Source organism: Nocardia sp. SSK8, assembly GCF_037034205.1.
Taxonomy (GTDB): Bacteria; Actinomycetota; Actinomycetes; order Mycobacteriales; family Mycobacteriaceae; genus Nocardia.
Map to the genome: position 1 here is coordinate 1 of NZ_JBAGKD010000002.1, position 56,643 is coordinate 56,643.

The 56,643-nt window shown below is 70.6% G+C and carries 52 protein-coding genes and 2 pseudogenes (1 of these 54 only partly in view); 28 read left to right on the forward strand and 26 right to left on the reverse strand.

The annotated features are described in order from the left end of the window. Together WA675_RS03550 and WA675_RS03555 are read left to right on the forward strand one after the other, a co-directional pair. Positions 1–261 (forward strand): annotated as a pseudogene (locus tag WA675_RS03550) (serine hydroxymethyltransferase); the annotation flags it as partial. Beyond that, positions 261–1,211 carry a methylenetetrahydrofolate reductase gene (locus tag WA675_RS03555; protein WP_336081889.1) on the forward strand — a complete coding sequence of 317 codons (951 nt, stop codon included), beginning with the start codon at positions 261–263 and terminating at the stop codon, positions 1,209–1,211. The pseudogene WA675_RS03550 and the gene WA675_RS03555, both read left to right, overlap by 1 nt. A 153-nt stretch (positions 1,212–1,364) precedes the next feature. Here the strand turns inward: WA675_RS03555 and WA675_RS03560 are convergent, their stop codons facing one another. Then, complete coding sequence (locus tag WA675_RS03560; protein ID WP_336081891.1) at positions 1,365–2,009, reverse strand: TetR/AcrR family transcriptional regulator; 645 nt, start codon at positions 2,007–2,009, stop codon at positions 1,365–1,367. A 101-nt stretch (positions 2,010–2,110) separates the two neighbouring features. On the opposite strand from WA675_RS03560, the gene WA675_RS03565 reads away from it, so the two are divergent. Genes WA675_RS03565 through WA675_RS03575 form a run of 3 tightly spaced genes read left to right on the forward strand, consistent with a single transcriptional unit; the run spans position 2,111 to position 5,997 of the window. Next, positions 2,111–3,547, forward strand: a complete 1,437-nt coding sequence (locus tag WA675_RS03565) for an amidase (protein WP_336081893.1) — start codon at positions 2,111–2,113, stop codon at positions 3,545–3,547. Beyond that, entirely contained in the window at positions 3,544–5,343 is a 1,800-nt protein-coding gene (locus tag WA675_RS03570) for an acyl-CoA dehydrogenase (protein ID WP_336081894.1), read from the forward strand. Before WA675_RS03565 ends, WA675_RS03570 begins: the two co-directional genes overlap by 4 nt. Before the next feature lie 33 nt (positions 5,344–5,376). Beyond that, the gene (locus WA675_RS03575) at positions 5,377–5,997 is read left to right on the forward strand and encodes a TetR/AcrR family transcriptional regulator (RefSeq protein ID WP_336081896.1); all 621 of its coding nucleotides are present in this window, start codon (positions 5,377–5,379) and stop codon (positions 5,995–5,997) included. A gap of 18 nt (positions 5,998–6,015) precedes the next feature. Here the strand turns inward: WA675_RS03575 and WA675_RS03580 are convergent, their stop codons facing one another. The 6 genes from WA675_RS03580 to WA675_RS03605 form a co-directional block, all read right to left on the reverse strand. Further along, the gene (locus tag WA675_RS03580; protein ID WP_336081898.1) at positions 6,016–7,686 is read right to left on the reverse strand and encodes an FAD-binding dehydrogenase; all 1,671 of its coding nucleotides are present in this window, start codon (positions 7,684–7,686) and stop codon (positions 6,016–6,018) included. A 156-nt stretch (positions 7,687–7,842) separates the two neighbouring features. After that, positions 7,843–8,745, reverse strand: coding sequence for an alpha/beta fold hydrolase (locus tag WA675_RS03585; RefSeq protein ID WP_336081899.1), 903 nt, complete (start codon positions 8,743–8,745; stop codon positions 7,843–7,845). A 121-nt stretch (positions 8,746–8,866) separates the two neighbouring features. Continuing rightward, positions 8,867–9,244: a limonene-1,2-epoxide hydrolase family protein gene (locus WA675_RS03590; RefSeq protein ID WP_336081900.1), complete on the reverse strand. Its 378-nt coding sequence runs from the start codon at positions 9,242–9,244 to the stop codon at positions 8,867–8,869. Between the two features lie 23 nt (positions 9,245–9,267). Continuing rightward, on the reverse strand, positions 9,268–10,476 hold the full coding sequence (locus WA675_RS03595) for a cytochrome P450 (protein ID WP_336081902.1): 1,209 nt from the start codon (positions 10,474–10,476) through the stop codon (positions 9,268–9,270). Positions 10,477–10,654: 178 nt separating this feature from the next. Next, a complete protein-coding gene (locus WA675_RS03600; protein ID WP_336081904.1) occupies positions 10,655–11,566 on the reverse strand; it encodes a helix-turn-helix domain-containing protein in 912 nt (303 codons plus the stop codon). A gap of 48 nt (positions 11,567–11,614) precedes the next feature. Beyond that, the gene (locus WA675_RS03605) at positions 11,615–12,217 is read right to left on the reverse strand and encodes a TetR/AcrR family transcriptional regulator (RefSeq protein ID WP_336081905.1); all 603 of its coding nucleotides are present in this window, start codon (positions 12,215–12,217) and stop codon (positions 11,615–11,617) included. 115 nt (positions 12,218–12,332) lie between these two features. Between WA675_RS03605 and WA675_RS03610 the strand changes: the two genes are divergently transcribed. The 5 genes from WA675_RS03610 to WA675_RS03630 all read left to right on the forward strand — a co-directional run bounded on the left by WA675_RS03610 (position 12,333) and on the right by WA675_RS03630 (position 16,545). Continuing rightward, the gene (locus WA675_RS03610) at positions 12,333–13,076 is read left to right on the forward strand and encodes a 3-oxoacyl-ACP reductase family protein (RefSeq protein ID WP_336081906.1); all 744 of its coding nucleotides are present in this window, start codon (positions 12,333–12,335) and stop codon (positions 13,074–13,076) included. A 25-nt stretch (positions 13,077–13,101) separates the two neighbouring features. Further along, the gene (locus WA675_RS03615) at positions 13,102–13,488 is read left to right on the forward strand and encodes a nuclear transport factor 2 family protein (protein WP_336081908.1); all 387 of its coding nucleotides are present in this window, start codon (positions 13,102–13,104) and stop codon (positions 13,486–13,488) included. Between the two features lie 4 nt (positions 13,489–13,492). Continuing rightward, entirely contained in the window at positions 13,493–14,125 is a 633-nt protein-coding gene (locus WA675_RS03620; protein ID WP_336081910.1) for an NAD(P)-dependent oxidoreductase, read from the forward strand. 26 nt (positions 14,126–14,151) lie between these two features. Then, positions 14,152–14,790, forward strand: a complete 639-nt coding sequence (locus WA675_RS03625) for an NADPH-dependent F420 reductase (RefSeq protein ID WP_336081911.1) — start codon at positions 14,152–14,154, stop codon at positions 14,788–14,790. Positions 14,791–15,168: 378 nt separating this feature from the next. Then, the gene (locus WA675_RS03630) at positions 15,169–16,545 is read left to right on the forward strand and encodes a DUF1254 domain-containing protein (protein WP_336081913.1); all 1,377 of its coding nucleotides are present in this window, start codon (positions 15,169–15,171) and stop codon (positions 16,543–16,545) included. A gap of 14 nt (positions 16,546–16,559) precedes the next feature. On the opposite strand, the gene WA675_RS03635 is transcribed toward WA675_RS03630, so the two are convergent. Next, positions 16,560–17,924 (reverse strand): WS/DGAT/MGAT family O-acyltransferase, encoded by a 1,365-nt coding sequence (locus WA675_RS03635; protein ID WP_336081915.1) that lies wholly within the window; start codon positions 17,922–17,924, stop codon positions 16,560–16,562. Positions 17,925–18,416: 492 nt separating this feature from the next. Next, complete coding sequence (locus WA675_RS03640; protein WP_336081917.1) at positions 18,417–18,794, reverse strand: DoxX family protein; 378 nt, start codon at positions 18,792–18,794, stop codon at positions 18,417–18,419. A gap of 229 nt (positions 18,795–19,023) precedes the next feature. Between WA675_RS03640 and ligA the strand changes: the two genes are divergently transcribed. Next, positions 19,024–21,015 carry an NAD-dependent DNA ligase LigA gene (gene ligA / locus WA675_RS03645; RefSeq protein WP_336081919.1) on the forward strand — a complete coding sequence of 664 codons (1,992 nt, stop codon included), beginning with the start codon at positions 19,024–19,026 and terminating at the stop codon, positions 21,013–21,015. Between the two features lie 104 nt (positions 21,016–21,119). Here ligA and WA675_RS03650 read toward each other — a convergent pair whose 3' ends face one another. Continuing rightward, positions 21,120–21,632 (reverse strand): DinB family protein, encoded by a 513-nt coding sequence (locus WA675_RS03650; protein WP_336081920.1) that lies wholly within the window; start codon positions 21,630–21,632, stop codon positions 21,120–21,122. 97 nt (positions 21,633–21,729) lie between these two features. Here WA675_RS03650 and WA675_RS03655 point away from each other — a divergent pair, with 97 nt between their 5' ends. After that, a complete protein-coding gene (locus WA675_RS03655; protein ID WP_336081921.1) occupies positions 21,730–22,380 on the forward strand; it encodes a cyclase family protein in 651 nt (216 codons plus the stop codon). A gap of 39 nt (positions 22,381–22,419) precedes the next feature. Here the strand turns inward: WA675_RS03655 and WA675_RS03660 are convergent, their stop codons facing one another. Then, on the reverse strand, positions 22,420–23,610 hold the full coding sequence (locus tag WA675_RS03660) for a PucR family transcriptional regulator (RefSeq protein ID WP_336081923.1): 1,191 nt from the start codon (positions 23,608–23,610) through the stop codon (positions 22,420–22,422). Between the two features lie 172 nt (positions 23,611–23,782). Between WA675_RS03660 and WA675_RS03665 the strand changes: the two genes are divergently transcribed. Together WA675_RS03665 and WA675_RS03670 are read left to right on the forward strand one after the other, a co-directional pair. After that, positions 23,783–25,495 carry an aldehyde dehydrogenase family protein gene (locus WA675_RS03665; RefSeq protein ID WP_336081925.1) on the forward strand — a complete coding sequence of 571 codons (1,713 nt, stop codon included), beginning with the start codon at positions 23,783–23,785 and terminating at the stop codon, positions 25,493–25,495. A 16-nt stretch (positions 25,496–25,511) separates the two neighbouring features. Continuing rightward, positions 25,512–27,107: a GMC family oxidoreductase gene (locus WA675_RS03670; RefSeq protein WP_336081926.1), complete on the forward strand. Its 1,596-nt coding sequence runs from the start codon at positions 25,512–25,514 to the stop codon at positions 27,105–27,107. A 387-nt stretch (positions 27,108–27,494) separates the two neighbouring features. On the opposite strand, the pseudogene WA675_RS03675 reads toward WA675_RS03670, so the two are convergent. From WA675_RS03675 to WA675_RS03690, 4 genes and pseudogenes are all read right to left on the reverse strand, one after another. Then, a pseudogene (locus WA675_RS03675) lies at positions 27,495–28,184 on the reverse strand (MBL fold metallo-hydrolase); the annotation flags it as partial. 92 nt (positions 28,185–28,276) lie between these two features. Further along, positions 28,277–29,677 (reverse strand): outer membrane protein assembly factor BamB family protein, encoded by a 1,401-nt coding sequence (locus tag WA675_RS03680; protein WP_336081928.1) that lies wholly within the window; start codon positions 29,675–29,677, stop codon positions 28,277–28,279. Next, positions 29,674–31,002: a hypothetical protein gene (locus WA675_RS03685; RefSeq protein WP_336081930.1), complete on the reverse strand. Its 1,329-nt coding sequence runs from the start codon at positions 31,000–31,002 to the stop codon at positions 29,674–29,676. The genes WA675_RS03680 and WA675_RS03685 overlap by 4 nt, the downstream gene beginning before the upstream one ends. An 86-nt stretch (positions 31,003–31,088) precedes the next feature. Continuing rightward, positions 31,089–31,658 (reverse strand): TetR/AcrR family transcriptional regulator, encoded by a 570-nt coding sequence (locus WA675_RS03690; protein WP_336082817.1) that lies wholly within the window; start codon positions 31,656–31,658, stop codon positions 31,089–31,091. 93 nt (positions 31,659–31,751) lie between these two features. On the opposite strand from WA675_RS03690, the gene WA675_RS03695 reads away from it, so the two are divergent. Then, positions 31,752–33,098: a DUF2236 domain-containing protein gene (locus WA675_RS03695; RefSeq protein ID WP_336081931.1), complete on the forward strand. Its 1,347-nt coding sequence runs from the start codon at positions 31,752–31,754 to the stop codon at positions 33,096–33,098. Positions 33,099–33,163: 65 nt separating this feature from the next. Then, on the forward strand, positions 33,164–33,952 hold the full coding sequence (locus tag WA675_RS03700) for an SDR family NAD(P)-dependent oxidoreductase (protein ID WP_336081932.1): 789 nt from the start codon (positions 33,164–33,166) through the stop codon (positions 33,950–33,952). Between the two features lie 2 nt (positions 33,953–33,954). On the opposite strand, the gene WA675_RS03705 is transcribed toward WA675_RS03700, so the two are convergent. Both WA675_RS03705 and WA675_RS03710 read right to left on the reverse strand, forming a co-directional pair. Continuing rightward, entirely contained in the window at positions 33,955–35,274 is a 1,320-nt protein-coding gene (locus WA675_RS03705; RefSeq protein ID WP_336081934.1) for a flavin monoamine oxidase family protein, read from the reverse strand. Positions 35,275–35,362: 88 nt separating this feature from the next. Next, a complete protein-coding gene (locus WA675_RS03710) occupies positions 35,363–36,004 on the reverse strand; it encodes a TetR/AcrR family transcriptional regulator (protein WP_336081935.1) in 642 nt (213 codons plus the stop codon). A 113-nt stretch (positions 36,005–36,117) separates the two neighbouring features. Between WA675_RS03710 and WA675_RS03715 the strand changes: the two genes are divergently transcribed. Together WA675_RS03715 and WA675_RS03720 are read left to right on the forward strand one after the other, a co-directional pair. After that, on the forward strand, positions 36,118–37,473 hold the full coding sequence (locus tag WA675_RS03715) for a flavin monoamine oxidase family protein (RefSeq protein ID WP_336081937.1): 1,356 nt from the start codon (positions 36,118–36,120) through the stop codon (positions 37,471–37,473). Between the two features lie 148 nt (positions 37,474–37,621). Further along, positions 37,622–38,026, forward strand: coding sequence for a DUF302 domain-containing protein (locus WA675_RS03720; protein ID WP_336081938.1), 405 nt, complete (start codon positions 37,622–37,624; stop codon positions 38,024–38,026). On the opposite strand, the gene WA675_RS03725 is transcribed toward WA675_RS03720, so the two are convergent. The 4 genes from WA675_RS03725 to WA675_RS03740 all read right to left on the reverse strand — a co-directional run bounded on the left by WA675_RS03725 (position 38,023) and on the right by WA675_RS03740 (position 44,070). Further along, positions 38,023–40,314, reverse strand: coding sequence for an FdhF/YdeP family oxidoreductase (locus WA675_RS03725; RefSeq protein ID WP_336081940.1), 2,292 nt, complete (start codon positions 40,312–40,314; stop codon positions 38,023–38,025). The two genes, WA675_RS03720 and WA675_RS03725, sit on opposite strands and share 4 nt — an antisense overlap. Before the next feature lie 34 nt (positions 40,315–40,348). After that, on the reverse strand, positions 40,349–41,632 hold the full coding sequence (locus tag WA675_RS03730) for an MFS transporter (RefSeq protein ID WP_336081941.1): 1,284 nt from the start codon (positions 41,630–41,632) through the stop codon (positions 40,349–40,351). A gap of 63 nt (positions 41,633–41,695) precedes the next feature. Continuing rightward, positions 41,696–42,841, reverse strand: a complete 1,146-nt coding sequence (locus WA675_RS03735; protein WP_336081942.1) for a PEP-utilizing enzyme — start codon at positions 42,839–42,841, stop codon at positions 41,696–41,698. Between the two features lie 125 nt (positions 42,842–42,966). Next, positions 42,967–44,070 (reverse strand): PEP/pyruvate-binding domain-containing protein, encoded by a 1,104-nt coding sequence (locus WA675_RS03740; RefSeq protein WP_336081944.1) that lies wholly within the window; start codon positions 44,068–44,070, stop codon positions 42,967–42,969. Positions 44,071–44,354: 284 nt separating this feature from the next. Here WA675_RS03740 and WA675_RS03745 point away from each other — a divergent pair, with 284 nt between their 5' ends. The 3 genes from WA675_RS03745 to WA675_RS03755 all read left to right on the forward strand — a co-directional run bounded on the left by WA675_RS03745 (position 44,355) and on the right by WA675_RS03755 (position 46,477). Next, positions 44,355–44,522 carry a hypothetical protein gene (locus WA675_RS03745; protein ID WP_336081945.1) on the forward strand — a complete coding sequence of 56 codons (168 nt, stop codon included), beginning with the start codon at positions 44,355–44,357 and terminating at the stop codon, positions 44,520–44,522. A 222-nt stretch (positions 44,523–44,744) separates the two neighbouring features. Then, positions 44,745–46,022 carry a PucR family transcriptional regulator gene (locus WA675_RS03750; RefSeq protein WP_336081946.1) on the forward strand — a complete coding sequence of 426 codons (1,278 nt, stop codon included), beginning with the start codon at positions 44,745–44,747 and terminating at the stop codon, positions 46,020–46,022. Between the two features lie 194 nt (positions 46,023–46,216). Then, entirely contained in the window at positions 46,217–46,477 is a 261-nt protein-coding gene (locus WA675_RS03755; RefSeq protein WP_336081948.1) for a hypothetical protein, read from the forward strand. Between the two features lie 168 nt (positions 46,478–46,645). Here WA675_RS03755 and WA675_RS03760 read toward each other — a convergent pair whose 3' ends face one another. From WA675_RS03760 to WA675_RS03775, 4 genes are all read right to left on the reverse strand, one after another. After that, entirely contained in the window at positions 46,646–47,062 is a 417-nt protein-coding gene (locus WA675_RS03760; RefSeq protein ID WP_336081950.1) for an arsenate reductase ArsC, read from the reverse strand. Beyond that, positions 47,059–48,138 carry an ACR3 family arsenite efflux transporter gene (arsB, locus tag WA675_RS03765; protein ID WP_336081952.1) on the reverse strand — a complete coding sequence of 360 codons (1,080 nt, stop codon included), beginning with the start codon at positions 48,136–48,138 and terminating at the stop codon, positions 47,059–47,061. The genes WA675_RS03760 and arsB overlap by 4 nt, the downstream gene beginning before the upstream one ends. Further along, positions 48,135–48,509, reverse strand: a complete 375-nt coding sequence (locus tag WA675_RS03770; protein ID WP_442945555.1) for an ArsR/SmtB family transcription factor — start codon at positions 48,507–48,509, stop codon at positions 48,135–48,137. The genes arsB and WA675_RS03770 overlap by 4 nt, the downstream gene beginning before the upstream one ends. A 76-nt stretch (positions 48,510–48,585) precedes the next feature. Next, complete coding sequence (locus WA675_RS03775) at positions 48,586–49,104, reverse strand: ArsI/CadI family heavy metal resistance metalloenzyme (RefSeq protein WP_336081955.1); 519 nt, start codon at positions 49,102–49,104, stop codon at positions 48,586–48,588. A gap of 100 nt (positions 49,105–49,204) precedes the next feature. Here WA675_RS03775 and WA675_RS03780 point away from each other — a divergent pair, with 100 nt between their 5' ends. From WA675_RS03780 to WA675_RS03805, 6 genes are read left to right on the forward strand one after another with little or no spacing between them, the layout of a single operon-like run. Beyond that, complete coding sequence (locus WA675_RS03780) at positions 49,205–49,561, forward strand: Rv2640c family ArsR-like transcriptional regulator (protein ID WP_336081957.1); 357 nt, start codon at positions 49,205–49,207, stop codon at positions 49,559–49,561. 50 nt (positions 49,562–49,611) lie between these two features. After that, positions 49,612–50,649, forward strand: coding sequence for an ABC transporter permease (locus WA675_RS03785; protein WP_336081959.1), 1,038 nt, complete (start codon positions 49,612–49,614; stop codon positions 50,647–50,649). Continuing rightward, entirely contained in the window at positions 50,646–51,464 is an 819-nt protein-coding gene (locus tag WA675_RS03790; protein ID WP_336081961.1) for an ABC transporter ATP-binding protein, read from the forward strand. The genes WA675_RS03785 and WA675_RS03790 overlap by 4 nt, the downstream gene beginning before the upstream one ends. Next, positions 51,461–52,330: an ABC transporter ATP-binding protein gene (locus WA675_RS03795; protein WP_336081963.1), complete on the forward strand. Its 870-nt coding sequence runs from the start codon at positions 51,461–51,463 to the stop codon at positions 52,328–52,330. Before WA675_RS03790 ends, WA675_RS03795 begins: the two co-directional genes overlap by 4 nt. Next, positions 52,327–54,003, forward strand: coding sequence for an alpha/beta hydrolase (locus tag WA675_RS03800; RefSeq protein WP_336081965.1), 1,677 nt, complete (start codon positions 52,327–52,329; stop codon positions 54,001–54,003). The genes WA675_RS03795 and WA675_RS03800 overlap by 4 nt, the downstream gene beginning before the upstream one ends. Before the next feature lie 29 nt (positions 54,004–54,032). Further along, positions 54,033–54,851, forward strand: coding sequence for a cyclase family protein (locus tag WA675_RS03805; protein WP_336081967.1), 819 nt, complete (start codon positions 54,033–54,035; stop codon positions 54,849–54,851). 6 nt (positions 54,852–54,857) lie between these two features. On the opposite strand, the gene WA675_RS03810 is transcribed toward WA675_RS03805, so the two are convergent. Beyond that, a complete protein-coding gene (locus tag WA675_RS03810) occupies positions 54,858–56,384 on the reverse strand; it encodes an FAD-binding oxidoreductase (protein ID WP_336081969.1) in 1,527 nt (508 codons plus the stop codon). Between the two features lie 145 nt (positions 56,385–56,529). On the opposite strand from WA675_RS03810, the gene WA675_RS03815 reads away from it, so the two are divergent. Next, on the forward strand, positions 56,530–56,643 hold the beginning of the coding sequence (locus tag WA675_RS03815) for an LLM class flavin-dependent oxidoreductase (RefSeq protein ID WP_336081971.1). Its footprint extends 921 nt past the window's final position; only the first 114 of its 1,035 coding nucleotides appear in the window; the start codon lies at positions 56,530–56,532; its stop codon lies off the right edge, out of view.

Below are 56,643 nucleotides of genomic sequence, written 5' to 3' on the forward strand. Positions count from 1 at the left end.
CTGCACGAGGTCGGTATCACGGTCAACCGTAACGCGGTCCCGTTCGACCCGCGTCCGCCGATGGTGACTTCGGGTCTGCGCATCGGTACGGCGGCGTTGGCCACCCGCGGCTTCGGCGACACCGAGTTCACCGAGGTCGCTGACATCATCGCCGCGGCGTTGGCGGGTACCTCGGATACCGAGACTCTGCGTGGTCGGGTGTCGAAGCTGGCGCAGAGTGTCCCGCTCTACCAGGGCCTCGAAGACTGGGATCTGCTCTGATGGCGAATGGCACCACCGGACTGTCGGTGGCCGAGAGCCTACGCGTGCACGCGGGCAAGGGCGTGCCCTTCTCGGTGGAATTCAATCCGCCCCGCGACGCCGCCGGGGAGGAACGGTTGTGGCGCACCGTGCGCGACTTCGAGCGCATGCACCCGGCCTTCGCCTCGATGACCTACGGCGCGGGCGGCTCCACCAAGGACCGCACCGTCCGCATCACCGGTGACCTCGCCCGCGAGACCACCCTGCTGCCCGTCGCCCACCTCACCGCCGTCGGCCACAGCGTGGCCGAACTGCGCGCGCTGGTCGGCGCCTACGCCGACTCCGGCATCCGCAACCTGCTGGTGCTGCGCGGTGACCCGCCGGGAGATCCGCTGGGGCCGTGGACCAAACACCCCGAGGGCGTGGGCTACGCCGAAGAGCTCGTGCGCATCGTGCGTGACCTCGGCGACTTCCACGTCGGCGTCGCCTCGTTCCCGCAGGGCCACCACCGCTCACCGGACCTGGCCCACGACACCCGGCACCTCGTCGCGAAACTCCGTGCGGGCGCGGAGTATTCGATCACCCAGATGTTCTTCGACGTCGAGCACTACCTGCGGTTGCGCGACCGGGTGAGCGCCCTGGACCCGATCGAAGGCGCCAAGCCCATCATCCCGGAGCTCATGCCCATCACCTCACTGCGCACCGTCGCGCGCGCCGAGGAGCTGAGCGGGCGGCCGCTGCCCGCCGGGGTCATGGAACGCCTGCGCCGCGCCGCGGGCACCGGCCCCGAACCGGACCAGGCGGCGGTGCGCGCCGAGGGCATCACGATCGCGACCGAGATGGCCGAACGGCTCATCCGCGAGGGCGCCCCGTGCCTGCACTTCATCACGCTGAACTTCGCCAAAGCCACCGGAGAGGTCCTGGCGAACCTCGGCTACGGCGTCACGGAGGCACCGCTCGCAGTGCGCTGACCCGGATCAGGCCGACTCGCCGCGTGCACTCGGCGAGTCGGCCGACGCCAGATACCGGCGCCGGTCGGCCGGATCGGCCGGATAGGCCTGCGCCCACCCGCGCGGCCACCGTGCCGACGGGATCGGCTCGACGCCACCGGGACACTCACGGGCTCAGTGCGTTTCGGGGTCCGAACTGGTGCGGGACAGGGACAACGCGAGTTCCTCGTGCCCGTTCTGGAGCAGATAGCCCAGGACCAGGGCGCGGAACGCCTCGTAGGAGATGGTCTCGTCCATCAGCCCCGGCGCGGCGATCCGCTGCAAGGCCAACCCATGCGCCAGCGCGGTGAGCGCCGGGGCGATCGCGGCCGGATCGGGCGCGCCCACCGCGTCCAGCGCCGCGTGCGCGACCGCCCTGGTCGCCACCAGTGCCTCCTCCACCGGCGCCCGGAACTCCGTGGTCCGTGCCGCATGCAGCAGGGATTCGAAGAAAGCCAGGGTATCCGGGTAGCGCGGGGCGGTCGCGGCGGCCAGGGCCTGGCCGACCTCGTCGGCGGTCAGCTGCTGTGCCCCGAGCCGCTCGGCGACGGCGATCTGGGTGACCTGCTCCTCGGCGACGAACACCCGCAGTGCCTCGGCCTGCAGGTCATCGATCGAGGAGAAGAAGTAGCTCACCGTCGCCAGCGGCAGGCCCGCGCGCTCGGTGACCGCGCGATGGGTCACTCCCGCCGCCCCCCGCTCCGCCACGATCTCCACCGTCGCGCGCAGGAGTGCGTCGCGGCGCGCCTGCGCGCTGGGTCCATGGCGACGAGCGGTCATGGCATGTGATCCTAGGCGAGGTTCTCTGGAAGATCTTCTAGACATACTCTGGAAATTCTTCTAGCCTTTCTCGGAGATCTTCCAGGCTTCGAGGAGTGCCGATGTCCCGTGTCCATGCCTTCACCGACGACGCCCTGGCCGCCGACGATGCCGTCGAATTGGCGCGGCGGGTCGCGGCCCGCGAGGTCAGCCCCGCCGAACTCGCCGCCGCGGCCGTGGCGCGCGCGGAACGGGTGGACCCCGAGTTACATGCCGTGGCGGCGTCCTACGACCGGCCGCGGCGGGGTGCGGCCGGGGTCTTCACCGGTGTGCCGACCTATCTGAAGGACAACGTCGACGCGGCCGGGTTACCCACACAGAACGGCAGCGCCGCCTACCGGGCGCCGGTCGCCGCGCGCGACGGTGCCGTCGCCCGGCAGCTGCTGTCCACTGGCGTGACCGTGCTCGGCAAGTCCCGGCTGCCGGAGTTCGGGCTCAACGCGAGTACCGAATTCGACGGTGCCGAGGCGTGCCGTAACCCGTGGGACCCCGGCTATTCGGTGGGTGCGTCCTCCGGTGGTGCGGCGGCGCTGGTCGCGGCAGGAGTCGTGCCCATCGCGCACGCCAACGACGGTGGTGGCTCGATCCGCATTCCCGCGGCCTGTGCCGGGCTGGTCGGGCTCAAGCCCTCGCGGGGACGGCTGGTCGACGCCGAGTCCAGGCGATTCATGCCGATCAATCTCGTCGGCGAGGGCGTTGTGACGCGAACGGTCCGCGACACCGCGGCCTTCTTCGCCGCCGCTGAGCGCCACCACCGTGATCCCCGAATGCCCGCGATCGGCATGGTGACCGGACCCGCGCGGCGCAGGCTGCGCGTCGGCCTGCTGCTCGACAGCCCGACCGGCGCCACCGTCGACGCCGAGACCCGTGCCGCGGTCGAGCTGACCGCCTCGCTGCTCGAAGACGCCGGGCATCGGGTCGACAGCGCCGAGATGCCGGTCTCGCCGGGATTCGTCGGCGACTTCCTGCGCTACTACGCGCTGCTCGCCGACCTGGTCACCACCACCGGTCCACTGGCCCTCGACCGTTCCTGGAACACCGCGCGCGCCGACGGTCTCACCCGCGGCCTGCGCGCCCACCATCGGCGTTCACTGCACCGCATGCCCGCGACGCTGCGGCGTCTGCGCGCGGTGGCGGGCACCTATGCCTCCTGGCTGACGAAGCACGATGTCGTGGTCTCGCCGGTGCTGGCGCACACCACGCCCCGGCTCGGTCATCTCGCCCCGACCGTTCCCTTCGACGAACTGATCGACCGGCTGATCGGCTACGTCTCGTTCACACCGCTGCACAATGTGGCGGGTACCCCGGCGATCTCGCTGCCGATGGGTCTGTCCGTGGCGGGGCTGCCGATCGGCGTACAGCTCTCCGCCGCTTACGGCGACGAGCGGACCCTGCTCGAATTGGCCTACCTTCTCGAATCCGCGCACCCGTTCCCGGTCGTTCACGAGAACATGGTCGCGGCCACCACCGAACCGGCACCACCGAGGAAGACACGATGACCGATTCCCTGCTGCTGTCCCGCCGTGATCTCGATTTCCTGCTGCACGAGTGGCTCGACGTCACCGCGCTGACCACCCGTCCGCGTTTCGCCGATCACGATCGGGGCACCTTCGACGCGGTCCTCGACCTCAGCGCGGCGATCGCCACCCGGCACTTCGCCACCCACAACAAGAAGAGCGACGCCGAGGAACCGCGTTTCGACGGCGAACGGGTGCACATCATCCCCGAGGTCGGGCAGGCGCTGAAGGTCTTCACCGAGGCCGGATTGATCGGCGCCGCCATGGATTACGAGATCGGCGGCATGCAGCTGCCCGCGGTGGTCGCCGGGGCCTGCACCGCCTGGTTCCAGGCCGCCAATGTGGGCACGGCCGCCTATCCGTTCCTCACGGTCGGGAACGCGAATCTGCTGCAGGCGCACGGCAGCAAGGAACAGATCGAGACCTTCGTGCGGCCCATGGTGGAGGGCCGCTTCTTCGGGACCATGTGTCTGTCGGAGCCGCAGGCGGGGTCCTCGCTGGCCGACATCACCACCCGCGCGGTGCCGCAGGACGACGGCACGTACCGCATCACCGGCACCAAGATGTGGATCTCGGGCGGTGAGCACGAGCTGTCGGAGAACATCGTGCACCTGGTGCTGGCCAAGATCCCCGGCGCGCCCGCCGGTGTGAAGGGCATCTCGCTGTTCATCGTCCCGAAATTCCTGGTGGAACCGGACGGCACGCTGGGCGAGCGCAACGACGTGGTGCTGGTCGGCCTCAACCACAAGATGGGCTACCGCGGCACCACCAACACCCTGCTGAACTTCGGGGAGGGCAAGTACACCCCGGGTGGGTCCGCGGGCGCGGTCGGCTATCTGGTCGGCGAGGCGAACCATGGGCTCGCCTACATGTTCCACATGATGAACGAGGCCCGCATCGGTGTCGGGCAGGGCGCGACCGCGCTGGGCTATACCGGGTATCTGCACGCGCTGGACTACGCGCGCACCCGGCCGCAGGGGCGGGCACTGGGGGTCAAGGATCCGGCGTCCCCGCAGATCCCGATCATCGAGCACACCGATGTGCGGCGCATGCTGCTGGCGCAGAAGAGCTATGTCGAGGGCGCGCTGGCGTTCAACCTCTACTGCTACCGGCTGCTGGACGAGGAACGCACCGCCGAGCAGGAGTCCGACCGCACCCGCACCCGGCTGCTGCTCGACGTGCTCACGCCGATCGCGAAGAGCTGGCCCTCCCAGTGGTGCCTGGCCGCCAACGACCTGGCCATCCAGGTGCACGGCGGCTACGGCTACACCCGCGAATACAACGTCGAGCAGTTCTACCGGGACAACCGGCTCAACCCGATCCACGAGGGCACCCACGGCATCCAGGGCCTCGACCTGCTCGGGCGCAAGGTGGTGATGGGCAACGGCGCCGGACTGGCCCTGCTGCTCGAGACCATCGCCGCCACCACCGCGCGAGCGACCGCGGCGGGCGGCGAGGCCGCGGAGCTGGCCATCCGGCTCGACCAGGCCACCGCCCGGATCGCGGCCACCACAGCGACCCTGTGGTCGACCGGTGACCCCGCCGTCGCGCTGGCCTACGCCGCCACCTATCTGGAAGCGGTCGGTCATGTGGTGCTGGCCTGGATCTGGCTCGAACAGTTCCTGGCCCTCGGCACCGGCACCGAGGCCTTTCACGAGGGCAAGCGGCAGGCCGCGCGCTACTTCTTCCGGGTCGAACTCCCGCGCACCGGCCCGCAATTCGACCTGCTCGACAGCCTCGACACCACCACCAGCGACTGCCGCCCCGACTGGTTCTGAAACAGGCCAGGGCGGGCATTGTAGGGTGGGTGCGTGCCCACACCCGACAAGCCCGCCCGGGTGACCAAGCGCCGTGCCGAGACCAGGGCGCGGCTGCTGGACGCGGCGTTCGGGGTGTTCGCGGAGAAGGGCTTCGGGCCGACGCGCATCGAGGACGTGTGCAGCGCCGCCGGATACACCCGCGGCGCGTTCTATTCACAGTTCGACAGCCTCGACGAACTCTTCTTCGTCCTCTACGACCAGCGCGCGACGCTGATCACCGAGCAGGTGCGCAGCGCGCTCGAGGCGGGCGAGGACCCGGATGATCTGGCCGGGTTCATCGATCGGCTCGCCGCCACCCTGCTGCTCGATCGCGACTGGCTGCTGGTCAAGACCGATTTCCTCACCCACGCGGCGCGCAAGCCGGAACTGGCCGAGCGGCTCGTCGCCCATCGCGCCCAGCTGCGTGCCGCCATCGAGGCCAAGCTGGCGGGTGGGGCGTTCGCGCTGTCCGCGTCGGCGGGCACGATCGCCGAGGTCGCGCACGCCGTGGTGGCCGCCTATGACGGTGTCACCGTGCAGCTGCTGCTCGACCGGGATCAGGCGGCGGCGCGGGCATGGCTCGGGCGGTTGATCACCCGGCTCACGGCGGCCGAGCGCAGGGCGGCCCGCTGAGCGGGCCGCCCTGATCGGTCAGAGCTCGCGCGCGAGGGCCCGGCCCGCGGCCCGGCCGGAGAAGACGCACCCGCCGAGGAAGGTGCCTTCCAGGGAGTTGTAGCCGTGCACGCCGCCACCGCCGAAGCCCGCCGCCTCGCCCGCGGCGAACAGGCCGGGGATGGGGGTGCCGTCGGCGCCGAGGGCCCGCGAATCGAGGTCGGTCTGGATGCCGCCGAGGGTCTTGCGGGTCAGCACGTGCAGTTTGACGCCGATGAGCGGTCCGGCGGCGGGGTCGAGCAGGCGGTGCGGGGCGGTGGCGCGCATGAGCCGGTCACCCAGGTAGCGGCGGGCATTGTGGATGCCCTGGATCTGGGCGTCCTTGCTGTAGGCGTTGTCCACCTGCAGGTCTCGCGCGAGGATCTGCTCGCGGAGGCCGTCCGGGCTGAGCAGGGGTTCGTCGGTGAGGCCGTTCATCTTCGCGACGAGCTCGTCGAGGGTGTCGGCGACGACGAAGTCCGCGCCGTGGTTCTTGAACGCCTCGACCGGGGCGGGCGCGCCCTTGCCGAAAACCCGTTCCCGGACAAGGGCTTTGCGGTCGCGGTTGGTGATATCGGGGTTCTGCTCGGAGCCGGAGAGCGCGAACTCCTTGGCGATGATGCGCTGGGTGGTGATGAACCAGGAGTGGTCGTAGGCCGCGATCTCGGGGGTCGTGCGCAGGTAGCGCAGGGTGCCGAGGGTGTCGTAGCCGGGGAGATAGGGGGCGGGCAGGCGGCGGCCCAGGGCGTCGAACCAGAGCGAGGACGGGCCGGGCAGGATCCGGATGGCGTGTTTCGGCCAGATCGGATTCCAGTTCTGGATGCCCTCGGTGTAGTGCCACATCCGGTCGCGATTGACCAGGCGGACACCGGCATCGGCGGCGATATCGAGCATGCGGCCGTCGACATAGGCCGGGACGCCGGTGATCATCCGGGACGGTGGGGTGCCCATCCGGGCGGGCCAGGAGCGACGCACGACCTCGTGATTGCCGCCGATACCGCCGGTCGCCAGCACGACCGCCGGGGCGGAGAACTCGAACTCGCCGACGACGTCCCGGTTGGACGGCGCGCCGCGTTCGGCGTCGTCCTCGGCCAGCACGACACCGCGGATGCCGGTGACGGCGCCGTGGGTGAACACCAGGTCGTCGACGCGATGGCGGTGCCGGAACCGCACCAGGCCAGTTTCGGCGGCGCGCAGCGCGGACTCGACGAACGGGCCGACCACGCCGGTGCCGGTGCCCCAGGCGATGTGGAAGCGCGGCACCGAGTTGCCGTGGCCGTCGGCGCGCAGGTCACCGCGCTCGGCCCAGCCGACCGAGGGCAGGAAGCCGATCCCGAGATCGGTGAGATACCGGCGCTTCTCACCCGCGGCGAACTCGACATAGGCGCGCGCCCACCGCTGCGCCCAGCTGTCCTCGTCGTCGAGCCGGTCGAAGGCCGCGCTCCCGGACCAGTCGCGCCAGGCCAGGTCGAGCGAGTCCCGGACGCCGAGGCGCCGCTGCTCGGGGCTATCGACGAGGAAGATCCCGCCGAACGACCAGAACGCCTGCCCACCCAGATTGGCGGCGTTCTCCTGATCGACGACCAGCACCCGCTTGCCCTGACGGGTCAGCTCATGGGTCGCGACCAGCCCGGCCAGTCCCGCGCCGACCACGATGACATCGGCATCCATCGGCCGACCTCCGTTCCTTGCCCGGCAGCCGCCGGCCGCCACCTCTGTATCCGATACGATAATGCATCGGATTTGATGACGCATCGTAACAGGGTGGTGGTCGTGATCGGGATGACCGTCAGCAGGGCGCGGATCGGCGAAGAATCCGGTCGGTGATCAGGTCCGGCGCCCGTGATCGCGCACCGGCGCGGTGGTGTGGAGTCGCGTGGCGGGCCGTCGCGGTGCCGGGGTGCTGTCGCGGGTGTTCGGCAGCCACGGCGCGCCGCCGATCGTGTCGCGGATGGCGCGGGCGATCAGGTCCGGGTCGTCGAGCATCGGGACATGCCCGTGTTCGGGGAGGTGTTCGGTGTGTACCCGGGGGTCGGCGACCAGGACCGGGCGGGGCAACAGCCGGTCGCGGCCGCTGGTGATCACGGTGGTCCGGGGCGATTCCGCGATGACCGGGTGCCAGCCGCGCGCGAACTCGGGTGTGTCGACCAGGGCGTTCATCACCGCGCAGTGCAGGGGCGCCTCGATGGTGACGACCGCGCGACGCCGGGTGATCTCGCACAGGTCGAGCATGGCGGGTGCCGAGCGGCCGGTGAGTGAGCGCAGCGCGGCTCGCTGCGCCATCGGGCCCGCGACCGGATTGCGGATCAGGCCGAGCAGCGGGAGCACTGCCGAACGGCGCCGCAGTTCGGCACGCACCGCCGCGGCGGTCGCCGGATCGTTGTGCCACAGGCCGAGCGGGGCGATCGCGGTGAGCGAGCCCGCGCGTCCGCGGCGGGCCAGTCCGGCGGCGATCCAGGCGCCGAAACCATTGCCCACCAGGTGGACCCGGTCCAGTTCGGCCTCGTCTAGCTGCCGCTCGACCGCGTCGAGGAGCGTCGTGAGGGTCACCGGCCCCGGGAGCCCTGGCCCGCCCCAGTGGCCGGGCAGCGTCGGGGCGAACACGTCATAGGTGCGGGCGAGCAGTTCCACGCAGCGGCCCCAGGAATGCCAGGTGAGGCCGAGATCGTGCAGCAGTACCACCGGTTCTCCGCGCCCGGCCCGTCGCTGCGGGTTCACGGACAACGCCATCTGCGGCCACCTCTCCACCGGCGGCCCGCGCCGCGTTTCCGACCAGGTCGAGTATCGGACGCGGGCCACCCGGCGGTCACTGCACCGATCGCAGAATCTCGGTGCCGTGATTGGTGTCAGGTCATGAAGGCTGGGTGGCTGCCGTGATCGGAGTCATATCGAAGTAGTCGCGCCAGGCGCCGATCCGCCCGTCCACGATCTCGAAGACCCCGGCCACCGGCAGCTCGACGACGTTCTCGCCGAGCCGGAACCGGTCGGTGCGCTCGTTGAACACCGTCGAACCGTCGACGAACTGGCGATGAATCGTGAACTCGATACCGCCGAAGGTGTCGAGGAAGCCGCGCAGGAAGTCGGTGATGGCGGTCTTGCCGGTGACCGGCTGCATCGGGATGTTGTGGTAGACGGCGTCGTCGGTGAAGTACTCGGCGAGTTCCTCGGCGCTCCCCGAGCGCCACAGCGCGCAGAACTCGGTGACGATCGCGGCGGGATCGGTGGGCATGGGTAGTCCTTGGAGGCGGTGGGTCATCGCTGCCAGCCGACGCGCAGGGCGTTGGGGCCGCGCAGGGCGGTGCCGACCTGGCTGGTCACCTCGGCGTCGGTGTCGGCGTCGGGTTGCAGGCGCAGGCCGGGCAGACGGTCGAGGAGGACCCGCAGCGCGGTGGTGAGCTCGGCGATGGCCAGCCAGTTGCCCGCGCAGCTGTGCACGCCCTGACCGAAGGACAGCATCGTCATCTTCTTGCGGGTGATGTCGAATTCGTCGGGCCGCTCGTAGACGGCTGGATCGCGGTGGGCGGCGTTGATCGAGAAGATCATCGGGGTGAGCGCGGGGATCGAGATCCCGTGCCAGTCCACGGCTTCCGGGCAGGCGCGCGGCAGCAGTCCGACCGGTGGTTCCCAGCGCAGGCCCTCCCAGATCGCCCACTGGGTCCACTCGTCCGGATCCGAGGCCAGCAGGGCGAGCTGATCGGGGTGGGTCAGCAGGGCGGACAGGGTGTTGCCCAGGGCGAGCATGGTGGTATCGGCGCCGGCCGGGAAGAGCAGCCGCAGGAACGACAGCACCTGCTCGTCGTCGAGGTGCTCGCCCTCGGCGGACTCGGTGACCAGCCTCGAGATGAGATCGTCGCCGGGCTCGGCGCGGCGGGCCCGCACGATGGGGGTGACATAGTCGGTGAACTCGCGCGAGGCGCGCAGGGCGGCCTCGGGATCGAGCGGGAAGTAGAACAAGTCGTGCGCCCAGCGGTGCACGACGGTCTCGTCCTCGATGGGCAGGCCGAGCAACCGGCTGATCACCAGGACGGGGTACTTCGTGGTGAACTCGGCGACGAGATCGGCGCTGCCACGGCTCGCGAACCGGTCGATGAGCTCGTGGGCCAGGGGCTCGAGCAGCGGTTCGAGGTAGTCGGCGACCTTGGCGCGGCGAAACGGCGGAGTCGCGACGCCCCGCGCGATCCGGTGCTCGGTGCCCTCCATGCACTGCAGGGTCTTGCCGAGGACCGGTCCGGTGGTCATCCGGTAGATCGCGGCGGCCGGAAAGGTGGCCTCGTCCTTGAAGGCCGCGCTGACCAGCTCGTGGGTGAGCAGCAGAACCGCGCGGACACCGGCGAACGGCACGATGGCGTAGTCGCGGTTCGCTCGCAGTCCGGCGAGGACGCCGTGCACGTCGGGCAGGTTATCGAAGGCGAAATCTATGCCGTCGATATCGGTCTGGTCGAGCACTGTCGGCGTTGACATGTCGGCTCCTGATGCGAATATTCGTACTGTGGAATGCAAATAACTGTACAGCGACTGTAGGGGTGCCGGGCGAGAACTGGCAAGAGTGAATACCGGACGGCCGGGAGCGCGGCGCGACGGCTTTTCGGGCGCGGCTGTTCAATGGGTGCGCGGCTGCCCGTCGTCGACCGGGCCCGGTTCAGAGATGCGCGCGGATGGCGTGCGCGGCCATGGTGAGGGCCGCGAGGTAGTGATCGCGCTCCGGCCTCGGCACCGCCGTGCGCAGCGGGCCGATCAGGAGTTCGGCCAGGGGAGCGCCGTCGGTGTCCAGGACCGGCGCGGACAGGTAGCTGATCGGCAGCGGTGCGTCGGCGGCGAGTTCTCCGGGCCGGTAGGCGCTTCCGCTGATACCGCCGAGCAGGGTGAGGATCCGGTCGCGCAGGGCGCTGCTGGCCGGATCGTGGGCCAGGTGCTCGACCACGTCGGCCAGCACGTCGAGGGTGGCCAGGCTGTTCGCGTCGACACCCCAGACGGCGGCGCCGAGGGTGTGGACATCGGTGAGCAGCTGTTCGTAGTCGCCGCGTTCCCCGGGATCGGCGGCGGCCAGCCAGGATCGACGCACCGGGTCGGGGGAGTGGGCGACGATGGTCGCGGCGCCGGGTGGGATCAGTGGCAGCCGGGTGCCCGCCGAGATCCCCGCCGGAATCCGGCCCCGGTTCTCGACCACGGTGACGAACCGGATCTCGTCGTTGTCGAGCCGGAGGAGCGCGACGCCACAATCGACGGTGTTCGCCAGCTCGTGCAGGGCGCTCCGCAGCGGATCGCCGCCCGCCAGCTTGCTCTGCTGCTGCTCGGCGACCCGCAGCAGACCGGGCCCGACCTCGTAGGTCATATCGGCGCGCCGGTTGACCCAGGCGCGGGCGCGCAGCGCGGAGAGCACATTGCCGACCGTCGAGCGGCTGAGGGCGAGGCTGTCGGCGATCTGCGCGGAGGTCTGTGGTCGCGGTGCCGCGGCCAGCAACTCCAGGACCGACATCACCCGCTGGGTCGGCGGCGACAGCTCACCGGACTCGGTCTTCTCGGGCGGCACCGCACCTCCTGCAGTCGGCATTCCCGTCACTATAGGCATCACCGGTGACCGATGGCCGCACCGCGGAGCTCAGGCCGGGTGGTCGGCGGACTCCCAGGGCAGTCGCGCGGTGAGCAGGTCCACCATGGCGAGCAATTCCGCGCGGCTCACGCCCATCGCCGCTTCCACCGCGATGCCCTCGGCGAGGGTGCGAACGAACCGGACGACGACCTCGGGGCGCACACTCTCGGCGAGATCGCCGGTGGCGCGGGCGTTTTCGACCCGTTCGAGCAGGGCGGCTTCACCGGCTCGGTACCGGGCGCGCAGGGCCGGGCCGACGCTGCCGTCGGCCAGTTGCGAGTTGCGGACCAGCAGGCACCCGGCCGGTGTGGTCGCCCCGGTGACGAACTCCGCCACACCTGTGAGCCACCGGCGGACGAGTTCGCGGAGGGTCGGTGCCGCCATGGCGTCGGCGATATAGGCGTCGGCCGCGCTCTGCTCGTAGCGTTCGGCCACCTGCTCGAACAATCCGGCCTTGGAGTCGAAGGCCGCGTAGATGCTGCCCGGTTTCAGTCCGGTCGCCGCGGACAGATCGGCGATGGATGTCGCCTCATAACCCTTGGCCCAGAACACCGTCTGCGCGTTCGTGAGGACCCGCTCGATATCGAACTCCCTCGGCCGTCCGGCTGCCATGGGGCACCTCCAATTCTTGACTATGTGTTCAAGATATCACTTGACACCTTCTGACCTGTAGTGAAATCTGGAATGAGCAATCAATAATTGCTGAATCGCTAACCGAGGAGGACTCATGACCCGCACGCTCGACGGAAAGATCGCCTTCGTGACCGGGGGTTCGCGCGGTATCGGCGCGGGAGTGGTCCGGCGCCTCGCCGCCGACGGCGCTGCCGTCACGTTCACTTACCAGTCCTCGGCCGAGGCCGCCGACGAGCTGGTGAAGTCGGTCCACGAGAGCGGCGGCACCGCGCACGCGGTCAAGGTGGACTCCGGCGACGCGGAGGCCCTGCGGGCCGCGGTGCGCGCGGTGGCCGCCGAGCACGGCGGGCTCGACATCCTGGTGAACAATGCCGGGCTGGGCCACTTCGGCCCGTTCGAGGAGATCAGTGCCGAGGCCTACGACAGGCTGCTGGCGGTGAACCTGAACGCGGTCTTCCACGCCTCGCAGGAGGCGGTGCGGGCGATGCCGGCCGGTGGCCGGATCATCACTATCGGTAGCGTCAACGCCGAGCGCAACCCGGTGCCCGGTGCGAGCATCTACGCGCTGACCAAGGCCGGTGTGGCCGGGTTCGCCAAGGCGCTCGCCCGCGAGGTCGGCGCCAAGGGCATCACGGTCAACACCATCCAGCCCGGCCCCGTCGACACCGCGATGAACCCCGCCGATGGCCCGTTCGCGGAACTGCTGCGCCCGCACATCGCGACCGGCCGCTACGGCACCACCGACGAGGTCGGCGCCCTCGTGTCCTACCTCAGCGGCCCCGACGCCGCCTACATCACCGGCGCCTCGATCAATGTCGACGGCGGCTTCAGCATCTGACACCGGCACACTCCCAGGAGGAAACATGTCCGCGATCGATGTCTTCAACCGCTACGGGGCCGCGCTGGCGGCGGGCGATATGGCCGCCCTGGCAAGCACTTTCGACGAGAACGTGATCTGGCATCAGCCCGGCGGCAATCCGCTCTCGGGTGAACACCACGGACCCGGCGGTGTGGTGGCACTGCTGGGCCGATTCATGGAACTGAGCGCGGGCACCTTCGCCCTCGAGGTCGTCGACGTGGTGGAACGCGGCGATCTCGTGGCCGCGACCGTGCGTTTCCGCGCCACCCGTGCGGGCCGGACGGCGTTGGCCCAGAACGGCGTCGATGTCTTCCGCGTCCGCGGCGACGCGATCGCCGAAGTGTGGCTGATCAGCGAGGACCAGCCCGCCGAAGACGAGTTCTGGGGCTGAGGCCGTGCGCGTCACCGTATTCGGCGCGACCGGGGCGACGGGCAGGCTCGTCGTCGACCGGGCGCTGGCCGAGGGACACGAGGTCACCGTGGTGGCCCGCAGGACCGGGCCGTTCGATGCCCTGCGCGATCGGGTCGGCGTGATCGAGGCGGAGTTGACCGACGCGTCCGCGATCCGCGAGGGCGTGCACGGCAGCGACGTGGTGATCTCCGCACTCGGCACCCAGGGCCGGGCCGCGACCACGGTGTATTCGGCCGGTGTCGCGACGATGCTCGCGGCGATGGCCGACACCGGAACCCGGCGCATCGTCGCGGTCAGCGCGACACCCGCGGCCCCGGCCGCGCAACAGAACGCCGTCGACCGGTATGTGCTGCATCCGATCGTGTCGCTGTTCTTCGGCGGAGCCTTCGCCGATATGGCACGGATGGAACAGGTGCTGGTGAGCAGCGACGCCGAGTGGACGGCGCTGCGCCCGTCCCGCCTGACCGACGCTCCGGCCACCGGCAGTTACCGGACGGCGATCGACGCCCCACTGCACGGCGCCAAGCCGCTCGCCCGGGCCGACCTGGCCGCCGCCCTGCTGGACGCGGCGGCGAAGCCGGAGTGGTTCCGGCACGCGGTGACCATCGCCCGTTGACCACACTCATTCCGAAGGAGAAGTTCATGACTACAGCGATCATCGGTCTCGGCCGGATCGGATCCCGCGTCGCCGCGTTGCTGGCGGCGGGCGGACAGGAGGTGGTCGTCGCCGACCGTGATCCAGCCAAGGCTGTCGCGCTGGCGGATTCGATCCGGGGAGCTAATGCCGCACCCTCGATCGACGCGGCGATCGACGTGGCGGAGGTGGTGATCCCGGCGATCTTCTTCTCGGCCCTGCCCGGGTTCCTCGCCGACTACGGCGACGCTCTGGTAGGCAAGACCCTCATCGATCCGACCAATCCGGTGTCCTTCCGCGATGGGCCGATCACCCGGATCATCGGGGAGAACGAGTCGGGTGGGGAGACGATCGCGCCGCTGGTTCCCGCGGGCACCGGCTTCGCCAAGGCCTTCGGCACGCTCGGCGCGGAAACCCTCACCACCGCCGCGAACGCCGAACCCCGCAATGCGCTGTTCTACGTCACCGACGACGACCGCGTCGCCGTCATCACGGCCGAACTGATCACCGCGGCAGGCTACGCGCCCGTGCGGGCCGGCGGCATCGATCGCTCGGCCGACATCGAGTTGCAGGGCGCGCTGCATCAGTTCGGCGGCGCCGGGGGCCCGCTGGGCGAAGCCGCGGCGCGGAAGCTGGTCGGCGGCTGAGGAGGGTTCGTCACCGGAGAGCAACCAGGGCGACCGAATTCTCGCTGCCGGACAGTGACAGAAGGGGCTGAGCTGGGCAGACTCTGCATTGCGTTCGCGACCCAGGCGCCGCCGACCTTGTGATAGCCGGTCGGCGCCTGCGCGGACGTCGGTGATCGGCGCCTCGTCATACCCCCGGGGCCGCTGGTCGCCGGACGGAGACGATGCCATTCGCCGGTTCTGTCTCCGTCGTGAGCGCCTCGCCGCCCTTCGCCGCGAAGGGTGGCGAGGCGCTTCGCATCGCGACGACGATCTCATCCATTGCGGGTGAGGCGCCCCCCGCGGCCCGCGACCTATCGTCACGAACCGAAGCCAACCGCACGCGGAAGGTCGGTCGTGATGACGCAGGGCAATTGGAACGGCTACCCGAGCCGGGGCGATATCGGCAGGGCCTACGATGAGCTGGACTACAACCGGGCACTGGCGATGTACCGGTTCTTCTTCCCGACGGTGTCGCTCGAGGCGACCTGGCGGGGCAATCTGGCCGCGGGCGCGGTGCCGAACCGGGTGATGGCCCTGCTGGTGGGCACACCCGATCAGTATGTGTTCACCGCGAACTCCGACACCCCGTATTCCGGGCTCACGCTGGACCTGTCCGACGGGCCGATGGTGGTCGACATTCCCGCCGGTCCGCTGATGGGTACCGCGAACGACCTGAATCAGCTGTGGGTACTCGATCTCGGCCTGCCCGGTCCGGCGGGTGCCGCGGGCGGGAAGCACGTCTTGTTGCCGCCGGGCTTCGACGGCCCGGTCCCCGAGGACTGCTATGCGGGCTCGGCGACGACGAATCGGGTGCTCGTGCTGATCCGGGCCCTGCCCGAAGGCGCGGATGTCGACGGCGCGGTCGAGCGGATGAAGCAGGTGCGGGTGTATCCGCTCGGCGCCGATCCGGACTCCGCTGCACTGGAGTGGGTGGATCTCTCGGTGCAGCAGGGGCTGGATTTCTCGCCGGTGCGCTGGGAGGCCGGTCTGGACTACTGGCGGGTCCTGCACGAGATCGTGCAGGCCGAACCACCGAACCCGGACTACCGCTACCAGTACGGGGAACTCGCCGCGCTGGGCATCACCCGCGGCGCCCCGTTCGCCCCGGACCGGCGCCAGGCCGCCATCCTGACCGATGCCGCCCGGCGCGGCCACCTGCATCTGTGCGTGCAGTCCTTCGCCGATCGACGGCCCGAGCGGGTGGTCTGGCCCGGCGGGCACTGGGAGTGGGCGGTCCTGCGCCCGGAGAACGGCACCTTCGACACCGGCGACTACGTCGACCTCTACGCCCGGGAGAAATGGTTCTACCAGGCCCAGATCGAGTCACCGGCGATGTTCGCCCGGCAGCCGGGGGCGGGCTCGCTGTACTGGCTCGGCCTGCGCGATGTCCATGGCGACTATCTCGACGGCGGCGGCTACTACAGCCTGACGGTGCCCCAGCCGGTCCCCGCGAAACTGTTCTGGTCGATCACCGTCTACGACGCCCGCACCCGCAGCGAGATCCAGGCCCCGCAGAACCGCGCGGCGCTGCGCTCGATGTTCGAACTCGCCGACATCGACACCGACGCGCCGCTCACCGTGTACTTCGGGCCCACCCCGCCGCCGAACACCCCGCCGGAGCGGTGGATCCAGACCGTCCCCGGCATGGGCTGGTTCGCCTACTTCCGCATCTACGGCCCGCAGGGCCCCGCCTTCGACGGGACCTGGCAGCTCCCGGACTTCCGCCGCCACTGATCGGCCCCGGCGGCTCAGGCCGTACTTTCTTCCAGGCCGATCAGCGCCCGGTCCAGGCCGGTGAGCAGATTCTGCAGATGCGGGACGGTGCGGCGGCAGCCGACGATCCCGAAATGCATGCCGCCACCGGAACTCACGGTGGTGATGTTGACCGCCTGCCCATCGAGCGGAATGGACGCCGGGTACGCCGCCTCGAGGCGCAATCCGTTCCAGTACCTCGGTTCCTCGGCACCAGGCACATTGGAGATGACGATATTGAACGGCGGCGCGGATCGGGGGAGCGGCACCGGCAGCGCGGGCAGGGCCAGGCCCGCGACATTGACCGCGGACATACCGAGCAGCTGCAGCGGCGTCAGTTTCGCCATGCTCGCCTTGGACCTGGTCATCGCCCCGTGGATGCGGGCGAGCCGGTCGGCGGGATCCGCGCTGTCGGTGGCCAGGTCGCACAGTGCCGCGCCCACCGAGTTCCCCGACTCGGTGCCGCTCTGGTCGGCACCGCGCAGGGAGACCGGCACCATCGCGATGAGCGGGTCACCAGGCAGTGCGTGCGCCGCGAGCAGATAGTCGCGCAGCGCGCCCGAGCACATGGCCAGCACCACATCGTTGAGCGTCGTCCCCGAACGTGCCGCGACCGCGCGCAGCCGAGCGAGTGGCCAGGACTGCGCGGCGAACCGGCGCGCGCCGGTGATCGGCACATTGAACATCGTCTCCGGCGCCTGGAACGGGCGGGGCTGCGGGTAGTCGCGGGCCAGTGCGTAGGCGCCGGTCGCCGCGCGCGGGATCGTCGCCCCGAGTCTCCCCACCGCGCGTCCGGCGTCGAGGGAACGGGTCAGCAGCGAGGACGGTGCCGGTTCCGTACGCGGTCGGCGGTACCAGGGCGGCACGCAGTCGCGGGTCGCCGGATCGGCCGACAGGGCGCGCTGCCAGGTGCGGACGGTGCTGATCCCGTCCATGAGCGCGTGATGGGATTTGACATAGAGCGCGATCCGGCCGTCGGCCAGGCCGTCGATGACATAGGCCTCCCACAGCGGCCGGTGCCGGTCCAGCAGCGAGCCGTGCAGCATCGACACCAGTTCCAGCAGTTCGCGCACCCGTCCGGGCGCGGGCAGGGACAGCAGCCGCACGTGGTAGTCGATGTCGACGTCGTCGTCGGAGTCCCACTGCAGCGCCGAGAACCCGGCCAGCAAGCGTCCCGGCCTGCGGCGGAATGTCGGCGCGAGCTCACCGCCGCCGGCGATCAGGTCTTCGTACAGTGACCTGGCCGCGCCGCTCCGGTCCCCCGCCGGGGCGGTGAACAGCGAGAGGCCGCCGACGTGCATCGGATGCTCGCGCGATTCCATCAGCAGGAACATCGAATCCATCGGTGACATCAAACCCATGGCGGCGCCTTTCGGTGGGCGGGGTTGTGACGGCCCTCCCGCGCCGAGGGCCGTCGTCATCGATATCCGGTTCAGCCCGCGCTCAGCGAGCTGAACCAATTCTGGATCAGGCGGGTGATGATCGAGGCGACGAAATCGTCGGCGGAACCGGACATGGCGTTCTCCTTCGGACGGGACCTCATCAGGGTGATGCGATCGAACGCGTGAAGCATGCACGCTTCACATTTGCCGAGTCGGGGAATTCGCCGAGGAATTCCGAAGTTCTCCACCGGCACGAAAACCAACCCGGCGAATTCTCCGCTTCGGAGAACTATCCGAGCAATGTGCTCCGCATGTGGGAATACGCTCAGGACGCCGACCGGGCGGGCGACCGCGAACGGGCGGCGTTCTTCCGCCGGGCCGAGCACGAGAGCCGCAAGGGCGCCACACCCCAGCCGCCGACCAACCCCTGAGCGCTCCGCCGCGCCCGGAATCCCGGCTCGGTCGGTGGGATCAGAAGGCGTATGGGCCGAACCGGCCCCACGCGACGATCACGGCAAGCACCAGGAGGACCACCGGCGGCGCGATACTGGCTGTCTCGCCGCGGCGCAGGTGGGTGATGATCGCGCCGATCGCGATCAGCGCCAGGCCGACCGCGGCCCAGGCCACGAGCATCGGCGCGATATCGAACAGGCCGGGCAGGATCACGCCCGCCGCGCCCGCCACCTCGAGGGCGCCGATGGCCTTCACCATCCCTGGTGAGAAGTCCTTCGCCCACCCCATTCGCGGGTCGGCCGCGAGTTTCTCGTACGGGGTGGCCAGTTTCATCGCCCCCGCGGGCAGGAACACCGCGGCGAGCAGAGCGGCCAGGATCCAGAGCACCACAGACATGTCGATCACTCCTTCGGCGACGAAGAGCACCATCTCGCGTCTGGGTTGAATTCTACGGCGCGCGGGCCTCGGACACGAGTGAATGCGCAGGTCAGAGCTGCTCATCCGGCCCGTCGCGGGGGTGAATCGTCCGGTGTGGGCACGCGACCCTGATCCGCCGCGGGCGGGGCCGGGCCGACAGGGCACCGGATCCGCGTCGGTGTCGGTGGGTACCGGTAGCGTCCGGGGCGTGGACACAGGGGAACGCATCCAGGAACTCGCCGATCGCATCGTGGCGCTGCGTGGCGCTTACTACGACGGCGCACCGGTGGTGGCCGACGCGGACTACGACGCGATCGAGGACGAACTGCGCGCCTTGATCGAGGCGCATCCGGAGCTGACACCCGAGCCGAATCCGCTCGAGCAGGTCGGCGCTCCGACGGTGCTGCACGCGCCCGTCCGGCACGCCCGCCCGATGCTGTCGCTGGAGAAGGCGACCAAGCCCGAGCAGGTGGCGGCCTTCTTCGACCGGTTCCCCGGCCAGCCGGTGGTGGTCATGCCGAAGCTCGACGGGCTGTCGCTGTCGGTGGTCTACGAGGACGGCCGCCTGGTCCGCGCGGTGACCCGCGGTGACGGCACCACCGGCGACGATGTGACCATGCTGGTGCGCGCGCTGGTCGACGGCGTGCCCGACCGGATCGAGGCCGCGGGCCGGGTGGAGGTGCGCGGTGAGGCGGTCATGCTGCGCTCGACCTTCCTCGCCTACAACACCGCCCACCCGGACAAACCGCTGATCAACCCGCGCAATGCCGCGGCGGGCACGCTGCGCGCCAAGGACCCGGCCACCGTGGCCGAGCGTCGGCTGCAGTTCTTCGGCTTCGACCTGGACATGCCCACCGAGGAGGGCGCGGTCGACCTCGGCGACGGGCTGCGCGCGCTCGGCGTGGAAGGTGCGCAGATGCGCGTATGCGCCGATGCCGAACAGGCCCAGGCGGCCATCACCGCCATCGAGCAGATCCGCAACGACCTGGACTACGACCTCGACGGCGCGGTGCTGCGCCTGGCCGACCGCATCGCCTACGCCGCCGCGGGCACCCGCTCGAATTCCCCGCGCGGCGCGCTGGCGTTCAAATTCGCCGCCGAGGAGAAGACCACGCTGCTCGCCGATGTGGTCTGGGATGTGGGCAAGACGGGCAAGATCGTGCCAGTGGCCTGGCTGGAACCGGTGTTCGTGGGCGGCACCACCGTCACCAAGGCCACCCTGGCCAATCAGGAGGTGATCCGCGCCCGCGACATCAAGATCGGCGACACCGTGCTGGTGCGCCGCGCGGGCGATGTGATCCCGTTCGTGGCTGGTGTGCTGGATGCTGCCGCGCGCACCGGCGAGGAGCGCGAGATCGTGCCGCCCACAGCGTGCCCGTCGTGCGGGCAGCCGGTGAGCGAACAGGGCAACAGCCGGGAACTGTTCTGCACCAATGTCTCCTGTCCCGCGCAGACCGTGCGCAGGCTCATCCACTGGGCCTCACGCGCCGCCGCCGATATCGACGCCATCGGGCAGGTCTGGATCGAGCGCCTGGCCGAGGCGGGCATCCTGGAGCGCCCGTCGGACTTCTACACCCTGACCAAGGAGCGGCTACTGGAGTTCGACCGCATCGGCGAGGTCTCAGCCGGGCGGATGATCGAGTCGATCGACACCAGCCGCCAGGTCGGCCTGCGCCGCGCGCTCATCGGCCTGGCCATCCCGATGGCCTCCGACGGCACCGCCGCCCGGCTGGCCAGGGCGGGCTTCGGCTCGCTCGAGGAGGTCGCCGACGCGGGCGAGGAACGGCTCGTCGCGGTGGAGGACATCGGCCCGAAGGTGGCCGCCTCCCTGGTCGCCCACCTCACCCGCCTGCGCCCCGAACTCGAGGCCTTACGCGCGGCCGGAGTGAACCTCGACGTCCGCGCGGAAGACCTCCCCCCAGTCGTCGCCGCGGGCGCGCCCCTGGCAGGCAAGACCGTGGTCGTCACCGGCGCCATCAGCGACCCCCGCTCCGGCGAGAAAGTAGCCCGCCCCACCTTCCAGCGCCTCTGCGAACAGGCAGGCGCGACCACCGCCTCCTCGGTCTCCGCCAACACCGACCTGCTCATCACCGGCGCAGGCGTGGGCGACAGCAAACTCGCCAAGGCGGAGAAGCTCGGCGTGGAAGTCGTCGACCAGTCCGAGATCTGGGACCTCCTGATCACCGCCAAGGTCACCTAGGCCCGCCGCCCGCTGCTGACGGCGTCGACGTCGGGATGGTCGGTGCCGTCAGCCGAGTGCGCTGTCGATCGTCGCGGTGAGCCAGCGAGATGGGGGAGTCTCGGCTAGACGCCTGTCACGCCGTCGATGCGTTCGCGGAGGAGGTCGGCGTGGCCGCAGTGGCGGGCGTATTCGGCGATCATGTGGGTGTAGATCCAGCGGAGGCTGACCTCGCTGTCGAGGAAGGGGCTGGTGTCGGTCAGGGCACGGGTGGCGCAGTTGTGGCGGGCGTGGTCGATCTCAGCGTGCCAGGTCGCGAGGGCGGTGATGCCGGAGGAGTGGGCGGTGAGGTCGAATCCGCCGTCGTGGGCGGTGGTGTCGGCCGCCGGGTCGTAGATCGGTGGGGTGGCTTCGCCGAGGAGGACGCGGCGGAACCAGTTGCGTTCGACCTCGGCGAGGTGCTGGAGGAGGCCGAGGAGGGTGAGTGGGGACGGGGGTGCGGCGGCGGTGCGCAGCTGGGTGTCGTCGAGACCCGCGCATTTGCGGGCCAGGGTGGCGCGGTAGAAGTCGAGCCAGGATTCCAGGGTGGTGCGTTCGTCGGCGTCGAGCGGGGGCATCGGTCGGTCGTCGGTCGTCACAGCCGGGCATGCTGCCACGGGGGTCCGACACGGTCGGGCGTTCCGGCGACAGCGGCGATCACGGCGGATCCCGCGGGGTGACCGTATGCTCGCGGCTGTGCGCCTGATCGACCTGACCGTGCCGATCCACACCGGAATGCCCGTGTATCCGGGCGATCCGGAGGTGTCGCTCGAACCGGCGCTGCGCGTCGAGACCGACGGGGTCAATGTGCTGCGGGTGCATTTCGGCTCGCAGACGGGCACCCATGTCGACGCGCCCGCGCATCTCGGTGACGAACTCCCGGCGCTCGACGAGCTGCCCCTGGAGCACTTCACCGGTCCGGCGGTCGTGGTCGACGCGCGCTCGGTGCCGCCGCGTGGGGCGATCGGTCCGGAGTACTTCGACCTCCCGTGGGGCCCGGGCACGATCGTGCTGATCGCCACCGGCTGGTCGGCGCACTGGGGGAGCGAGAAGTACCACACGCACCCGCATCTGCCCCCGGCCGCGGCGGAAGCACTGGTGGCGGCGGGAATCCGGACGATCGGCATCGACGCGCCGAGCATCGACCCACCCGATGACCTCACCCTGCCCGCGCATCGCATCCTGTGCACCGCGCACGCGGTGATCGCGGAAAACCTCACCGGCCTCGACCAGGTGCTCGCCGCCCAGCGCGCCGGGGAATCGATCGAGGTGTCATTGTTCCCGCTGCCGCTCACCGGCGCCGACGGCGCACCGGTCCGGGCCGTGGCACGAGTCGGAAAGCGCTGACGCGCAGGCGGATACGTTCACCCGCCGCCTAGCTCGATGTCAGGACGAACGCGGGGGTCCGGCCTCGACGAGCGTGTACGCCCGCAGCGCCAGATACAGTTCCGCGGACTGCCGCGGGTCGGTGGTGTCACGCCCGGTGAGATCGCGGATCTTGCGCAGCCGGTAGCGCACCGTATTGCGATGACAGTGCAGCGCCTCCGCCACCGCGACCGCCGAACCGCCGTGTTGGTACCAGGCATCGAGCACCGCGACGAGATCGGCGCGCTCGGCGGCGGGCAGGGCCAGCACCGGGCCGAGGATCTGGGCGGCCGCCCGGCGCGCCGCATCGGGCACCGTGACCAGCAGATGCGCCACCGGCTCGGCACCGAAACGCACGACCCCACTCGCGCCGGGCGGCACGGAGTGGCAGGCCTGCCGCGCCTCGGTCACCGCGGCGGCGATCGCGTGCGGTGAGCCGAACGGCGTACTGAGACCGACCCGTTCGGTGACGAGCGAGCCCAGCAGCGGACCCGCCCGGTCGATCGCGGCCGGAGCCAGTGCCGTCACCAGTCCGATGACCGCGTCCATCCGCACATCCCACACCGAGCGCACGCCCAGCTCACGCAGCGCACCGCTCAAGGCGGGCGGGGACACGGTGGCCGGATGCGCGTCGATGGCCACCACGCAGAAGGTGCCGTGCTCGGGCAGGCCGAGGCTGCGCAGCACGTCCAGGACCCGGCCGGGACTGTGCGAGTGATCGTCGAACAGGGTGCGGATCAAGCGGTTCTGTGCCTGCGCGTCGGCCCGGGCCAGCAGCATCTCGGTCTCGCGATACGCCTCCACCGCGGCATCGGAGTACAGGTCGATGACCTCCCACAGCTGGGTGGCCAGCGCGTGCAACCGCACATCGCCGGGCCCCGAGGAACGCGCGGTGAGCTCCTCCCAGATCAGCCGGGCCCCCAACCGGTAGGCGTGCAACAGCGCGGCGATGGGGATCGCCTGCTCGGCCTTGAGCTGCCCGGCCTCGCGCGCCGACTGCAGGCGCAGCGGCTCGGTGCCCGCCAGCGCGCCGAGGATGGCCGTGAGATTGTTGCGGCAGGTGGTGCGCAGCTGCTCCTCGGTCAGCAGCCCCGCGGCGGCATAGGCGGGGTCGGTGGTGAGGATGCGCCGGACCAGCTCGCCGGTCAGCTCCTCGACCGCGCCGGACAGCTGTGTGGCCAGCGGCGAGGTGACGGGGGCGACGGTGGTCATGCCGACCAGCCTAACCGTCGGGAGTGGTCCGGGCCACACCCGGTTTGTGCGCGCGCACAAAACGTAGCCGTCGATCGGCGACCGGCACACATGTCCCTTGAACGTGAGCACAGTCACACTGGAGTGTGACGGATCCGGATCAGCGGGTTCCCGGCAGCGGAAGAGGGGCGAAGTGCAGACAGAACAGGTGGCCGCCGAGGCGGCGGTCGATGCCGCGTTGACCGAGCTGGCCGACGGCGAGCGGGCCTGGTCCCGGCTGTCGCTGGTGGCCAGGGCCGAACTCCTCGATCGCGTCCGCGAGCTCACCGGCCGCCACGCGCGGGAATGGGTCGATACCGCGGTCGCCTACAAGGGCATCGATCCGGATTCCGGGCTGGTGGGGGAGGAGTGGATGTCGGGCCCCTACGCGCTCGCCGCCGCGCTACGCGTCCTCGGCGACACCCTGCGCGCCCTGGCCGCGGGCACCAGCCCGCTCGCCGAGGCGACCTTCGGGCAGGCGGGCGACCGGGTCACCGTGCAGGTGCTGCCCACGAGCCTGTACGACGAACTGCTGCTCAGCGGGTTCCGGGCCGAGGTGTGGCTGCGGCGCGGGGTCAGCCGTGCGGTCGCGCGAGCCGAAGCAGGTCTGGCCCAGCGGGATCCGGCGCGCACCGGCGGCATCGGCGCTGTACTCGGCGCGGGCAACATCACCTCCATCGCTCCGCTGGACACGCTCTACGAACTCCTCGCGCACAACCGCGTCGTCGCGCTCAAGCTCAACCCGGTGACCGACACCCTGCGCCCGGTGCTGGAGAAGATCCTCGCGCCGCTGATCGAGGCCGGGGTGGTGCGGGTGCTCACCGGCGGTCCCGAGGTCGGCGCCTACCTGGTCAACCATCCCGCGGTCGCGCACGTGCACATGACCGGCAGCGCCGCCACCCACGACGCGATCGTCTGGGGCACCGGCGCGGAAGGGGCCGCCCGCAAGGCGGCGGGCACCCCGCTGCTCGAGGTACCGATCAGCAGCGAACTCGGCGGTGTGTCCCCGACCATCGTGCTCCCCGGAACCTGGAGCGACGCCGATCTGGCCTATCAGGCCGAGCACATCGCGACCCAGCGGCTGCACAACGGCGGCTACAACTGTGTGGCCGCCCAGGCGGTGATCATCGCCGCGGACTGGCCGCAGAAGGCACAGTTCCTGGCAGCCCTGCGCGTCGCGTTCGACCGCGCGCCGGGCAGGCCCGCCTACTATCCGGGCAGCGCCGCCCGCACCGCCGCCGCCCGCGCCACCTATCCCACCGCCGAACGGCTCGGCCCCGACGGCAATCGCACCCTGGTGACCGGGCTGCGCGCCGCCCCCGAGGAGACCCTGCTCGCGACCGAGTACTTCGCCCCGGTCCTCGGCGTCGTCGAGATCCCCGGCACCGGCGCGGAATTCGCGCGCGCCGCCGTGGACGCCGCCAACGACGACTTCATCGGCACCCTCGGCGTCAATGTGATCGCCCACCCCGACACCATCGCCGAGCTCGGACCGGTATTCGACGAGCTCGTAGAGCGTTTGCGCTACGGCACCATCGCGATCAACGCCTGGACCGCCGTGGGCTACCTGACCCCCACCGCGAGCTGGGGCGCCTACCCCGGCCACACCCTCGACGACGTGCAGAGCGGTATCGGCGTGGTGCACAACGCCTGGCTGATCGACGGCATCGAACGCACCGTGGTGCGCGGTCCGTTCCGCCCGGCGCCGCGCTCGGTGCTGCACGGCGAATGGGCGCTGTCGCCGAAGCCGCCGTGGTTCGTCACCAACCGGACCGCGGGCACCACCGGACGGCAGCTCACCGACTTCGCCGTCGACCCCCGCTGGTCCCGCCTGCCTGCCATCTTCGCCTCCGCGTTGCGCGGCTGACCCCAGGAGCTTCCCGATGAACGCAGTGTCCACCACCACGGCCGACTACGTCGTCGTGGGAACCGGCTCGGCCGGGGCGGTCGTCGCCGCCCGGCTCAGCGAGCGGTCCGGCAACGAGGTCGTCGCCCTGGAGGCGGGTCCGGCCGACACCAATACCTTCGCCCACATTCCGGCGGCGTTCTCCAAACTGTTCGAAACCGAGTGTGACTGGGCGTATCTCACCACCGAACAGCCCGCGCTCGGCAACCGGCGGATCTTCTATCCGCGCGGCAAACTGCTGGGTGGTTCGTCGTCGATGAACGCCATGATGTGGGTGCGTGGTTACGCGGCCGACTACGACGAGTGGGGCAGGCTGGCCGGGCCGGACTGGAGCTACGCGAAGGTCGCCGAGTACTTCGCACGCATCGAATCCGTCGAGGACGCCACCGAACCGGAGCACGGGCGCACCGGCCCGCTGCGCATCTCGCGTCAGCGCAGCCCCCGGCCGCTGACGGCGGATTTCCTCGCCGCCGTCGAGCACGCCGGTTTCAAGCAGGAACCCGCCAATACCGCGCAGCCGGAAGGGTTCTGCCAGACAATGGTCACCCAGCGGCGCGGCGCGCGCTGGAGCACCGCCGACGCCTACCTGAAGCCCGCCGTCAAGCGCCCCAACCTGACGGTGCGCACCGGCGCGCAGGTCACCCGGGTGCTGTTCGAGGGCACCCGCGCGGTCGGCGTCGAATACCAGACCGACGGCGCGACGCACATCGTGCGGGCCCGCGAGGAGGTCGTGCTCTGCGGCGGCGCGATCAACACCCCGCAGCTGCTGCAGCTGTCGGGCATCGGCGACGAGGAACAGCTGCGCGCCCACGGCATCGAGGTGCTGCACCATCTGCCGGAGGTGGGCCGCAATCTCACCGATCACCTGATCAGCCTGCTCGGTTTCGCCGCGGATTCCGACACGCTCTTCGACGCCGAGAAGCCGCGTCAGCTGGTGGACTACCTGGTCCGCCGCCGCGGCATGCTGACCTCCAATGTCGGTGAGGCCTACGGTTTCGTGCGCAGCCGCCCGGAACTCGAATTGCCGGACCTGGAGATCATTTTCGGCCCCGCGCCCTTCTACGACGAGGGCATCGGCGTCGCGCCCGGGCACGGCGTGGCGCTCGGCCCGATCCTGCTGCGCCCGCGCAGCCGCGGCACTGTCACGCTGAGCGGCGCGGACCCCCTGGCCAAGGCGATCGTCGACCCGAACTACCTGTCCGACCCCGACGGCGCCGACCGCGCCGCCCTGCTCGCGGGCCTGCGCATCGCCCACCGCATCGCTACCGCCGCGCCCCTCGGCCCCAAGCTCAGCGGATTCCTGCAGCCGAAACGCGAACAGCCCACCCTCGAGGAAACCCTCGAAGAGGCGCTGACCTGGCACTCGCACACGCTCTACCACCCCGTCGGCACCTGCCGCATGGGTAATGACGCGGCCAGCGTGGTGACCCCCGAGCTGACGGTGCGGGGCGTGTCCAACCTGCGTATCGCCGACGCCTCGGTGATGCCGAGCATCATCCGCGGTCACACCCACGCGCCCTCGGTGGTCATCGGCGAGAAGGCCGCCGACGCCATCCTCGCGGCACACCGCTGACCGCACCGCTCAGCGGCGCACGGCGGTGACCAGGGCGAAGGTCACCGCCACCACGCCGCGACGGCCTGATGGCCGAAGGCGAGACCCTCGACGCGGTCCAGCGCTCACCCGGCGGATCGGGCAGCGGCTGCGTGGCGGAGATGCCTACGGCGTCACGATGTCGAAGTCGGGGTCGGCCTGATCGGTGAGGTCGATGATCCGGGTCCAGGTGGCGGGGTCGAAGAGCTGGGTGACACTCATCGCCGGGGCCAGCCCGGCGCCCTGCGTGATGGGGGTGTGGAACGTGTCCTCGCGCAGTTCGTGGGCGCTGACGAGGAAACAGTTGCGCCAGGTCGCGTTCTCCGAGTAGTAGCCGTGGGTGTGCCACTTCGCGGCCAATGCCGGTGCCAGACTGACCTGTTCGGCGATATAGCGCGCCCAGATCCGCGCGTCGCGCACCTGGGCGCCGCGCAGGGTCAGCAGATTGTGCAGATTGTGGGTGGCGGCCCCGAGGCCCATCCCGACGCGGCCGAGCGGGCTTTTGGGCAGCTCACCGCCGGAGTAGTAGGCGCCGCGCCGCAGCATGGCGGTGCCCGCGTAGACGTTCTCGGAGACGGCGTGTTCCATGAAACGCGCCGGTGCCACGATCGGCACGGTGGTGTCGCGATCGACGACCCCGAGGACACCGCCGTAGTGGTCGATGTGCGGGTGGGTGTAGATCACCGCCGTCACCGCCCGGTCGCCGCGATGGGTCCGGTAGAGGGCGAGGGCGGCCGCCGCGGTCTCGGCGCTGATCAGCGGGTCGATGACGATCACGCCGTGGTCGGACTCGACCAGGGTCATGTTCGACAGATCCAGCCCGCGGACCTGATAGATCCCGTCGGTCACCTCGTAGAGTCCCTGGCGCGCGGTCAGCTGGCACTGCCGCCACAGGCTCGGATCCACGGTCTCGGCGCCGTCCGCCTCGAGGAACCGGTACGCGTCGATATCCCAGACCACGCGTCCGTCGGCGGCCTCGACGACCCCCGGATCCAAGGCGGCCACGAACCCGCGGTCGGCGTTCTCGAAACCGGTTCGGTCCGTGAAATCCGCGGGCATGGGGGCACCTTTCGGTTCGCGCCGGGTGTCGGTCTCTCGTCCCGACTCCGCGTCGCCCGGCGCGCGCCTGCTTGACCCGTGAGATCCGGCGCTCAGCGGAACGGGCGCAGGCCGATCATCGTGCGATCGGTAACCAGGGTGAGGCGGCCGTCCCCGGTGGCCGCGACGACGCTGTTGCCCGCGAAGGCATCGCGGTCGGTGTTCACCGCGCGGAAGGGGATGTCCCAGCGGGTTTCGCCGGTGCGCGGGTCCACGGCCCACAGGCCCTGTCCGTCGGTGAAGACGACATCGTCGCCGTCCCGGGTCGCGACGGTGCCCCGGCGCTCGGTGGTGGTGCGCCACAGGGTCGTTCCGGTGCGCAGGTCGAGGCCGGAGGTGGTTCCGCCGACCGGGTCGGACAGGACGGCGACATCGCCGAGCACAGCCACCACGGTGCCGTACCGGGTCGGGGTGCCCTGGTAATCGGCGGTGGAATACACCAGATCGGGGTTGGTCCAGCGGGCGGTGCCGTCGCGGCGGTCGTGGGCGGTGTCGTCGAGCAGGACCGGGATGGTGTCGTCGGTGGGCTCGTCGACGACCGGAGCGTGGACGCCGCCGCGATCGGAACTCGCCAGGACGCGGCCGGTGCGGTCGAGCAGGTCGATGCCGGTGACCCGGTAGGCCTCGCAGCGGGTGCGGATCAGTTCGACCAGCGCCGGTGTGGTGGTGGTGACCCGCGAGCACCCGTCGAGACGGGCGGTCCAGGTGGGGGCGCCCGTGTCGAGGTCGAAGCCGGTGGCGTCGGCGCCCAGGACGAACAGGCCCTGGCCGTGTGTCACGTCGAGCGCGTCGGACGGCAGATCCTCCCAGCCGGTGCCCATGGTGAACGGGCGGGTCCAGCGGGCATCCGGATCGGCGCGGCTGCCCGAACGCACCCGCACATCGTCGGATTCGACATCGCCCTCGGCGAGGTAGAGGTGCTCGCCGTCGACCGCGAGGGCGAAGATCGGCCACGGCACCGGGGTGCGGGTGACGGTGCCGTCGGCGAGGTCGTAGCCGACCAGGTCGCCGGGACCGGTCACCGGATCGGCGAAACAGAGCAGTTCACCGTCGAGCGGGACCGCCGCGCACCCACCGAGCTCGTCGGCCGGTGCCTGCCAGCGGGTATCGCCGGTGGCGGCGTCGATGCCGTACATGACCGCCTCGCGCAGGGCGATCGAGTCGTCGGTGGAGACGCCGATGACCGTCACCAGGGTGTCGCCCGCCCGGACGAATCCCGGCCCACCGAGATCGATGCTGGTGGCATCGACCGGGGAGCGGAACTCGGCGAACGCGCCACCGGACAGTGCCGCGGCGTCGATCGACCACGCCAGACCCGGTGCGGCAGCGTCGGTTCCGGTGATCTTGCGCAGCGGGTCCGGTGGGGTCAGCAGGACCGCGGCGGCGCCCGCGCCGGTGACGAGCGCGGTCACGGCGGCGAGCGCGAGGCCCCGGATTCCGGGTGCGAGGGTCATCGCGTCACCTCCAGGCCGGGGGTGAGCGCGATCGCCTCGAGCTGGGCGAGCGGCAGTGCCTGTCCGGGCTCCTCGGCGGTGGAACTCAGCGTCACCCGGGTGCCCGCGGGCCGGGTGACGGTCACCACCCGGCTGCTCCTGGACCGGGGGCCGTCGGCGGTCATGCTCGTCGAGACGTCGTCCCGAGTCTGCACGACCGTTCCGTCCGGCAGGGCACGGAAAGTCGTGCCGTCATCGGGCGAGGTCTGCTCCGGCAGTGGCTGACCCGCGGCGATCGTGACGGCCAGCCGGGACCGCTGCCCGTCGGTGATGACACCGACGACCTGGCACACCCCGTCGGTGTTGTAGGTGCCCGGACGCAGCTCGGTCAGCGGCCGGTCGAGGCCGTCGAGGCGTACCCCCGACAGGACCCGGCCGAGGCGTTCGGCGGTGGCCTGCGAAATCGGGTCGGACTGTTCGACGGCGACCGCGCACGGCTCGGGTGGCCCCGGTGTTCCCGGCGGCACCGGCGCACTCGTGCGCAGTCCCGGCGCGGTGGCCAGCGCGACCAGTTCGTCGCGGCTGATCGGCACCGTCCCCGTCGGCCGGGCGTCCCGGCCACCGGCATCGGTGCTGCCCGCGTCCACGATGCTGCCGTCGGCGAGATAGGCGGTCGCGCCGCGAGAAAGCGTGCGGACGCCGTCGACCTCCGACCAGGTATCGAGCAGATCGACGGTGGTCCCGTCGGGCAGCACCCGCCGTTCGTCGAGGCTGCCCGCCCGGCACGGCGGAACCGTCCCGTCGGCACGGACCGAGACGGATACCGAGCCGACGAGGTCGCCCCGGTGCACGTCGGCCGCGGCGAAGGTGCTGCTCCCGTATTTGTCGTCGGTATCGCCGATGATCGGCTCGAAGATCAGGGACCGGTCGAGCGACGCCCAGTCCACCACGACCTCCGGGGGCAGCGCCGCCCGCGCGGCCGCCGACATCGCGACCGCCTTGGGCCCGGAGAACCAGGGGAACGCCGGGTTGTCGTAGCCGAACTGCGACATCCCCACCCACCGGCCGACCAGTCCGCCCTCGGCGGGCGGTTCGACCTGATCGCAGCCGGGAATCGTCACCGGATACACGACCTTCGGCGTCCGGTAGGACGGCGGAGGCGCGGTGGGCGTGGTGACCCGGGTGGTCGTCGGTGGCGCGGTCGTCAGCTCGGGCTCGGGATCGTGCAGCAACCCACCCGCGATCACCCCGCAGGCCACCACCGACACACACAGCAACCCGACCGTCCACGCGGTCACCGCCCGCGACGGAATCCGCTCGTCGCCTCGCCTCTCGTCCTGCACCACGGGATCTCCCCTGTCCGCCACGTCGTCACCGAGGCGGCTACCCCCACCACGGGCCGGGCCATGCTAGCAACCCCGCGGTGAACCGCCTAGTCGTCGATGATCCGGGCCCGGATGCGGCGGATGAGCGAGCCCAGCCGTTCGACGGTGGCCTCGGTGGGATCGGTGAGCCGCAACTGGAGCAGCTCACGGATGGCGGCCTGGATGACGCGGGCCGTGTACTCGGGATCGGGGAGCCCGGGAAAGGTGCGCAGCAGCTCGGCGTGGAAGAACTGCTGGACGAAGCGCTGCGACTCGGCCATCCGCTGATACAGCTCCGGCGGCGCGCCTTCCGGCGGGAACAGGAACAGCCGCCAGGTGTTGGGGTGGGCGTCGACCGCGTGCAGCAACGCGGTGAACGCGTCGACGAAACGGTCGGGCTCCCGGGGATCGGTGTGCTCGGCGACGGACTCGGCGAACTGCAGGCCAGCGCGCTGCTGCTCCCGGTCGATGAGCGCGACGAACAGCCCGGCGAGATCACCGAACTGCTGGTAGAGCACCGGCCGGGTGATGCCCGCCGCGGCCGCGATCCGGTTGGGGGTGGCGGCGTGGAAGCCCTCGGCGGTGACGATCTCGTGGGTGACGTCGAGGATCTGCTCGCGCCGGTCGTGCGCGCTCATCCGTTTGCGGGCACCCGGCGATGTGGTCACCCTTGACACCATAACTGACAACCTGTCAGTGTCTTACTGACAAGGTGAAAGTTAAGGACAGCGATGACGCTCCACTACCCCGAACTGGCCCGGCGGGTCCGCAGCCAGCGCGAGCAGCAACCCGGCCTCTACGGCGCGATCGACTTCGACCGGACGCCGTACCGCTTCACCGCCGACCCGCGCGACAAGTCCTCGCTCCCCGCCTGGGTCGCCGCCCGCGAGCCGCTGCTGGGCGACGACCGCGTCGTCGAACTGATGCGCACGGCGACCCTGCTGGGTGACGCCGTCGCCGATCCCTACGCCGCCCTGGCCAGCCGCTACGGGGTGCGCGGCCTGATCGACATGCTCCAGCTGGCGTGCCGGTCCGGCATCGACGCGGTCCCGGACGCACCCGACGAACTGCGCGCCTTCCTCGCCGCCATGGAGGACACCCCGCCGTGGGTGGACATGGCCCTGGTGGAGGAGGGCGCGCGGCATTCGCGCGCCGCCGCGGCGTTCCTGTCCCCGTTCCTGATCCGCGGTGCCTTCCTGGCGACCTTCCTCAATACCTATGCGGCCCTGCCGATGACGCTCACCGGCGCCCTGTCCGGCCGTCGCGCCGCGCGCCGGGTGCACGAGACGGCGAGCTTCTTCGCGGTCACCACGGTGGCGAACGCCCTGGAACGGCACGGCCCCGGCTTCGAGGCGGCGGCCATGGTGCGGCTGATGCACTCGATGGTGCGCTACAACGCGCTCGTGCGGTCCGGGCGGTGGGATGCCGAGATCTACGGGATCCCGGTGCCGCAGGTCGACCAGATGCCCGCCGGGCTGATCAATATCTATCTGCTGGCCACCATCGCCGCCCGGCGCGGCCGCACCGAGTTCTCCCGGCACGATCGTGCCGTGCTCGAGTTCAGCCGCTACCGCTGCTTCCTGCTCGGCCTGCCCGAGGAACTCCTGCCGACCACGGTGACCGGCATTCTCGAGGTCTTCCACGGGCGCGCCGCCCTGCTGCGCGACGGCTTCGACGACGCCACCTGCGGCGAACTGGTCCGCTCCACCATGGCGGCCTACCTGCGCCCCGGCCGTGGGCCCGTCGACCGGATCGCCGATGCGGTGGAACGCAGCTGGAGCCGGGCGTTCTTCCTCGGTTTCTGCGGTGGCGACCGCGCGGCCGCGGCCGCGATGAGCGTGCGTTTCGGCCTCGGCGACGCCCTCCGGATCGCCCTGACCGCGCCTTTCGTGGTCGGCCGTTTCCTGGCCGTCGCCCGGACCGCGAACCATCCCCGGCTGCGCCGCGTCGTGGGCGCCTACACCAACCGGGTCCTGCGGAAACGTCTGGCGGAGTACGGGAACCCGGAATTCACCACCGACGACCGGCACTATCCGTCCGCACCCGCGGGCACTGCGGCCTCCCGCCCCCCGGCCTGATCGGCCGGTAGGCTCGTCCGGGCGACCTGCCGCACCGTGCGGCGACCCGACGACGGGAGTTGCTCGTGCAGATCGACCTGACCGGCAAGACCGCGCTCGTCACCGGCTCCACCCAGGGCATCGGGCTCGCCATCGCGGAGGGTTTGGCGCGCAGCGGCGCCCGGGTGGCAGTCAACGGCCGCACCGCGGCCCGGGTGGACACCGCCGTGGCCGCGGTGCGCGCGGCGGGCGGCGAGGCACTGGGCGTCACCGCCGACGTCACCACCGCCGAGGGCGTGGCGGCGCTGCTCGCCGAACTGCCCGCCGTCGACATCCTGGTGAACAATCTCGGCATCTTCGAGGCGGTCCCGGCCCACGAGATCACCGACGCGCAGTGGACCGTGTTCTTCGAGACCAATGTGCTCTCCGCCGTGCGCCTGATCCGCGCGTACCTGCCGGGCATGATCGAGAGCGGCTGGGGCCGGGCCATCCAGATCGCCAGCGATTCCGCGGTGGTCATCCCGCGGGAGATGATCCACTACGGCGTGTCCAAGACCGCCCTGCTCGCGGTGACCCGTGGTTTCGCCAAGGACGCCGCAGGCACCGGCGTCACCGTCAATTCCGTGATCGCGGGCCCGACCCACACCGCCGGGGTGGAGGACTTCGTGTACCAGCTCGTCGACCGCTCGGTGCCGTGGGAGCGGGCGCAACGCGAGTTCATGCGCGAGCACCGCCCGCAATCGCTGATCCAGCGGCTGATCGAGCCCACCGAGATCGCGAACATGGTGGTCTACCTGAGTTCGCCGCTGGCCTCGGCCACCACCGGCGGGGCGCTGCGGGTCGACGGCGGCTACGTGGACTCGATCCTGCCCTGACCTCAGCTCCCGGCCGCGGTGGCCAGCGCCGCGACGACCTCGCGCGCGACCCGGTCCCCGGATTCGATGGCGCCCTCGATGTACCCGGCGTGCTCGCTCGCGGTCTCCGCGCCCGCCCAGTGCACGGGACCCAGCGGGGTGGTTGGCCACGGGAAGTGGCCGTCGGTGTGCCCGGGTTCCGGCAGGGCGAGATAGCCGCCGCCCGCGTATTCGTCACGGTGCCAGGACTTCTCGTACCAGCCGCGCGGCGCGAGGATCTCCGGGCCGAGCCGCCCGGCGACCGCGCCGAGGATCCGGGCGCGACGGTCCTCGACGGTGAGGTCGTCGAGGGCGCGCGCCTCGGGACCCGCGACGAGGGCGCACAGGTGGCCGGGGCCGCCGGGGGCGGAGGAGTCGAAGTAGGCCGTACCCGGCGCGGTGAGGGTCATCAGCTCGGCATGGGTGCGCTCGCGCCAGAACGGGCGGTCGTAGACAGCGATCGCCTTGTAGACCGAGCCCATATACGTGTTGTCCTGCAGGCGGATTCGCTCCTGCGGCAGCGCCGGGTGGTGGGCGATGCGGGTCGCTGTCGGCGGCGGCACGGTGACGATCACCTTCGCCGCGCGATAGGTCCCGGACGCCGACTCGACGGTGGCGCCGGTCGTGTCGCGCCGGATCGCGGTGACCGGGCTGCCGAGCACGACGCGCTCGCCGAGCTCGGCGGCGAGCCGCTCGGCCAGCGTCCCGGCGCCCTCGACGAGCAGGCTGTCCTGCGCGCCCCCGGCGGTGGTGAGCATGCCGCGCAGCCCGCCCTGGAACCGGGCCATGTCCAGGAGGGCGCGGACCGAGAGGCGATCGGGATCGGCGGTGGTGGCCACCGCGGTGATCACCTCGAGCAGCCGCCGCGCCCGGCGGTGCGGCACGTGCCGCAACCACGCCTGCACGCTCTGGTCCCGCCACGACCGGGGCACGCCGAGCCGCGACGCGGTTTCCCAGGCCAGCAGGACGGCGGTGGCGGTCACGGCCGTCGGGCTGTAGTTCGGCACGGCGGTGTCGCCGTCGAGGATCGTGGGCAGCGTGGGGGTGCGCATCGGGTAGACGGTCGCGCCGAGGTCGGCGGCCAGTGCGGTGAAGCGGTGGTGACCGTGGCCGATCCACTGCCCGCCGAGGTCGACGCGCGAGCCGAGCACGGTGGTCTCGGCCAGCACGCGCCCGCCGGGACGCGGCGCGGATTCGAGCACGACCACATCGACGCCGTGGCGGTGGAGTGCGCGGGCGGCGACCAAGCCGGACATGCCCGCGCCCACGACGACGACCTGCGGATCGGGGTGCTGCTGAGTCATCTCGTTCCACTCCTCAAGTCATACGCTTGTATGAGTTCACGATAGAGCGGGATCGACCGGCCGCGCAAGGGTTCGCGGCGGAGCGACGCTATCCGGTGACCGGCGGGCCCGGGCGCCGGCCGCGCGCGACCGGCTGCGGGTCGGCGAACAGCACGAGCATCTCGATGGCCTGGTCCAGGTCGCGCCGGGCGCGGATCGGGTCGGGGTTGGCCGCGTATTGCAGGATGAGCCCGTCGATCTGGGCGAGCGCCAGCCGGCCGATAGTCTCGAAACCGACCGCGCAGCGCTCGCCCGCAGCGCGCGCCGCCTGCTCGCAGAACTCGGTGACGGCGGTGGTGTAGCGCTCGTACTGCAGCCGGGCCAGACTGCCGTCGGTCTCGCTGCGCAGCGAGTATGTCATCAGTTCGTACTGCATGATCTGCAAGCCCGCGTGGTCGTCGACCAGGCGTTCCCAGAATCCCGTTACCCCTTGGCGCAGCGCGTATTCCACGCCCCGGTCGAGGACGCCCTGTGCCCGCAGCGCCTCGGCGATGTCGTCGATCAGCCGGGTGATGACCGCGCGCAGCAGCTTGTCCTTGGACGGGAACACATACTGCAGCGTGCCCAGCGGGACCTCGGCCCTGGCGGCGACCGCGCGCAGCGTCGTCGCGGGCACGCCCACCTCGCTGAGCACGCTGACGGCCGCCGCGACGATCTGTTCCTCGCGCTCGGAAGCCCTGACGTAAACCACGCGATCTCCTCATCTGCACGCCGCACGAATATCGCCACAACTCTTGCACACCCTCTGACCGTGACCTATCTTACAGTCATACAGATGACCGAGTTTCTTCGAAAGGTCCCGAGATGACCGATGTCGATGTTGTCGTGGTGGGTGCCGCGCTGGCCGGGGTGACCGCCGCCCGGGTGTTGCGGGACGCGGGCCGGACGGTCCGGGTGCTGGAGGCGCGCGACCGGGTCGCGGGCCGCACCTACGGTGGCACCCTGGCCAACGGCGTGCCGGTGGAACTGGGCGGGCAGTGGATCGGCCCGTCCCAGACCGCGGTCCGCGCGCTGATCGACGAACTGGGCCTGCCGACCTTCCCCACCTACGACACCGGCGACGCGCTGACGCGCTATCGCGGCACCGTGACCCGCTACGGCGACGCGACCTTCGGCCTGTCCGGCGCCGCGGCCGGGGAGGTGGGCCGGATGCAGGCCGAGCTGGAGGCACTCGCCGGGACGGTGTCGCTGTCGGCACCGTGGACCACACCCGAGGCCGCCGAGCTGGATCGCCGCACTCTCGACGAATGGTTGCGCGGCGCCACCACCGACACCGAGGCGCTGGCCTTCTGGGGCGCGGTCGTGCCTGCGGTGTTCTCGGCCGAACCGGCGGAGATGTCGCTGCTGCACTTCCTGTTCTATATCAAGTCCGGCGGCCTGATCGATATGCTCGTCGGCGTCACCGGCGGCGCCCAGGACTCGCGGGTGGTCGGCGGCACGCATCGGATCGCCGAGGAAGTGGCCGCGGATCTCGGCGCGGCGGTCGTCACCCTGAACGCGCCGGTCTACGCGATCGCCCAGGACGAGAACGAAGTGCGCGTCTCCACCCCGGAGCGCACGGTCAGCGCCGGGCACGTCATCGTGGCCATCCCACCGACGCTGGCCGGTCGCCTCGTCTACCGCCCGGCACTGCCCGCCCAGCGCGACGGGCTCACCCAGCAGATCCCGATGGGGTCGGTGATCAAGGTCCAGATCGCCTATCCCACCCCGTTCTGGCGCACCAGCGGCCTGAGCGGTTTCGCCTTCGACCTCGACGGCGCCCTCAGCGTCACCCTCGACAACTCCCCACCGGACGGATCATGCGGCGTCCTCGTCGGTTTCTTCGAGGGCGCGCACGCCCGCACCGCCGCCCGCTGGAGTGCGGAGGAACGCCGCGCGGTCGCCGTCGCCACCCTCACCGACCTGTTCGGCCCCCAGGCCGCCGCCCCCACCGACTACCTCGAACAGGACTGGACCGCCGAGGAATTCACCCGCGGCTGCTATGGCGGCCGCCTGGGCGCGGGCGCCTGGACCCAGTACGGCCCGGCACTCGCCGAACCGGTCGGCCGCATCCACTGGGCAGGCGCCGAGACCGCCGACATCTGGAACGGCTACATGGACGGCGCCGTCCGCTCCGGTCGACGCGCCGCGGCCGAAATCCTGGACCGGCTGTCCTCCTGAGCCCCGACGACCTGTCGCCCTGACGGCGGTCGTCAACGCGGCGGTGGTCGGTGTGGCGGTCGGCGTGGTCATGATCGGCCGAGGGCTCGGTCCAGGTAGCGGTAGGTTGGCGGGACAGCCGCGCCGCGTGAGAAGGAGGCACACCAGCATGGAGCTCGCATTGTCGACCACCCTGCACACCGGCTTCGACGAGGCCGTCGAACGCACCCGCGAAGCCCTGGCCGCCCAGGGGTTCGGGGTGCTCACCGATATCGACCTGCGCTCGACGCTGAAAACCAAGATCGACGCCGAGATCGAGGACTACCGGATCCTCGGCGCGTGCAACCCGCCGCTGGCGAACCAGGCGGTCGGCGCCAATGCGCAGATCGGCCTGCTGCTGCCGTGCAACGTCCTCGTCCGCCGCGACCGTGAGGACCCTGCCGCTGTCGTCGTCGAGGCCATGAACCCGGCGCTGATGGTGCAGGTCACCGGTGATCCGGCGCTCGAGGCGGTCGCGGCCGAGGCCACCGCGAAACTGCGGGCGGCCATCGACACGCTGGCGAGTGGGACCTAAGCCGAGCGTTCGATGACGACCGTGAGGTTCTTCATGATCGGCTGATCGCTCTGCGTGCTGAAGTCGCCGATCGCGCACAGTACGTTGAGCTCGGGCATGTACCCGGCCGCGCAGCCGCGCGGGATGTTGTACGGGACGACCTTGTAGCGCTGCACCGACCGCCTGCTGCCGTCGCGGGCGATGCTGGTGATGTCGACCTCGTCGAATTCCGACAGACCGCGCTCGCGCATGTCGTCGCGGTTCATGAAGACCAGGGTGCGCAGATTCTTGATGCCGCGGTAGCGGTCGTCGTCGGAGTAGATGGTGGTGTTCCACTGGTCGTGTGAGCGCACCGTCGCCAGCGACAGCGTGCCGGGCTCGGGGGTCGTATCGGGCAGCGCCGCCGTCGAGAATTCGGCCTTGCCGCTCGGCGTGAGGAAGATCAGTTCCCGCGCGGGCTGCTTGATCCGGAACCCCAGCGGCAGGCGCACCCGGCGGTTGAAGTCCTCGAAACCGTCCAGCACCTCGGCCATGGTGTCGCGGATCCGGTCGTAGTCCTCGACGTAGTGCTCCCACGCGGTCGTGCTGTCCGGCAGCGCGGCCCGGGCGATACCGGCGACGATCGCGGGCTCGGACCGCAGATGCGGGGAGGCGGGCTTCTTCATCCCCTTCGACAGGTGCACCATCGCCATCGAGTCCTCCACCGAGGTCTGCTGCAGGCCGCCCCGCTGCTCGTCGCGCTCGGTGCGGCCCAGGCACGGCAGGATCAGCGCGCGGGTGCCGTGCACGAGATGACTGCGGTTGAGCTTGGTGCTCACCTGGATGGTGAGGTCGCACTTGCGCAGCGCCTCGAAGGTGTAGGCGGAGTCGGGTGCGGCCAACGCGAAATTGCCGCCCATGGCCATGAACACCCGCAGCTTGCCCGCCTGCATCGCCTCGATGGTGCCGACCACGTCGTAACCGTTCGCCCGGGGCGCGGTGATCCCGCAGACCTCGTCGAGCCGGTCCAGGAATCGCGCGGGCGGAGTGTTGTCGATGCCGCAGGTGCGATTGCCCTGCACATTGCTGTGCCCGCGCACCGGCGACGGACCCGCCCCCTCGCGGCCCAGATTGCCGCGCAACAGCAGCAGGTTCACGATCTCGCGAATGGTGTCGACGCCGTGTTCGTGCTGGGTCACGCCCAGGCACCAGCTGATGATGCTGCGGTCGGCCTCGCCGTACACCCGCGCCGCCTCGCGCACCTCGGCTTCGGTGAGCGCGGACTGTTCCTCGATCAGCGACCACGGGGTGGCCGCCACCGCGGCCCGATACTCCTCGAAGCCGTGCGTGTAGCGCTCGATGAACTGCTGGTCGAGCGCGTGCGGATCGGACGCGGCCTGCTCGAGCACGGCCTTCGCCATGCCGCGCAGCAGCGCGAAATCGCCGCCGATGCGCGGCTGAAGATTGAGCGTGGAGGTGCTGGTGGCGTGGAAGGTGGCCATGTTCCGGAACTCGTGCGGGATGATCGTGCGGGTCGCGCCCGCCTCGACCAGCGGATTGATGTGCACGATCCGCGCGCCGCGGCGATCGGCCTCGGCCAGCGCCGTCAGCATGCGCGGGGCGTTGGACGCGGCGTTGACGCCCAGGATGAACAGCGCGTCGGTGGTCTCCCAGTCCGCCAGATCGCAGGTGCCCTTGCCGGTGCCCAGCGCGGCCTGCAGCGCCCGCCCGCTGGCCTCGTGACACATGTTCGAGCAGTCGGGCAGATTATTGGTGCCCAATTCGCGCGCCATCAGCTGGTAGAGGAAGGTGGCCTCGTTGCCGAGCCGGCCGGAGGTGTAGAAGGCAGCCTGATCGGGGTCGTCGAGTTCGCGCAGCGCCGTGCCCGCCAGCGCGTAGGCGTCGGCCCAGCTGATCGGGACGTAGTGGTCGGTGTCCGGGTCGTAGCTCATCGGCTCGGTGAGCCTGCCCTGGTTCTCCAGGTCATGGTCGCTCCAGGTGGCCAGCTCCGAGACACTGTGCCGGGCGAAGAATTCCGGCCCCACCCGCTTGTGCGTCATCTCCCAGGTGACGTGCTTGATGCCGTTCTCGCAGATATCGAGATGGATGCCCTTGATCGAATCCGGCCAGGCGCACCCGGGGCAGTCGAAACCGCCGTTCTCATGGTTCATCTTCAGGATGGCGCGGGAACCGAGAATCGGTTCCTTCTCTTTCCCGATCATGAACTCGGTGACCGATTTCGCGGCACCCCAGCCAGCGGCGGGATGGTGATAAGGCTTGAATTCCGGACTGTCGCCGGAGTCGATCCGATTGCTGGAATCGATGGCCATGACAATCCCTTCGACGACGTCGGAAAACACCATTTCAGGTACCAGCTCGAATCGTACTCGCGCGCGCCCCGGAATCCGTGCCCGCCGCCGCGAGCGCGCGATAGAGACTCGCCGGGCCCAGCCCCCGCGACAATCCGAGGATCAGCGCCGCGCACCCGAGCCCGGACAGCACCATGCCGGTGGCGAACAGCGCCGGATACCCGGCCGCCTCGCCGACGATGCCCGCCGCCATCCCCGCCACGCCCTGCACGACCACCACCGCGCAGGCCAGCAGCGTGTAGTCGCTGCCCGCGTACGCGCGCTCGGCGGCGTCCATCATGAGCGCGAACACCGCGACCGTGGCGGCGCCACCGAAAATGTGCTCGGCCAGCCCGGCCGCGACGAGCAGTTCGACTCCGCCGAAGCCCAGCGCCGCGACCAGGTACAGCGCGATGCTCGCGGTCTGGGTGATCCCGCCGATCAGCAGGGCGTGGCGGCGGCCGAAGCGGTAGGCCAGCCAGCCGCCGAACGCCGCTCCGGCCAGCGCGCCCGCCGAGGACAGCACGCCCTTGATCAGCGCGATCTGCCCGAGATCCAGGCCCCGGTCGGACAGGAACGGACCGGTCAGCGCGGAGGCCATCGAGTCGCCGAACTTGAACGCGGCGATCAGGGCGATGAAGGTCAGGATGCCCGGGCGCCGCAGCCGGGTGAGCCAGGTGCCCAGCAGTTCGGTGGGGCGCGGGCGCGGGGGCCGGTCCCCGGCCGGTTCGCGCAGCAGCCACACCGGCACGGTGGTGACGACGAGCAGCAGCGCCATCGCCACGAACACCATCCGCCAGCCCGCCAGCGCGAACACCCACAGCAGCGCACCGCCACCCACGATCATCCCGATCCGGTACGCGCCGACCTGGATGCCGTTGCCCAGCCCGCGTTCGCGCGGGCCGAGCAGCCGCACCGCGAGCCCGTCGGTGGCTACGTCCTGGGTGGCCGAGAGCAGATTCACCACGACGATGCCCGCGAACAGCCAGCGCAGCGAGGCCGACAGGTCCAGGCAGGCCAGCACCGCCGCGACGGCCGCCGCCGAGAGCTGCAGGACCAGCAGCCAGGTGCGCCGGGTGCCGTACCGGTCGACATACGGCGCCCACAGGAACTTCAGCGCCCACGGCAGGAACAGCACCCCCGAGGCGCTGATCACCACCAGCGAATAGCCCGATTCGCGCAGCACCACCGGCAGCGCCTGGGTGAAGAAGCCGAACGGCAGCCCCTGCGCGAAGTACAGCGACGACAACAGAAACAGCGTGCCTGCGGTGATCACACCCGGTCGGGTGGCGGTGCTCATCAGCCCATCGTCGCAGAGTGCGCACCAGGGCACCGGGCGCGCACGCACGGTGAGCGAAACGCGCTACGTCAGGATCTCGACGTAGCCCTCGGTGCCGTGCACCCGAATGCGCTGCCCGTCGCGGATGCGGGCGGTGGCGTGTTCCACGCCGACCACGGCGGGCAGCCCGTATTCGCGGGCGATCACCGCACCGTGGGTCATCAGCCCGCCGACCTCGGTCACCAGGCCCGCGACGGCCACGAACAACGGCGTCCAGCTCGGATCGGTGTAGGCGGTGACCAGGATGTCGCCCGGATCCAGATCGGCCCGCGCGAGATCGGTGACCACCCGTGCCCGCCCCTCGACCGTGCCCGCCGAGACCGCCGTTCCGGGCAGCGCGCCCGCGGGCAGATCCGCGCGCCGGTAGGCGCCGGTGAGCGCCTCTCCGTCGGAGGTGAGTACCCGTGGCGCGGTGAGGGATTCGAATCTCCGGAACTCGGCCCGTCGCGCGGCGATCAGGCCCGCGTCGGCGCGTCGGGTGGCGACGACCTCGGCGAGTTCGTCGAGCCGGAGGTAGAAGATGTCGTCGGGGGCTGCCAGCACCCCGGCCGCCACGAGCCGGTCGGCCTCACCGAGCAGCGCCTGCTTGTAGACGGCGTACCGGCGCACCATCCCGTACTTCGGGTACTCGCGGTAACCCGAGAACGCGCGGACGCGGTCGATCATCCGGTCGGTCTCGGCGGCCTTGCGCTCGCCGTCGGGCAGGGCGCGCAACAGGCCGAGCAGCCGTCGCCGGTCCCGTTCGGCGTCGGCCCGGCCGTCCTCGAAGCGCTGTGCTCCCGCACCGGGCGCGAAGTTGCGGATATTGCCGAGCAGGATCGGCACGAGCGTGGTGGGTTCCTCGCGCCAGCGCGGCCGGGTGATGTCGATCTCGCCCGCGCAGCGCATCCCGTACTTGTCGAGGAAGTCCTCGACGGCGGCGCGGGCGGCCTGCCCGCCGGGCCGATCGGCCAGCTCGTCGAGGAAATCGCCGGTGGTCCCGGTCTCCTCGACCTGCCGCAGGTACGCCACGACCGCCGGGCGCGGGCGCAGCACATCGGCGACATCGAGCAGCGCCAGCCCCATCTCCGAGGTGATGTTGCCGGGCACCGACTGGGTGAGCGCGTCGGCGGCGTTCTTCTCCCCGAGCCATTCCCGCAACCGGTCGTTGAGCCAGGTGGTCGCGCCCATGGCCACCATGATCAGCCGCAGGCTCTGCGGGCTGAACAGGTCGCGCCGCAGTTCGCCGATGTCGTCGCGGACGAAATCGAGCAGGGCCGGGCCGGTGAGGCCGCTGATCTTCGTCCGCAGGGTGGTCAGGGAGGCGTCGCTGCTCGCGCCGCGTCCCGCATGGGGGCGCTGCTCGTGCGCTGCCAGAACGAGATCCCCAGCGGCTTCATCGCATCGGTCATCATCTGCTGGTGGCCCACGGAGATGTAGACGTGAGGGCCGTCGTCGGCCGCCGCCGGAATCGGGAACAGCGTGGTGATCGGCCTGCTCTGCACGATCCACGGCGCGTCGCCATCCAGACACCACTCGATGTCCTGCGGGCTGCCGAAGTGGGCTTCGATCCGGCGGCCCAGCCGGGCCAGCCCCAGCACCTCGTCATCGGTGAGCACCGGCGCGTCGCGCTCGGGTCCCGCGAGTGCGCGCTCCCGGGTGCCGCCGCCCGGCGCCGCCTCGACGGCGAGCTTCTTGGTCGCGACGGACCGGTCGACGACCACCCCGTCGCGCACCCGGTAGTTGTCGGCGTTCACCAGCCCCGACACCAGCGCCTCGCCCAGCCCGAAGCCCGCGTCGATCGACACCACCCGCCGGTCCGAGGAGACCGGATCGGCCGTCATCAGGATGCCCGCCGCCCGCGGGAAGACCATCCGCTGCACCACCACCGCCATCCGGATCGCGGTGTGCCCGAAGCCGTTCCGCAGCCGGTAGGTCACCGCCCGTTCGGTGAACAGCGAGGCCCAGCACCGGCGGAAGTGCGCGAGGATCGCCGCCGAACCGACGATGTTCAGGTAGGTGTCCTGCTGTCCCGCGAAGGATGCGGTGGGCAGGTCCTCGGCGGTGGCGCTCGACCGCACCGCGTAGGCGTCGTCCACGCCGAGGCGGGCGTGCGCGGCGAGGATCGCCTCGGCCACCTCGGCGGGGACGGTGAGCGTCTCGATCGTCTGCCGGACCCGCGCACTGCGCACCGCGATGCCGTCGCGATCCTCGGGCGCCAGGCGCGTGAGCCCATCGAGCAGCCCATCGAGCTCCGGCGCGTCCGCGAGCGCGCGGGTGAACGCCGCGGTGCTCACACAGAAGCCCGGTAGCACCGAGACCCCCGCCACGCGGGCCAGCTCGCCGAGGTTCGCGCCCTTGCCACCCACCAGCGCGCCCTGGGTGCGGTCGATCTCCCCGAAGTCGAGCACATAGCTCATTCCTGCTCCTCACCTGGTGGTTTCCCTGCGACGCGAGCGATTATGGACCAGAAACCGGCACGTCATGAGGGCCCGGAATCGGGTATAAAGTGAAAGGGGGAGGGGGTCGCCGGGCCGGGTCTCGCGGGCGGCGATCGATGTTGTAGGTATCCATGACGTTTTCGCGCATTGTGCGGAGAAAGTCAGAAACTCAACAGATTTCGCCGCTCGAAGTGTCCATTGTGATCTGATCGAGATGTCCCCGAGATGGGGATGTGTCACACAATGCAATCGAGGTCTACGTTATGAAATCCAGAACCGCCCGTCCGCTCGCCGTCGTCGCCCTGGTGCTGACCGCCGGTGCGCTCAGCGCCGGAACGGCCACCGCGGCAGCGCCGGAACCGATCGTCGGTTCGGTGGAGGTGTGCCTGCCCATCCCGGTCGGCCCCGTCGAAGTGAGCTTCTGCCTGTAACGGGTCAGCCGGAGTGCCCCCGGCGGTGGCGCATCGCCCTGTGCGCGGGAGTGCGCGGTCCCGCCGCGATTCGCCGTCGCCGGGTGGCCCCGATTTTTGTAGGAACCCCTAATCGATCCGGGATCGACGTTGCCGTTGCTCACAAGCAAAGGCGAGGCGGCGGCGTGTCGTTCACGGTAAGTTGGGAGCTTGCCCAGTTGATCTGGGTGGGAAGGATTCACCATGGCAGGCTCACGATCCATCGCTCCGTTCCTGACCGCCGCCGGTCGTCCGGTCTCGACCCCGCTCAAGGACGTGCGGACGATTTCCCGCCAGATGGTCGGACATTTCATCGAGAATGTCGTGCCCTGCGCAACGCTGCCCGGTGAGGTGCTCGACGGTGATGTCACCGCCGTGACCCGGGTGTGCCTGGAACTCACCGGTGGCGTGCTCGACGGCCGGGACCTGCCGGGACGGCTGGAGCGGATCCAGGCGGCCGCCGCGGGCTGGGCCCGCGAGGGCATTCCCATCGACACCATCCACACCGCCGTGCACGAGGGTTTCAAGCTCGGCTTCGACCTGGTCACCGCCCATGTGAGCAACCACGACCACGACCACGAGACCGTGGTCGGCGTGGCCCGCAGGCTCACCGACGTCCAGAACATGATCACCTCCGCGGTCTCGATGGCCTACGTCCGGGAACTGCGTTCGGTGGTCAGCGAGCACCACACGGCCGTGCACACGCTGACCTCCGCGCTGCTGGGCGGCCAGAGCACCTCCACGATGGCCCGGGAGTGCGGAATCGAGGTCGCCGAGCGGTATCACGTCATCGCGCTCGCCCTGCCGCCGCATCCCGAGGAGCTCGACCCCTCGCTGGACGCGAATGTGGTCGCCCGGCGCAAATTGCGGCGGGTGCAGGCCGAATTGGCGAATCAGTGTGTCGGCAAAGTGCTGTCGCTGCTCAGTGTCGACGGCGGCACCCTGTTGCTGCCCACGTCCGAATTCTCCGAATCCGAATTGGACGCCTTGATCGCCGCGTTGTCGACGGCCGCGCAGGTTCCGGTCCGCGCGGTGACGATGCCCGCCCCGCCCGCCGATATTCCGCGGGCCGCCGAACAGGTCCACGAGCTGGTGGAAATAGTGCACCGGCTCGACGGGGAGAGCAAGGTCTACCGGCCGCACGAATTGGCCTTCGAATATCAGCTCACCCGGCAGGGTCCGGCCCGCGACTACCTGAGTTCCATTGTCGATTCCCTGGAATCGCACCCGGAATTGCTGCAGACCCTCGAGGTGTACATGGCCTCGAACATGCGGCGCACCCAGACCGCGCGCGAACTGTTCGTGCACACCAACACCGTCGACTACCGCCTCAAGCGCATCGGCCAGCTCACCGGTTTCGACCTCAACGACATCACCGGCCTCTGTTATCTGCGCGCCGCGCTGTTGATCCGCGCCCACCGCGGCTCCGGCCGCACCCCCACCCTGCGCACCGACCGCGAAACCCGCTCCCGCGCGGGCTGATCCGCCGGGCTCGCCGCGAGTACGGCGCCGCTCGGCCGTGCCGTCACCTACTATCGCTTCCTGCCTCCGGAGCGCTAGCCTCTACTGTCGCGTCGGCCACAATTCCGGGAGTTGCCGGTACCGCCGGTTCCCGATAGCCTTGTCGTATTCAGTGTACAAATGTTCACTCAACACATCCGGGCGGGGTGGCGACAATGAAGTTGCAGACATCGGTGGGTGCCTGGCTGGACACGGCCGCGGACGACCTGCACGCGCTCGGTGAGCTGGTCCGCGAGCTCCAGGCGGCCGTGCTCATCCGGCAGCAGGGCATCCGGCAGGCCGCGGCGGCCACCTCGGGCCGCGATCTCCTGTGGGAGAGCTGTGCCATGGCCTACGACATCGTCGACCTGGCCGACGCGGCCCGCCGCGCCCGCTCCGACCGGATCCGCGCCCAGTCGCCGGGAGCCCAGCGATGAACGGCATGACGCTGCTCGTCCTCGGCGCTCTCGGTGTCCTGGCCGTCGGCTCGGTCCTGGCCGGGTACGGGGTCGCCGCCGTCAGCTGGTGGCTCGCTCGCGACCGGCCGCCGCTGTCGACCCGGGTGTGCACGGCCCTGCGTCAGTGCCGCGGCGACCGGGACGGTCTCACGCTGGGGGTGCGGTCGGTAGCAGCTCGGCGATCAGGTCTTCGACCAGGTTCTTGATCCGGTCCCGGATCGGGCGCACCGCCGCCACGTCCTGCCCGGCGGGATCGTCGAGTGTCCAGTCGCGGTAGCGGACGCCGGGGAAGACGGGACAGGTGTCCCCGCAGCCCATGGTGATCACGACATCGGAGGTTTCCACCGCGTCGTAGGTGAGGATCTTCGGAGTCCGATCGGAGATATCGATGCCGAGTTCCGCCATCGCCGCGACCGCGGCGGGATTGACCTGATCGGCGGGTGCGCTACCGGCGGAACGGACTTCGATGGCGTCCCCGGCGAGGTGGGTGAGGAAACCGGCGGCCATCTGGGAGCGTCCGGCATTGTGGACGCAGACGAACAGGACACTGGGCGTGGTGGTCATGGCGTGGAAAGCCTTTCGGTGGCGGGGAATCGATGGCGCAGGGCCAGGGAGACGTAGACCAGGGCGACCAGGACGGGGACCTCGATGAGCGGGCCGACGACCCCCGCCAGGGCTTGGCCCGAGGTGGCGCCGTAGGTGGCGATCGCGACGGCGATGGCGAGTTCGAAGTTGTTGCCCGCGGCGGTGAACGCGAGGGTGGTGGTGCGCGCGTAGCCGAGGCCCAGTGCCGCGCCGAGCAGGTACCCGCCGCCCCACATGATCGCGAAGTAGGCCAGCAGCGGAATCGCGATCCGCACCACATCCCAAGGCCGGGAGGTGATCTGATCGCCTTGCAGGGCGAACAGGATCACGATGGTGAACAGCAGCCCGTACAGCGCCCATGGCCCGATCTTGGGCAGGAAGCTGGATTCGTACCAGTCGCGGCCCATGGCGCGTTCACCGAAGCTGCGGGTGAGGTACCCGGCCAGCAGCGGGATCCCGAGGAAGATCAGCACGGATTTCGCGATCTGCCAGGGTGAGATATCGATGGTGGTTTGTTCCAGGCCGAGCAGGCCGGGCAGGACCGAGAGGTAGAACCAGCCCAGGACGGCGAACATGATCACTTGGAACACCGAATTCAGGGCCACGAGCACCGCGGCGGCTTCCCGATCGCCGCAGGCGAGGTCGTTCCAGATGATGACCATGGCGATGCAGCGGGCCAGGCCGACGATGATCAGTCCGGTCCGGTACTCCGGCAGATCCGGCAGCAGTAGCCACGCCAGGGCGAACATCAACGCGGGGCCGAGGATCCAGTTGAGGACCAGTGAGCCGAGCAGGAGCTTGCGATCGCCGGTGACGGTGTCGAGGCGGTCGTAGCGGACCTTGGCCAGCACCGGGTACATCATGATCAGCAGGCCGAGGGCGATCGGCAGCGAGATCCCGTCGACCTCGACGGCGCTCAGCGTGTCACCCAGGCTCGGAATCGCCCGTCCGAGGAGCAGTCCGGCGGCCATGGCCACGCCGATCCACACGGGCAGAAACCGGTCCAGCGTCGACAGCTTGCCGACGACGGCCGGGGTGCCGGTCGTCGCGCTCACGCGTTCACCGCGGTCCCGGCCTCGGCCGCGAGCGCATCGGCCAGCCGCGTCAGCACCTGCGGGACGACCCGGTAATAGACCCACGAGGCACGCCGTTCACTGGTCAGCAGCCCGGCCTCACGCAGCACCTTCAGATGGTGGGAGATGGTCGGCTGGGAGACATCGATGCCGGTCGACAGATCGCACACGCAGGCTTCGCCGTCGGCACGCGCAGCGATCGCCGAGAGCAGGCGCAACCGGACCGGGTCAGCCAGGGCCTTGAACACCACCGCCAGCTCGGTCGCGGTCTCGCCGGTCATCGGCGGGCGGATGCGCGGTGTGGCCTCACACGCGGGTGAGGCCACACTCAGCGATATCTCTCGATTCGACATCTATCGATATTGATCGATATCGAAGCGAGAAAGCAAACGAACACCGGGTGAACTCTCACGCGGCCGCCGCGACGGGTCAGCCGCAGCAGCCCGCTCCGGACGCGACGGCCTTCTCCTTCGCCTCGGTTCCGCAGCAGGCGCCTTCGGCCTCGGCTTCGGCGGTCGTGCCGCAGCACACGCCGATCGCCTCGGCATCGATGAGCCCCGGATCCGGTGCGGTGCCGAAGGACTCGCTGTCGGCGAGCACGGTGTAGACCTCCCAGCGCTCACCACCGGGCCCGCTCACCCACACCTTGTCCTGGGTGGCGAAGCAACATGTGGTCGCGATCTGCTCCTCGGTGAACAGCCCGGCTTCGGAGAGGCGGGCGATCTCGTCGTGGACCTGGTCGGAGGTCTCGACCTCGACGCCGAGATGGTTGATGGATCCACCCTCGCCGGGGTTCTCGATGAGGACCAGCTTCAACGGCGGCTCGGCGACGGCGAAATTGGCGTAGCCGGGCTTGCGCTTGGCCGGTTCGGTGGCGAACAGGGTCGTGTAGAAGGCGACGGCGGTGTCGAGGTCGTCGACATTGAGGGCGAGCTGGATACGGGACATGATCGAACCTCCACTTGTGAGACATATGTCGAAGAACTGGTGTGGTCGAGTCTGCGCCACCTTTTCGACATATGTCAATACCGCGCGTACAGTCGGTCCCATGCCCAAGGCACTGCCCGTGATCGATATGTCCGCGCCGGTCTGCTGCGCGCCCGTCGCCGCGGGCCCGGTCGACGATGCGGCTGCTCTGGAAGTGGCCCTGCGGCTCAAGGCGATCGCCGACCCGGTCCGGGTCAAGCTGATCTCCCTGCTGCTCACCACCGCCGATGGTGAGCGGAACGGCGGCGAGCTCGCGGCCGCCGTCGGGCTTGCGGAATCCACGGTCTCGCATCATCTCGGGCAGCTGCGGAAGGCCGGGCTGGTGGCCTCCGAGCGGCGGGGGATGAACACTTTCCACCGGGCGCGGCGGGACGCGCTGGCCGCTTTGTGCGTGGTGCTTGACCCGAACTGCTGCTAGCCCCGGCGCGGTGCACCGGTGACGGCGTGGGACGGACTTACGATCCGACCATGCGGGCGATGATCGTCAAGGAGTTCCGGGAGCTTCGGCGGGACCGCCGGACGCTGGCCATGCTGGTGTTGTTGCCGTTGTTGCTGCTGGTGGTGTTCGGGTACGCGGCGAATTTCTATGTCGGGTCGGTGCAGGCGGCGGTGGTGGGGCCGCTGGCGGCGACCACCGGGCCCGCGCTGCCGGAGTTCTTCGATGTCACGGTGACCGCGCCGGAGGACACGCGTGCGGACGCCGAGCGGATGGTGCGCGACAACGAGGTCGATGTCGCGTTCGTGGCGTCGGGGTCGGCGATCACGACGGTCGCGCTGGTCGACGGGTCGAATCTGTTCGCCGCGCAGTCGAGTGTGTCGGTGCTCAACAAGATCGGCGGTGCGGTGCGGACCGAGGTGCTCTACAACCCGGAGCTGAAGACCTCGTGGGTGATGGTGCCCGCGATCATCGGGCTGATCCTCACCTTCATCGGCACCATCATCACCAGCATCGGGCTGGTGCGGGAACGCGAGGCGGGCACGCTCGAGCAGCTGGCGGTGATGCCGATCGGGCCGAGTCAGGTGATCCTGGGCAAGATCGTGCCGTACTTCCTGCTCGCCGCGCTGGACATGATCGTGGTGACGGTGCTGGGCATGCTGCTGTTCGGGGTGCCGTTCAACGGCAATGTGCTGGTGTTCGCGGTGGGCGCGGCGATCTTCCTGTTCGTGGTGCTGGGGCTCGGCGTGCTGATCTCGACGGTGTCGCAGACGGTGGGCCAGGCCATCCAGACGGCGTTCATGATCCTGCTGCCACAGATCCTGCTGTCCGGCATGATCTTCCCGCTCGACGCCATGGCCGCGGGCGTGCGCTGGATCGGCTACCTGCTGCCGCTGACCTACTTCACCATGATCTCCCAGGGCGTGATGCTGCGCGGGGCGCCGATGAGCAGCCTGTGGCTGCCGCTGCTCGTGCTGACGCTCATGGCCGTCGTCGTGTTCACCGCCGCGGTCCTGCGTTTCCGCCGCGACCTCGCGCCGAATATCCGTGCCGCGGAGGAGGACTCGTGATCGCCGCGGCCGAGCAGGTGACGGTCCGCTTCGGTGTGCGGACCGCGCTCGACGCCGTCACCGTGACGGTGCCCGCCGGGGCCGTGGTCGCTGTGGTCGGCGGCGACGGCGCCGGGAAGACCACCCTGCTGCGGGTACTGGTGCGCGAGGTGATCCCCGACGCGGGCACCGTCACCGCGCCGGGCAAACACGAGATCGGCTATCTGCCCGCGGGTCCGGCCAGCTGGGCGGCGCTGACGGTGCGCGAGAACCTCGACTTCGTCGGCGGCGTGTACGGGCTCACCGGGGCCGGACTGCGCCGCCGACGCGAGGCCCTGATCGAACGCTGCGGGCTCACCGCGGCGGCGGATCGCCCGGCCGCGGCGCTCTCGGGCGGCATGCGCCGCAAACTCGGGGTCGCCATGGCGACGATCCACCGCCCACCGCTGCTGATCCTGGACGAACCCAGCACCGGTGTGGACCCGGTGAGCCGGATCGACCTGTGGCGCATGGTGTCCGAAGCCGCGGCCGCCGGTGCCGCCGTGCTGCTGTCGACCACTTACCTCGACGAAGCCGAACGCGCCGCGCACCTGGTGGTCCTGGACGCGGGCCGGATCCTGGTGCAGGGCTCCTACGACGAAGTCCGCGCCGGTTTCCCCGGCACCGTCACCGGCGGCGCCGACCCGGTCCGGCCGCAGTGGGCCTGGCGCCGTGGCCGGGAACGGCGGGAGTACTGGCCGGACACCGCGGTCGGCACCGCCGCACCGCGCATCGACCCCGATCTCGAGGACATCGTGATCGCGCTGTCACTGGCCCGGCAGCAGGCCCGCGCATGAACGCGATCCTGCGGACCGAGGCGGTGACCCGGCGCTTCGGCACCTTCACCGCCGTGGACACGGTGAGTCTGGCGGTCGGCGCGGGGGAGGCGGTCGGCCTGCTCGGCGCCAACGGGGCGGGCAAGACCACTGTCATCCGGATGCTGCTCGGCCTGCTCGCGCCCAGCGCGGGGACGGTCACCCTGTTCGGCGGCCCGCCCGACCTGTCCCGGCGGGCTCGATTGGGTTATGTCCCGCAGAATCTCGGCCTCTACCGGGACCTGACGGTCGCGGAGAACCTCGAATTCGGCGCCGCCGCCTACGGCGTGGCGGTGCCCGCGCTGCCGGAGCCACTGGCCGCCGACGCCGATGTCCTCGTCGGTGACCTGCCGCTGGGCACGCAGCGGCAGGCCGCGTTCTTCCTCGCGCTGGCCCACGCGCCGGAAGCGCTGGTGCTCGACGAGCCGACCTCCGGGGTGGACGCGCTCGCGCGGGCCCGGCTCTGGGATGTCCTGCGCGAGCAGGCCGATCGGGGTGTGGCGGTGCTGGTCACCACGCACTACATGGAGGAGGCCCAGCAGTGTGATCGGCTGCTGCTCATGGCGGACGGGCGGCTGGTGGCCGCCGGGGACGAGCAGGCCGTCATCGGTGACACCCGCACCGTCGCGGTGCGCGGACCGGACTGGACGCGCACCTTCGCCGCCCTGGACGAGGCGGGCATCCCGGTCATCCTGGCCGGTCGTGATGTCCGTGTCCCCGACACCGACGAGACCATCCTGCGAAAGGTGCTGTCGGCGGCGGGAATCGAGGCCGAGATACAGCCGGTGCCCGCCACGATCGAGGAGCGGATGCTCACGCTGTCCCGCGAGACCGGAGGCTCTCGATGACGACCGACACAGCAACCGGCACCGAGCGGCCCGCCGCGAAAGCCGTGGCGACCAACGGCGGTGGCCTCGGCTTCGGCGGGGCGGTGGGCGCAGTGCTGCTGGCCTGGCTCTCGTTGACACCCTCGCTGCTGCCGCGCGGCCCGCTGTTCCAGGGACTGGTCTCCGGCGCGGCCGCCGCGGTCGGCTACGGGCTCGGCGTCGCCGTCGCCGCGCTGATCGGCTGGCTGCTGCACCGGCCGCCGCCCGGACCGCCGCGCGCGGTGCGCTGGGCGGTGGGCCTGCTCGCCTGCGCGGGCACCGTCGGCGTGCTGATCTGGTATGCCGGATGGCAGAACGACCTGCGCACGCTGATGGGCGTGCCGGATCTCGGGTGGCCGTCGTATCCGATCCTGGTGGCGATCGCCGCCGTCGTCTTCTTCGTGCTGCTCGTGGTGGCGCGGGTGTGCCGGGCGGCCGCGCGGGGCACCGGACAACTGTTCGCCCGGGTGCTGCCGCCGCGGGTCGCCGCGCTGCTGGGCGGGATCGCGGTGGTCGCGCTCGGCATCGCGATCCTCAACGGCGTGGTGGCCGAGGTAGCCATGTCGGCCCTCAACGGCACCTTCAAGGCCGTCAACAACGAAGTCTCCGAGGACACGCCGAAACCGGACAGTCCCGAGCGCTCCGGCGGTCCCGGCTCGCTGGTGAGCTGGGACTCGCTGGGCAGGCAGGGCCGTATCTTCGTGGCCAACGGCCCGACCGCGGTCGAACTCACCGCCTTCAGCGGCAGGCCCGCCCGCGCACCGATCCGTGTCTACACCGGCCTGGCCTCGGCCGAGAACATCCGGGCCGAAGCCGATCTCGCGGTCGCCGAACTGCGCCGCGCGGGCGGATTCGACCGGTCCGTGCTCGGCGTGGCGACCACCACGGGCACCGGCTGGATCAACGAATCCACCGCGTCGGGCGTGGAATACCTGGCCAACGGGGACAGCGCGCTGGTGAGCATGCAGTACTCGTATCTGCCCAGCTGGCTGTCCTTCCTGGTCGACCAGGAACGGGCCAGGCAGGCGGGCCAGGCGCTGTTCGAGGCCGTGCACGCGGCCTGGGACACCTTGCCGCCGGACCGGCGCCCGAAGCTGGTGGTCTTCGGCGAGAGCCTGGGCTCCTTCGGCGGCGAGGCCGCCTTCGCGGGCATCCAGGACATGGCCGCGCGCACCGACGGCGTCCTGTTCGTCGGCCCGACCGCCACCAACCCGGTGTGGCGCGATGCCACCGCCCGCCGCGACCCCGGCTCACCGCAGTGGCTGCCGATCTACCGCGACGGGCAGACCGCCCGATTCATCGCCGCCCCACCGGATCTGGCCCGCCCCGACCGGCCGTGGCCCGCGCCGCGGGTGGTCTACCTGCAGCACGCCTCCGACCCGATCACCTGGTGGACGCCGCGATTGCTGTTTCAGGAACCCGACTGGCTGCGCGAACCCCGCGGCCCCGATGTCCTGACGAACACCCGCTGGATCCCGGTGGTGACCTTCCTGCAGGTCTCGGCCGACATGGCCGTGTCCACCGATGTCCCCGACGGGCACGGCCACACCTTCCACGCCGCCATCGCCGACGCGTGGGCCGCGATCCTGGCACCGCCGGGCTGGACCGCCGCCGACACCGAACGCCTGCGCGGCGTGCTGCGGAACGAGGACTGAACTCCGGTCCGCTCGGCTATCTTGAGCCGATGTGCTCGCCGGAGATCGTCCGTCACGCCCGCGACGGCGCGCCCCGCCCGAACCGCCGCGCCCTGTTCGGTCTCGCGGGGCTGGCCGCGGCGGCCGCGGTGGTGCCCGCGCCCGCGTCGGCGGCGCCCCGCCCAGGCGGCGTCGTCGACCTGACCCACACGCTGACCCCGCGGCTGCCGGTCTGGCCGGGCAATCCACCGTTCGCCATGGTGCCGGTGGCCTGGCACGCCTCCGGCGGTTTCGGCCAGTCCGCGCTCGGCTTCTGGGAACACACCGGCACCCACCTCGACGCCCCGGCGCACCGGATTCCGGGCGCCGCCACCACCGAGACCCTCCCGCCTGGCGACCTGGTCGCGCCGTTGGTCGTGCTGGATATCAGCGCCAAGGCCGCCGCCGACGCGGACGCGGTGGTGACCGTCGCCGATCTCGACGCGTGGCGCGCGCGGCACGGGGAGATCCCCGACCGGGCCTTCGTGGCCATGTATTCCGGCTGGGAGCGCCGCCTGGCCGACCCGTCGACCTTCCTCAATCTCGACGGCGGCGGCCGCCCGCACGCGCCGGGGTTCTCCGGCGAGGCCGCCGACTACCTGGTGACCCAGTGCGGCATCGTCGGCGCGGGCGTCGACACGCTCAGCCTCGACTGCGGCGCCGACACCGACTACGGCGCGCACACCGCCTTGCTCGGCGCGGGCCGCTACGGCGTGGAGATGCTCGCCGCGCTGGACGCGGTGCCGCCGGTGGGCGCGACCGTCGTGGTCGGGGCACCCAAGCACGCGGGTGGCACGGGCGGTCCGTGCCGGGTCCTCGCGCTCACCTGAGGGGCGTCACCGGCCGATCGAGAGCTGGTGGGCGAAGACACCGCGCGGGTCCCACGTCCGCTTGATCCGGTGTAGCCGTGGATAGTTCGCGCCGTAGTAGAAGTCGTGCCAGGGCAGGCCCGAGGTGTTCCACGCGGGATCGGCCAGATCGGGATCGGGGTAGTTGATGTAACTGCCGCCGTAGTTCTCGTTCGGCACCGGGACGCCGCCGGTGCCCGCGTGGACCTCGCGATACATCTCGCGGGCCCAGCGCAGGTAGCGTTCGTCGTCGGCGGGCTGCCGCCACGACGCGTGGATCAGCATCTTCATGAACGAGTCCCGCGCGGGCATGGCGGTCGCGTCGGCGGCCACGGCATTGATCGCGCCGCCGAACGGCAGGAACTCGAGCTGGGATTCGCCGATGACGGCCGGGTCCGTCAGGTAGCGGTAGAAGACACGCAACTGGTCGGGGGTATAGGCGGTGCGCAGGTAGGCGGCCTTCACCTTGACGCGCGTGGCATTGGCGGCCTTGGCGTAGTACACCTGGCGCACGGTGTCCGGGTAGGACAGCTCGGCGACCGGCAGCACGACCGGTCCCGGCAGCACACCCTCGCGCACCGTGGCCACGAACTCGTCGAAACGCGCACGGGCACCGGGGGATCCGGCGTCGAGCAGAATCAGCATCTCGGCGGCGCCGGTTCCGGTGGTGTGGAACATCAGCGGCGCGTACAGCCCGGCGAAGTCGTCGCCGGGCTCGCTGTGCCGGGCGAAGAAGCCGAGATAGTTGCTTACGAACCGGACGAAGGAGTCCTCGGTGCTGACCGGCAGGATCAGCCGGGTACTGAGCATGGTGCCCGGCAGCGTGGGCAGGGCTCGCGCGGGGTCGGCGCCGTCGGCCTCCGGGGAGCGCAGCAGGAACCGCGTCACCACCCCGAAATTGCCGCCACCGCCGCCGGTGTGGGCCCACCACAGATCGTGCTCGGGTCCGTCCTTCGTGGCGAGCACCGTGCGCGCCGTGCCGTCGGCGGCGACGGTGACGACCTCCACCCCGGCCAGATGATCGGCCACCAGCCCGAACCGCCGTGACAGCGGACCGTAACCACCGCCGGTGACATGCCCGCCCATCCCCACACCCAGGCAGATCCCGCCCGGCACGGTGACACCCCAGCGGCTGTGCAGCGCCTCGTACACGGTGCCCAGATCCGCGCCCGCGCCCACCGAGAACGCCCGCTCCCGCTCGTCCCAGTGCACGGCGGTGAGCCTGCTCAGGTCGACGAGCGTGCGGGTGCGGGGATTGTCGACGAAATCGTCGAAACAGTGCCCGCCCGACCGCACCGCGAGCGCGGAATTCTCCGTGACCGCCCGGGCGACCGCCGCGCGGACCTCTTCGGTGGTGCCCGGCACCGCGATCCGGTCCGGCCGCGCCTGGAACCGGCGGTTGTAGCCGCGCAGGGTCAGCGCCTGCTCGTCGGCACGGGCACGCGGCCTACCGAGCGCGGCGAGCGCACCGCCCGCGGCCGCCGCGGTGAACAGTCCTCGACGAGACAGCGACACCGGAATCCTTTCGAGCCGAATCTGCTGGGACACTAGCCGAACCCCGGTCCGGTGGGGTTGGGTTCGGGCTGAGCGCAATTCTGGCCGCGAGCACCGGCCTCGGGTTCCATCGAGTCATGGCGATGCAGGTAGTCCGGGGGCGGCGATGAGCGCCCCGCGGATCCGGAGCCTGGCGTTCCTGACGCCGGGCAACTATCTCGACGAGGATCCCTACCACGGGCTCGAGGACACGCTGCGGCTGTTCGAATACGGTGAGCGG

Coding starts and splice junctions, on each gene's coding strand:
- WA675_RS03555 (WP_336081889.1), top strand. CDS start 261: ATGGCGAATGGCACCACCGGACTGTCGGTGGCCGAGAGCCTACGCGTG.
- WA675_RS03560 (WP_336081891.1), bottom strand. CDS start 2,009: ATGACCGCTCGTCGCCATGGACCCAGCGCGCAGGCGCGCCGCGACGCA.
- WA675_RS03565 (WP_336081893.1), top strand. CDS start 2,111: ATGTCCCGTGTCCATGCCTTCACCGACGACGCCCTGGCCGCCGACGAT.
- WA675_RS03570 (WP_336081894.1), top strand. CDS start 3,544: ATGACCGATTCCCTGCTGCTGTCCCGCCGTGATCTCGATTTCCTGCTG.
- WA675_RS03580 (WP_336081898.1), bottom strand. CDS start 7,686: ATGGATGCCGATGTCATCGTGGTCGGCGCGGGACTGGCCGGGCTGGTC.
- WA675_RS03585 (WP_336081899.1), bottom strand. CDS start 8,745: ATGGCGTTGTCCGTGAACCCGCAGCGACGGGCCGGGCGCGGAGAACCG.
- WA675_RS03590 (WP_336081900.1), bottom strand. CDS start 9,244: ATGCCCACCGATCCCGCCGCGATCGTCACCGAGTTCTGCGCGCTGTGG.
- WA675_RS03595 (WP_336081902.1), bottom strand. CDS start 10,476: ATGTCAACGCCGACAGTGCTCGACCAGACCGATATCGACGGCATAGAT.
- WA675_RS03600 (WP_336081904.1), bottom strand. CDS start 11,566: ATGCCGACTGCAGGAGGTGCGGTGCCGCCCGAGAAGACCGAGTCCGGT.
- WA675_RS03605 (WP_336081905.1), bottom strand. CDS start 12,217: ATGGCAGCCGGACGGCCGAGGGAGTTCGATATCGAGCGGGTCCTCACG.
- WA675_RS03610 (WP_336081906.1), top strand. CDS start 12,333: ATGACCCGCACGCTCGACGGAAAGATCGCCTTCGTGACCGGGGGTTCG.
- WA675_RS03615 (WP_336081908.1), top strand. CDS start 13,102: ATGTCCGCGATCGATGTCTTCAACCGCTACGGGGCCGCGCTGGCGGCG.
- WA675_RS03625 (WP_336081911.1), top strand. CDS start 14,152: ATGACTACAGCGATCATCGGTCTCGGCCGGATCGGATCCCGCGTCGCC.
- WA675_RS03630 (WP_336081913.1), top strand. CDS start 15,169: ATGACGCAGGGCAATTGGAACGGCTACCCGAGCCGGGGCGATATCGGC.
- WA675_RS03635 (WP_336081915.1), bottom strand. CDS start 17,924: ATGGGTTTGATGTCACCGATGGATTCGATGTTCCTGCTGATGGAATCG.
- WA675_RS03640 (WP_336081917.1), bottom strand. CDS start 18,794: ATGTCTGTGGTGCTCTGGATCCTGGCCGCTCTGCTCGCCGCGGTGTTC.
- WA675_RS03660 (WP_336081923.1), bottom strand. CDS start 23,610: ATGACCACCGTCGCCCCCGTCACCTCGCCGCTGGCCACACAGCTGTCC.
- WA675_RS03670 (WP_336081926.1), top strand. CDS start 25,512: ATGAACGCAGTGTCCACCACCACGGCCGACTACGTCGTCGTGGGAACC.
- WA675_RS03680 (WP_336081928.1), bottom strand. CDS start 29,677: ATGACCCTCGCACCCGGAATCCGGGGCCTCGCGCTCGCCGCCGTGACC.
- WA675_RS03690 (WP_336082817.1), bottom strand. CDS start 31,658: ATGAGCGCGCACGACCGGCGCGAGCAGATCCTCGACGTCACCCACGAG.
- WA675_RS03695 (WP_336081931.1), top strand. CDS start 31,752: ATGACGCTCCACTACCCCGAACTGGCCCGGCGGGTCCGCAGCCAGCGC.
- WA675_RS03705 (WP_336081934.1), bottom strand. CDS start 35,274: ATGACTCAGCAGCACCCCGATCCGCAGGTCGTCGTCGTGGGCGCGGGC.
- WA675_RS03715 (WP_336081937.1), top strand. CDS start 36,118: ATGACCGATGTCGATGTTGTCGTGGTGGGTGCCGCGCTGGCCGGGGTG.
- WA675_RS03720 (WP_336081938.1), top strand. CDS start 37,622: ATGGAGCTCGCATTGTCGACCACCCTGCACACCGGCTTCGACGAGGCC.
- WA675_RS03725 (WP_336081940.1), bottom strand. CDS start 40,314: ATGGCCATCGATTCCAGCAATCGGATCGACTCCGGCGACAGTCCGGAA.
- WA675_RS03730 (WP_336081941.1), bottom strand. CDS start 41,632: ATGAGCACCGCCACCCGACCGGGTGTGATCACCGCAGGCACGCTGTTT.
- WA675_RS03735 (WP_336081942.1), bottom strand. CDS start 42,841: ATGGGCGCGACCACCTGGCTCAACGACCGGTTGCGGGAATGGCTCGGG.
- WA675_RS03740 (WP_336081944.1), bottom strand. CDS start 44,070: ATGAGCTATGTGCTCGACTTCGGGGAGATCGACCGCACCCAGGGCGCG.
- WA675_RS03745 (WP_336081945.1), top strand. CDS start 44,355: ATGAAATCCAGAACCGCCCGTCCGCTCGCCGTCGTCGCCCTGGTGCTG.
- WA675_RS03750 (WP_336081946.1), top strand. CDS start 44,745: ATGGCAGGCTCACGATCCATCGCTCCGTTCCTGACCGCCGCCGGTCGT.
- WA675_RS03755 (WP_336081948.1), top strand. CDS start 46,217: ATGAAGTTGCAGACATCGGTGGGTGCCTGGCTGGACACGGCCGCGGAC.
- WA675_RS03760 (WP_336081950.1), bottom strand. CDS start 47,062: ATGACCACCACGCCCAGTGTCCTGTTCGTCTGCGTCCACAATGCCGGA.
- WA675_RS03770 (WP_442945555.1), bottom strand. CDS start 48,509: ATGTCGAATCGAGAGATATCGCTGAGTGTGGCCTCACCCGCGTGTGAG.
- WA675_RS03775 (WP_336081955.1), bottom strand. CDS start 49,104: ATGTCCCGTATCCAGCTCGCCCTCAATGTCGACGACCTCGACACCGCC.
- WA675_RS03780 (WP_336081957.1), top strand. CDS start 49,205: ATGCCCAAGGCACTGCCCGTGATCGATATGTCCGCGCCGGTCTGCTGC.
- WA675_RS03785 (WP_336081959.1), top strand. CDS start 49,612: ATGCGGGCGATGATCGTCAAGGAGTTCCGGGAGCTTCGGCGGGACCGC.
- WA675_RS03795 (WP_336081963.1), top strand. CDS start 51,461: ATGAACGCGATCCTGCGGACCGAGGCGGTGACCCGGCGCTTCGGCACC.
- WA675_RS03800 (WP_336081965.1), top strand. CDS start 52,327: ATGACGACCGACACAGCAACCGGCACCGAGCGGCCCGCCGCGAAAGCC.
- WA675_RS03805 (WP_336081967.1), top strand. CDS start 54,033: ATGTGCTCGCCGGAGATCGTCCGTCACGCCCGCGACGGCGCGCCCCGC.